Here is a 57,424-nt window from a genome sequence, read left to right on the forward strand (position 1 = left end):
GCCTATCTGCTCGCCGCGCACCACATCACGCTGCTCCTCTGGCTGGCCACCGCCCTGCTCATCGCGATGCTGGTGATGATCCGCAATGCGTACGGCGCACTCACCGTAATCCTCACGGGTGCCGCCTTCCTGCTCATCTCCTGGCTGACAGAACCCGGCGTACAGTCCGTCTTCGCCTATCTCGCCGTCTGGTTCCTGCTGCTCGGTGGCGTACGGCCGGCCTTCGAGCTCCAGTCCAAGCGCCGCCACGGCGGGGCCCCGGACTCGGACGCCGACCAACTCTCCCGGCTGACCCATGTGCCGGCCGCGATGTGGCTGTTCCTCTTCCACGCGGTGTCGATCTGTGCGCTGATCGGCGGCGGCCGCTGGCTGCTGGGCCTCTGACCGTCGGCCAAGCCCCCGGAGAGCCCTCTATCACCCCTTGATTACGCCCCGATTTCGGAGCATTTGATCAAGATCCGGCTCTCCGCCGAGCCACTAAAGTGATGGCCATGACCGAAAGCTCCGTGCACCCTGCCCTCTGGCCCGCCCCCTACGCGACCGGGGCCGTCGAAGCGACGGTCACCGTGCCCGGATCGAAATCGGTCACCAACCGGGCCATGGTGCTTGCCGCGCTCGCCGCCGAACCCGGCTGGCTGCGCCGCCCGCTCCGCTCCCGTGACAGCTTCCTGATGGCCGAGGCACTGCGCGCTCTCGGCGTCGGCATCGAGGAGGGCGTGGGCCCCGACGGCGGGGGTGAGACCTGGCGCGTCATCCCGTCCGGCCTGCACGGCCCTGCCACGGTCGACGTCGGCAACGCCGGTACGGTGATGCGCTTCCTGCCTCCCGTCGCCGCGCTTGCCGACGGCCCGGTCCGCTTCGACGGCGACCCCCGTTCCTACGAGCGCCCGCTCGGCGGCGTGATCGACGCGCTGCGCGTTCTCGGCGCCCGTATCGACGACGACGGCCGGGGCGCGCTCCCCATGACCGTGTACGGCGGCGGCGCGCTGGACGGCGGCCCGGTGGAGATCGACGCCTCCTCGTCCTCCCAGTTCGTCTCCTCGCTACTGCTCTCCGCCCCGCGCTTCAACCAGGGCGTGGAGGTACGGCACATCGGCGGCAAGCTCCCTTCCATGCCGCACATCCGGATGACCGTCGACATGCTCCGCGCCGTCGGCGCCCAGGTCGACGAGCCGGAGACCGGCGGCGAGCCCAATGTCTGGCGGGTCTCCCCGTCCGCCCTGCTCGGCCGCGATCTCACTGTCGAGCCCGACCTCTCCAACGCCCAGCCGTTCCTGGCGGCCGCGCTGGTCACCGGCGGCCGGGTCACCATCCCCGACTGGCCCGAGCGCACCACCCAGCCAGGTGACGCGCTGCGCGAGATCTTCACCGAGATGGGCGGCTCCTGCGAGCTGACCGACGGCGGTCTGGTCTTCACCGGCAGCGGCCGTATCCACGGCATCGACGTCGACCTCGGTGAGGTCGGTGAGCTGACCCCGGGCATCGCGGCGGTCGCGGCGCTCGCCGACTCCCCCTCCACGCTGCGCGGCGTCGCCCATCTGCGCCTCCATGAGACGGACCGCCTCGCGGCCCTCACCAAGGAGATCAACGAACTCGGCGGCGACGTCACCGAGACCGAGGACGGCCTCCACATCCGCCCGCGCCCGCTGCACGGCGGCGTCTTCCATACGTACGAGGACCACCGGATGGCCACGGCAGGCGCGATCATCGGCCTCGCGGTCGACGGCGTAGAGATCGAGAACGTCGCGACAACCGCGAAGACACTCCCCGACTTCCCGCAGATGTGGGCCGGAATGCTCGGGGCCTGAGGACATGCGCCGCTACGGCAAGAACCCCGACGAGGACGACATCCGTGTCCGCCCCAACCGCAAGGGCAACCGCCCGCGGACCAATATCCGCCCCAAGCACGAGGACGCCATCGAGGGCATGGTCCTCACCGTGGACCGGGGCCGGCTCACCTGCCTCGTCGACGACCGGGTCGTCATGGCGATGAAGGCCCGCGAACTGGGCCGCAAGGCCGCGGTGGTCGGCGACCGGGTCGGCATCGTCGGCGATCTCTCCGGCGAGAAGGACACCCTCGCGCGCATCGTGCGTATCGAGCCGCGCAAGTCGGTGCTGCGGCGCACGGCGGACGACGACGATCCGTTCGAGCGCGTGGTCGTCGCCAACGCCGACCAGCTGGCGATCGTGACGGCGCTGGCCGACCCCGAGCCGCGCCCCCGGCTGATCGACCGCTGCCTCGTCGCCGCGTACGACGGCGGGCTGACCCCGCTGCTCGTACTGACCAAGTCGGATCTGGCCTCGCCGGACGAGCTGCTGGAGATGTACGGAGCGCTCGGCGTTCCCCATGTGGTCACCACCCGCGACGAGTTCGTGGACGGCGTCGCAGCCGAGCGGGTCCATGAGCACCTCAAAGGCCGGACCACCGCCTTCGTCGGCCACTCCGGCGTCGGCAAGACGACCCTGGTCAACGCCCTCGTTCCGAAGGAACGCCGGCGGAGCACCGGCCTTGTCAACGCGGTCACCGGACGCGGCCGGCACACCACCACCTCCGCGCTCGCCCTCCCGCTCGCGGACGCGGAGGGCGGCTGGGTGATCGACACCCCGGGCGTGCGCTCCTTCGGTCTGCACCATGTCGATCCGTCCCGGGTGATCCTCGCCTTCCCCGATCTCATACCGGGTACGGAGGGCTGTCCGCGCGCCTGCAGTCATGACGAGCCGGAGTGCGCCCTGGACGAGTGGGTGGCCGAGGGGCACGCCGATCCGGCGCGGCTCTACTCGCTGCGGCGGCTGCTCGCCACGCGGGAACGACGCGAAGGCGACTGACGCGCGCACGTTTGCGAGCAGTCGATGCCGGTAAGTGCATAATCGCACCGAGTGCGACTGAGCAGTCACCGACCGACGCGGGAGGCACAGCCATGGCGTGGCTGCTGGTGGTGGTCGCCGGATTCCTGGAAACGGGCTTCGCGGTCTGCCTCAAGCTCTCGCACGGTTTCACCAGGCTCTGGCCGACCGTCGCCTTCGCCAGTTTCGCGCTCGGCAGCTTCGGCCTGCTGACGCTCGCCCTGAAGAAGCTTGATGTGGGTCCCGCATATGCGGTGTGGACGGGCATCGGCGCGGCAGGCACCGCGATCTACGGAATGGTCTTCCTCGACGATGTGGTCTCCACCCTCAAGATCATCTCCATCACGCTGGTGATCATCGGCGTCATCGGCCTGCAGCTCTCGGGCTCGGCCCGTTGACGGCCCCGCCGACGGCCGTACGCACCAGCAGACCGACCCCCTCACCGACCGGCGCGATCACATACGAGAGCGCGAGCCGCACCGTCAGCTCGCAGCGGTGCGCCAGATAGGCCGACTCCTCCCTCGTACGGCTGTCCTGCATGCCCCGGCCCAGTGCGGCGAGCGAGCGGTCCCGTACCGACGCGACCAGCTCGGCCGGGGCCGGCAGCCCCGCGTCCGCACGCCGCTGGGCCGGCACTCCGGACATCGCGGCGTCGCGTCGGGCGGGCTTCGGCACCGGCAGCCGTTCGCCCCAGCAGCCGGTGAGCAGGGCCCTCAGCAGCGGCCTCGCCCGGGCCTCGCCGACGGTCCACTCGGCGACCGCCACCAGCCGGTCCGCGGCCCCGGTCCACTCGGCCAGCATCCGTTCCACTCCATGGAGGTACTGGTCGGCCTCGCGCCGCACCAGTGCGCGGGCGAGGCCGTCCTTGCTGCCGAACTCGTTGTAGAGGGTCTGCCGCGAGACCCCGGCGGCGGATGCGACGTCCACCATCCGTACCGCTGCCCAGGGCAGGTCTGCGAGCGCCGCGAGAGCGGCGTTCAGTAGGGACTCTCGCGCTGTAGGCATCGTCGCCTCCCAGGCCAAGCGGCACTGGGCTCAGGGTTGACGTGCGGCCCCCCACTGTCAATAGCCCTGGCAGACAGGGACCCGGGAGGGGCCTGGGAAGCCCCGATAGAGTGACGACCATGCCCGACTACCACGATGATCTGCGTCTCGCCCATGTCCTCGCGGACGCCGCCGACGCCGCCACCATGGACCGGTTCAAAGCCATGGACCTCAAGGTGGAGACCAAGCCGGACATGACGCCGGTGAGCGAGGCCGACAAGACGGCGGAGGAGCTGATCCGCGGACAGCTCCAGCGGGCACGGCCGCGTGACGCGATCCTCGGCGAGGAGTACGGCATCGAGGGCACGGGCCCGCGCCGCTGGGTCATCGACCCGATCGACGGCACCAAGAACTACGTACGCGGCGTGCCGGTCTGGGCAACGCTGATCTCACTGATGGTGCAGGGCGAGGGCGGCTACCAGCCCGTCGTGGGCGTGGTGTCGGCCCCGGCGCTGGGCCGCCGCTGGTGGGCCGCTCAGGACCGCGGCGCCTACACCGGGCGCAGCCTGACCTCCGCGAGCCGGCTGCAGGTCTCCAAGGTCGGCCGGATCGCGGACGCCTCGTTCGCGTTCTCCTCGATTACCGGCTGGGAGGAGCAGGGACGGCTCGACGGGTTCATGGATCTGACCCGGGCCTGCTGGCGCACCCGTGGTTACGGCGACTTCTGGCCGTACATGATGGTCGCCGAGGGTTCGGTGGACATCTGCGCCGAGCCGGAGCTCTCACTGTGGGACATGGCGGCGACGGCGATCGTCGTGCAGGAGGCGGGCGGATCCTTCACCGGCCTCGACGGGCGCCCGGGCCCGCACAGCGGCAACGCAGCCGCGTCCAACGGTCTGCTCCACGAGGAACTGCTGGGCTATCTCAACCAGCGGTACTGACGGGTACATACACCTTTTCCATGAGCTTCCGCGCGCCGCCCAGGCTGCGGTGCGCGCCCCCTTGCTGCCGCCCCGCAGGGCTGCGACTCTAGGAGTCCCCCCACTTGTGAACTTGTGAATCGGTTCCCGAACAACCGATCCACCAAGGAGGTGGCTCCATCCATGCTCGTCCGTGACGCCATGAGCACGGTGGTCCTCACCATCGGACCCGCACACACACTCCGCCAGGCGGCCGGCCTGATGGCCACGCGCCGTATCGGCGCCGCCGTAGTCCTCGACACCGATGCCGGCGGCCTCGGCATTCTGACCGAGCGCGACATTCTGAACTCGGTGGGCGCGGGGCAGGACCCCGATCTGGAGACCGCCGGTACCCACACCACCACCGACGTCGTCTTCGCCGCGCCGTCCTGGACCCTGGAGGAGGCCGCTGAGGCCATGACGCACGGCGGCTTCCGGCATCTGATCGTGCTCGACAAGGACGGGCCCGTAGGCATCGTCTCGGTACGCGACATCATCCGCTGCTGGGCCCCGGTCAGGCGGCACCCGGCGATCCTGACGGGTTAGGCACACGACGGATCAGGGCATCCGAGAGGGCCGGACCCCCTGGACAGGGATCCGGCCCTCTGTACTACGACAAGCGTCCGTCAGCCGCGAAGGGCCTGGACCGCGGCCTCGAGCCGCTTGCCGAAGTCACCGTCCGCGTGACGGAAGTTGTTGACCGCGCGCTCGGCGATGTCGTCGCGCGACACCTTCGAGATGAACCCTGCGAGGTTCTCGATCAGACGGCCCTTCTCGTCCTCGGACATCAGCCGGTAGAGGTTGCCCGCCTGCACGAAGTCGCTGTCCTCGGCGTGGCTGGGGGCCTCGTGAGTGCCGGTGCCACCGGCGACGGCGGTCGACTGCCACAGCGGCTTGTCCGTCTGGAAGGGGCCGCCGAAGCTGTTCGGCTCGTAGTTCTTGGCGCCCTTGTGACGGCCGTCGTACAGGAAGCCGTCACGGCTGTTGGTGCGCGCCTCGGTGGCGTGCGGGCGGTTCACCGGCAGATGGTCGGCGTTGATGCCGACGCGGTAGCGGTGGGCGTCGCCGTACGCGAAGAGACGGCCCTGGAGCATCTTGTCCGGGGACGAACCGATGCCCGGCACGAAGTGCGCGGGGCTGAAGATCGACTGCTCGACCTCGGCGAAGATGTTCTCCGGGTTGCGGTTGAGCTCCAGCTTGCCGATCTCGATCGGCGGGTAGTCCTCGTGCGGCCAGACCTTGGTCAGGTCGAACGGGTTGAAGCGGTAGTTCGCCGCCTCGGCCGCCGGCATGATCTGCACCTGCACGGTCCAGGACGGGAAGTCGCCGCGCTCGATGGACTCACGCAGGTCGCGCTGGTGGGAGTCCGGGTCCACACCGGAGAGGCGGTTGGCCTCGTCCGTGGTGAGGTTCTTGATGCCCTGGTCGGTCTTGAAGTGGTACTTGACCCAGAAGACCTCGCCGGCCTCGTTGTTCCACTGGTACGTGTGCGAGCCGTAGCCGTTCATGTGACGCAGCGTCGCCGGGATACCGCGGTCACCGAAGAGCCAGGTCACCTGGTGCGTCGACTCCGGGCTGAGGCCCCAGAAGTCCCACACGTTGTCGGCTTCCTGCGAGCCGGTGTACGGGTCGCGCTTCTGGGTGTGGATGAAGTCCGGGAACTTGATGGCGTCCTTGATGAAGAACACCGGGGTGTTGTTGCCGACGAGGTCGTAGTTGCCCTCTTCGGTGTAGAACTTCAGCGCGAAACCGCGGGGGTCACGCACCGCGTCCGCCGAGCCGAGGTTGCCCGCGACCGTGGAGAAGCGCAGGAACGTCTCGGTCTGCTTGCCGACCTCGGAGAGGAACTTCGCGCGCGTCCACTGCGAGACGTCCCGGGTCAGTGTGAAGGTGCCGTACGCACCGGCGCCGCGTGCGTGCACGATGCGCTCCGGGATGCGCTCACGGTTGAAGTGCGCGAGCTTCTCGAGCAGCACCTGGTCCTGAACCAGAACCGGTCCGCCGACGCCCGCGGTCTCGCTGTTCTGATTGTCGGCGACCGGTGCGCCGGCCTCCGTGGTGAGCGGTCCCTGCGTCACGTGCGCCTCCTGCGTCATGCCTGACAGTCCTGTCCTTGGCGTATGCCGGTCCCGATCCTACAATGGACTTTGTCTAAGTCAAGGAAACATCCAAACTCACACCTGTTCGGAACCTGGTTCCCTTCACTGTTAGGCTTGTCCTTATGAGTGACCTGTTGGAACGACTTCGCGGACGCGGCTGGCGCATGACGGCACAGCGGCGCGTCGTGGCAGAGGTCCTCGACGGCGACCACGTCCACCTGACGGCCGACGAGGTGCACGCGCGTGCCGTGACGAGGCTGCCCGAGATCTCCCGGGCGACCGTCTACAACACGCTGGGTGAGCTGGTGAGCCTCGGCGAAGTCATCGAGGTGTCGACCGACCGCCGCGCCAAGCGGTACGACCCGAACGCGCACCGGCCGCACCAGCACCTGGTCTGCGCCCAGTGCGGCGCGATCCGCGACGTACACCCCGTGGGCAACCCGCTGGCCGACCTCCCGGACGCGGAGCGCTTCGGCTTCACTGTCTCGGGCGTCGAGGTGACGTACCGGGGCACGTGCCCGAACTGCGCGGCCGCCTGACACGCATACCTTCACGAAGGGCCCGGCACCCGAGAGGTGCCGGGCCCTTCGTCGTGGTCCGCGGGCAATCGTTCCGCCGCCGTGGAGAAGGGCCTTCACCGTCTGGCCCGCTCTGACCGGCCTGGCCCGCCTGACCGGCATGCGGCTACGACAAAGGCCCGGATCCTGATGGATCCGGGCCTTTGTCTGTCAGTAGCGGGGACAGGATTTGAACCTGCGACCTCTGGGTTATGAGCCCAGCGAGCTACCGAGCTGCTCCACCCCGCGTCGGTGAACACAACATTACGTCACCCCGCCGACCAGCGCAAATCGATAGTCGTCAGTACGCCATGAGCCCGCAGCGCTACGCCGTGAGCTCCTGGTGCAGCGCCTCGCGCAGCCGCGCGGCCCTCTCCGCCACCTCGGCGGGACCCAGCTCGACGGCCCGTGCGCACCACCGCTGGCCCTCGGTCAGCTCACCCCTGCGGGCGGCGAGCAGCGCCAGGCGCAGCGCGGCCCTGCCGTGCCCCGCACGGGCCGCGCGGCACCACCACAGGGCCGCCTCGCGCTCATTGCCCTCACGGGCGAGAAGCAGCCCGAGGTTGAAGGCACCGTTACGGCTGCCTGCCTCCGCCGCCTCCCGGTACCAGCGGGCGGCGTCCACCATGTCGCCCCGGGCGGCGGCCAGCATGCCGACCCGCACCTGGGCACGGCGGTGCCCCTGCTCGGCGGCCCGCTCGTACCACTCCTCGCACTCGCTCTTCTCCGCCGTCGCCTCGCCGAGCGCGGGCGGCCCGGGCGGCGGCTGGCGGGAATCGAGCACGGTGGCGAGACGGAAGGCTGCCTCGGCGCTGCCGCCGCCCGCCGCGCAGCGCAGATGGCGCTCGGCGGCCTGCTCGTCACCATCCCTGAGCAGCGCGATGCCTACCTGCAGCGCGGCCTCGGTGTGACCGGCTGCGGCTGCCCTTTCGTACCAGATCAGAGCCGTACGGTCGTCGTCACGGCCGGCGTAGAGGATGCCCAGATTGAACGCCGCGTCGACGCTGCCGGCCTCGGCGGCCTTGGAGAACCAGGGCTCGGCACCGGTCGCGTCGCCGGCCTGCAGAAGCAGTACGGCGAGCGCGTTGGCGGCCTCACGGTGCCCTGCGTAGGCGGCACGGCGGTACCACTGCTCGGCCTGCGGCGTACGGTCCTGGGCGGCGCAGAGCAGCCCGAGGTTGTACGCACCGTTGACGTCACCCGCGTCCATGGCGGCGCGGTACCAGCGCTCGGCGGTCTGCTGCTCCCCACGGGCGGCGTGCAGCGCACCGAGGGCGTTGGCGGCGTTGCCGTCACCGTCCTGCGCGGCACGCAGCCACCAGACGGCGGCGCTCTCCTCGTCGCCCGCGTCCCGGAGCAGGAACCCGAGCGCGCAGGCGGCGCGGGCCTCTCCGTCCTTGGCGGACGTGAGGTACCAGCGACCGGCCTCCTTGAACTCGCCACGCTTCTCGAGGATCGCGCCGAGGTGCAGCGCGGCCCGCCGGTGCCCGCGAGCGGCGGCCTGCCGGTACCACTGCACGGCCTCGTCGAGCAGGGACAGCTCGACGTCATCGCCGCCGCCCGCAGCCAGGCCGTCGTCCTTCACGTCGTCTGGCCCGACGGCGCCGACCTCCCCCGTACGCCCTGCACGACCCGCGCCCGCGCCCGCGCCGACAGGCTTCACGACGCCCTGATCGACCGAGCCGATCCCTCCCGCACGCCCCGCACGCCCCATCCGCAGGCCCACGTCCCCGCCCTCGCGAGCCTCCTCCGCCGCCAGCCGCTCCAGCACGCGGGCCAGCCGGTACGCCGCCTCGCGGTGCCCCTGCTCGGCCGCCGCGCGCAGCCAGTGCTCGGCGCCCGCGTCGCTGCGGTGCTCCAGAAGATCGGCAAGGGCGTACGCGCCCAGCGCGTGGCCCTGTTCGGCGGACTGGCGCAGCCAGTACTCCGCGGCGGGCTCGTCGCCGCGCTCACGGAAGTGACGCCCCAGCGCGTGCGCCGCCGCCGCGGAACCTGCGACGGCCGCGATACGCCACCACCCGGCCGCCTCGTCGGCGTACCCACGCTGGTGGAGGAGGACACCGAGATTGTTGGCGGCGGCGCGGTCGCCGTCGGCGGTCGCGCCACGCAGGTAGGGCTCGGCGCCGTCGAGGTCGCCGCGGCGCAGCAGCAGCGCGCCGAGCACGCTCATCGACGCGGTGTCGCCGCCGTCGGCGGCACGCCGGTGGCGCGCCTCGCTTCCCGCGGTCTCCACGGAAACGGAGTCGACGCCTTCGCCGCCACCGGCAGTGTCAACGTTGTCAACAGCGTCACCCGCGCCGATCGCGTCCGCCACGTCTCCGGCATGCCGCTGCACAAACCGCCCTGTCTTCAACAGAGTTGCCCTGTCCCCCATAAATTCCATCGTCGCACCACCCGCAACCCGCGTACACCTGGTATACCGCAGCCAGTGAGGTCACTTCAGCGTTTTGTCGACATGCCCACAGATGGACAAGTCAAACACGCTCAGGCCCAACTCGCCCCGCGCGGCACACACTTCTCACCGGCAGCACATACGCACGAACAGGGCCCGAATCCTCAAAGGATTCGGGCCCTGTTCTTCTTCAGTAGCGGGGACAGGATTTGAACCTGCGACCTCTGGGTTATGAGCCCAGCGAGCTACCGAGCTGCTCCACCCCGCGTCGTTGTGTTGCAACCGTACCACGACGCGGGATGGCCCCTGCTCAGCCGCCCTTGGGGGTGGTCGCCGGACTGGGCTTGCTCTGAGCCGCCGCGGCTCGCTCCAGCGCGTCCTGCAGGGCAGCCTGTGCCTTGCCGTACGCCTCCCAGTCCGTCGGCTTCTTGTCGAGTGCCGCCTGGGCATCGTCGTACGCCTTCTGGGCGTCCGCGATGGCGGCCTTCAGCCCGGCGTCACCGGTCGCCGGGGGCGGCTTGGTGGTGTCGCCCGGTGGCGGTGTCGTCGTCGGTGGCTCGGCGACGTTCTGCTCGAAGACCGCGTTGAGCGCCTCCGTGAGGCTGTCCTTGAAGACCGGTTTGCCTCCGCCGTAGGCGACGGCGACCTTCTTCAGCAGCGGATAGTTCGCGCTGCCGCCTCGTGCGTACACCGGCTCGATATAGAGGAAGCCGCCGTCCAGCGGCACCGTCAGCAGATTGCCGTACTCGATGTCGGAGTCGGTGCCCCTGAGGTCCCTGACGAAGGTCGCGACCTCCGGCACACCGTTGAGCTCACTCTGCACCTGTTGTGGACCCTGCACCGTCTCGGTGACTCTCAACAGCCGTATCGTGCCGTACCTGTCGCTGTTGGCATCGGCGTCGACCGCCATGAACGCACCCAGGTTGGGGCGTCCGGCCGGCGTGAACGTCGTCGTCAGAGAGAACTTCTGCGCCTTGTCCCCGGGCATCTTGAGGCTCAGGTAGTACGGCGGAACGGCGCTGGTGTCCTTGTTCGTCGGGTCGTCCGGCACCTGCCAGGCGTCACTGCCGCTGTAGAACTGCTCGGGCTCGGTGACGTGGTACCGGGTGAGCAGCTCGCGCTGCACCTTGAACATGTCCTGCGGGTACCGCAGATGGGCCTTGAGGTCGGGCGAGATCTTGTCCTTCGCCTTCACCGTGCCGGGGAACGCCTTCATCCAGGTCTTCAGCACCGGGTCCTTGGTGTCCCACTGGTACAGGTTGACCGTGCCGTCGTACGCGTCGACGGTGGCCTTCACCGAGTTGCGGATGTAGTTGACCTGGTTCTGCTGCGCGACGACCGCACGCTGATTGGTGGTCAGCGAGTCGGCGGTGGTGTCCCCCAGCGTCGTACGGGAGGCGTAGGGATAGCCGTTGGTCGTGGTGTACGCGTCGACGATCCACTGGATGCGGTGGTCGACGACCGCAGGGTAGGCGTCGCCGTCAATGGTCAGCCAGGGCGCGACCGCCTCGACGCGCTCCTTGGGCGTGCGGTTGTAGAGAATCCGCGAGCCCTCGCCGACTGCTCCCGAGTAGAGGATCTGCGGCTCGCTGAAGGCGACGGCGTACGCGGCGCGGTTCAGCGGGCTGGAGAGGTCGACCCCGCCCTTGCCCTTGTAACTGGTGGTCTCCTCGCCGTTCTTCTCGTAGTCGAGCTCCTTCTGCGGACCACCGACGATGGAGTACTGCTCGGTCTTCTCGCCGTAGTAGATCCGCTGCTCGTACTTGCCGAGCTGGCCGCTGGTCGGCAGCCCGGACTCGGTGAAGTCGGGCGAGCCGACGGTGCCCTTGTCCGGGTCCGTGATGGTGTTCGTGCCCTTGGCCGCGATCGCGCCGTAGCCGTGGGTGTACGTGAAGTGGTCGTTGATCCAGTTGCGCTTCTGGATGCCCTTGATGTTGAGCTCACGCAGACCGATGACCGTGTCCTGCGGCTTGCCGTCGGTTCCGGGGTAGCGGTCGACGTCCAGAGTCGCGGGGAACTGGTAGTACTTGCGCTCCTGCTGGAGCTGCTGGAAGGCGGGCGAGACGACGTTCGAGTCGACCAGGCGGTAGCTGGCCGCCGTGGGGGCATCGGCGCGCTGCTGGGCCTTCCGCTTGGGGTCGCCCTTGCCGGAGTAGTCCTCCGGGTTGGCGTTGTCGATTCCGTACGCGTGCCGCGTGGCCTCGATGTTCTTCTTGATGTACGGGCTTTCCTTGGCCTGCTCGTTCGGCTGGACCTGGAACTTCTGCACGATCGCCGGGTAGAGGCCGCCGATGAGGATCGCCGACAGGACCATCAGCCCGAAGCCGATCACCGGCAGCTGCCAGGTCCGGCGCCAGAGCGTCGCGAAGAAGAGCAGGGCGCAGATGACCGCGATGCAGAAGAGGATCGTCTTCGCCGGGAGGTAGGCGTTGGCGTCGACGTAGCGCAGGCCCGTCCAGTTGCCGGTGGCCTTGAAGTCGCTGGACTTCACCGCAAGGCCGTACCGGTCGAGCCAGTACGCGACGGCCTTGAGCGAGACGAAGACACCGAGCAGCACCGAGAGATGACCGGTGGCCGCGCCCGTCGCCCGCGCGCCTGGGCTGGTGATGCGCAGTCCGCCGTACAAATAGTGGGTCAGCGCGGCGGCGATCAGCGAGAGCACGGCGGCCGCGAAGCCGAAGCCGAGCATGAACCGGTACCAGGGCAGATCGAACGCGTAGAACGACACGTCCATCTGGAACTGCGGGTCCTTCTGGCCGAAGGAGACGCCATTGACCCACATCAGCCAGGTGCGCCACTGACCGGTGGCGGAAGCTCCGGCAATCAGCCCGACGAGAGCGGTGATCGCGAGGAGCACCCACTTCTTGTACGGGGCGATGCCCATCCGGTAGCGGTCAAGACTCTGCTGCTCCAGCGACATGGCGCTCAGCGGCGGCCGCAGCCGGTGCGCGAGCCAGATGTTCACGCCGACGGCTGTGGCCATCAACAGCCCGAAGACCGCGAACAGCCCGATCTTGGTCCACAGGGTGGTGGTGAAGACGGAGGAGTAGTTGACCGAGCGGTACCAGAGCCAGTCGGTCCAGAACCCGGCGAACATGACGAAAGCCATGGCCAGCACGGCCAGCACGCCCAGTGTCATGAGCAGGGTGCGGACACGCCGGGACGGCCGGCCCACTCTGATCCGTGGCCCGGTCGGGCCTCCGCCGCGGTCCGGCATCTGGAAAGCCAACGTGCGCACCTCGAAGTTCGCGGTCGTGTGAAATCGGGCCCCGCGATCGTAGAGCCCATTGATGCAACTTACTAAGGCTTTACCTAGTTCCCGTCTCGGGCCCGGAAGGAGGCAGGATATTGGCCATGTCCAACGTTTCCCCTTCAGGCCCCCCGATGGCCGCGAGCCCGCTCACCCGCGCCGTGCTCGAAATCGACGAGTACGCATCAAGGCTCGGCTGGGACCAGCCGGCCAGGCTCTTCGCACTCGTCGACACCGCCCACCTGCGCTCCCAGGAGCCGGGCCTCGCGGCCCAGCTCGGCCTCGACAGCGACGAGGCGGCTGCGCCGCTCACCCCGATCGAGCAGGACGAAATCCCCGCCGGGAAGGCGCTGGACGAGTTCCTCGCCACGATCGCCTGGCCGGAGGCCGTGGCCGGCTGCGCGCTGACGGTGGAGCGCCTGATGCTCCCACCGTCCGCGGAGTCCTCGGTCCCGGACGGCCTCGACGAAGCGGCCCTCACCAAGTGGGTCGCCGCCCACCCGAACCGACAGGAGGTCCGCATGACAGTGGCGGTCCTGCGCGACGGCGCCCGCGAGTCGGCGGTACGCCTGCGCGAAAAGGACTCCCCGACGGAGGTCCTGACTGGCTCGGACCTGGTGCCGGGCCTGACGGAGGCGCTTGCGGCGACGTTCGAGGCGTAACGACGACTGTTGATGGCACCGCCGTACCGGATCGTGAGGGATCGGGTACGGCGGTCTGCTGTAGGGGCGGGGCGGCCGCGGGTCAGGGCCGGGAGCAGCACGCGCGCTCAGGGGCTCTGGGGGGGGCTTCCCCCCACCTTCGGGAAGGGGCCGGGCAGGTTCGGGAAGGGGCGTCCAGACGAAGCGCCCCCGGCCTCAGTTCGCCGCGCAGCCCGGCAGCCCCGCCGTGTCCCCCGACTTGATCTTCTGCAGCGACGTCGTCGCATCGGCGATCGTGTTCACCTTCACCAGCGTCAGTCCGTCCGGGATGTCCGACGCCGCCGCCGCGCAGTTGTCACCGGGCGTCAAGAAGTACTCCGCCCCGGCGTTCCGCGCGCCGACCAGTTTCATCTCGATGCCGCCGATCGGCCCGACCTTGCCCTTGTCGTCGATCGTCCCCGTGCCCGCGACGAACTTCCCGCCCGTCAGATCCTGCGGCGTGAGCTTGTCGACGATGCCGAGGGCGAACATCAGGCCCGCACTCGGGCCGCCCACATCCGCCAGGTTGATGTTGACGGTGAACGGGAACGTGTGGTCGGTCCCGGCCTGGATGCCGACGATCGCCCGATCGCCCTTGGCCGACTTCACCGTGGTGATCGTGACCTTCTCGGTGGTCCGGGGCTCCTTCCCGGCCTTCTCCGCCGCCGCCGCATCCTTCGCCGGCACGATCGTGAAGACGACGTCCTCGCCGGGCTTGTGCTTCACGACCAGCTTGGCGACGTCGGCCGGCTCCTTCACCGGCGTGCCGTCCACGGCCCGGATGACGTCACCCGCGTGCAGCCGGTTCTCCGAAGGCGTGTTCTTGAGCACCGTGGAGACCACGACCCGCGACTTCACCGGGATCTTCAGCTGCTCCAGCGCGGCAACCTTCGCGCTCTCCTGCGACTGGGTGAATTCCTCGGCGTTCTCCTGCGTGGACTGCTCTTCCGTCTTCCCGTCCGGGTAGAGCGTGTCGTGCGGCACCATCACGTTGTCGTGGGCCAGCCAGCCGTAGACCGCCTCGACGATGTTCATCTTGTAGTCCGCACCGGTGACCCTGACCGTGGTCATGTTGAGGTGACCGGTGGTCGGGTATGTCTTGCGGCCGGAGATCTGCAGCACCGGCTCTCCACCGGCCGCGCCCAGGGTGTTCACCGTCGGCCCGGGCGACATCTCCGAGTACGGCACTGGGATGAACACCCCTGCGCAGAGCAGCGCAATGAAAATGAGGGTGGAGGCGAGCATCGTCGCGGTGCGGCGTGGCATGGAACGACAGTACGGGACGGGTCTGTCAGACCACCGTCGGGGCCGGTCCGTACGTGGCGACTTGGCAACTGCGTACGGTCGGCGGCCGGGTCATACCCGGGTCATGCGGCATCAGAACCGGAGTCCGTTTTCTCCATCGCGTCGCGAAACCGCGCATATCCGGCAAGCTCGGCCACATCCCCGGTCGTCCGGTTCCGTGAAGCCCAGCTTCCCCATATCGCAGCACCGACGGCAGCGAAAAGCGGAATCAGCAACCAAGCGAGTGCTGCCATCACGACCTCCCTACCCCATGAGCAAACCCAACTGAGTGATCAGCAGATTAGCCATCTGCCAGTCCAACGCTCGTGGCAGGGGGGCGGTTACGCAAATCGGGGTGCTTGAGCTCCGTCAGGGTTTCAGCAGGCCCCGACCCACTCCTCCGTACCGTCGGAGAACTTCTGGTGCTTCCAGATCGGCACCTCGTGCTTGAGGTCGTCGATCAGCTTCCTGCAGGCCTCGAAGGCCTCCCCGCGATGAGGGCATGACACGGCGACCACGACCGCCAGATCTCCGACCTCCAAGTCACCCACACGGTGGACGGCGGCGAGCGCCCGAACGGGGAATTCCACCGCGACCTTCTCCGCGATCCGGCGCATCTCGGCCTCGGCCGTGGGATGGCAGGAGTACCCAAGGGTGTCGACATCGGCGCCACTGTCGTGGTTGCGCACGGTGCCGACGAACAGCGCGGTGCCGCCCGTCGCGTCGTCGCCGACGGCCGCGAAGACCTCGTCGACGGAGAGCGGGGTGTCGCGGATCGCCAGCAGCCGGATGGGGTCTTCCGCCGCTTGCTCGCCGGGGTGGTCGTACGTGCTTGCCATGCCTTCCATCGTGCCGCACCACACTGACAACGCGGAATAGCTCTTTCGACCGGTTGGGGGCGCGCCGCCTTGGAGCCTCCTACAGACGGCCCGCGGGCGGTTCGCAGGTGGTTAGATACGGCGCCGCGCCTTACGGGCACGCCGCACCAGGGCCGCCGTACCGAGCAGCGCGACCGTCGCACCCGCCGCACCCGCCGCCGTGGCGTCCTTGCGGCCCAGGCGGCGGCCCGCGACGGTGTGGCGGCCCTCCACCTCCTCCAGCAGCGCGGCCAGGACCTCCTCGTTGGTCCACTCAGGTCGCCAGCCCGCGTCGTGGAGCCGACTCACACTGACCACCCAGGGGTGCATGGTGTACGCCAGGTCCCCCGCCGGGGACGGGGTCAGGCCGATCCGGTGGAGCCGGGCCGCGGCACCCAGGGCAACCGCCGAGGGCAGCTCCATCCGTCGGATGCCGCTGAGCTCCTCGACCTCTTCCTGCTCCAGCCAGCCGTCGCAGCCGACCGCGAGCTCCCCGTCGACCTTCTCCAGTGCCGCGTACTCGAGCGCACTCACCAGGTCCTCGACATGGCAGAACTGCCAGGTGGGACGCGATCCGGCGACCACGAGCAGGCGCGGCGACTCGAAGTAGCGGGTGAGCGCGGTGTCAGTACCGCCCACCAGGACGGCGGGTCTTACCACCGTGACGTTGAGCCCGGGGTGGGCGCGGGGTGCCCGGCGGCCCAGGCGCTCGATCTCCAGCAGGTCGCCGACGCCCGTGGCCTCGGCGGTGGCGCGCAACTCCGCGTCCTCGGAGAGCGGGATGTCGTTGTCGGGCAGCGCCCCGTAGACCATCGCCGAGGTGCACAGGACGACCCGGTGGACGCCGGCCGCCGCGGCGGCGGTCAGGACGGTCTGTGTACCGCGCACGTTGTACGCCGTACGGGCGGCCGAGTCGGTCTCCAGGTCGAGATCGAGGGCCAGGTGCACCACCACGTCGGCGCCGCGCAGCTTCTCCGCGATGGCCGGGTCACGTACGTCGAGGATGTGCCACTGCGCGTCGGAGACCTCGCCCCGGCGCTCGTCGATGGCAACGACCTGCTTGATCTCCTCGGACGCGGCCAGTCGCCGGACAAGCAGATCACCGACGCCCGAGGCGGCGCCGGTGACCGCGACGACGGGGCCACGGCCGTTGGACCCGCGGCCCGAGGCCGGGGTTGATTGGTTTCGCGCTGCGCGAACCTGCGGATCTGGGGAACTCACCAGGCGTCTCCAGCGGTTGTTTTCAGTACGTACGCGAATGACACGTCCGTACCAGGTGGCGTCCATCCTGCCGCAGGCCAAGAGTCGGCGGAGCACCGAGCCCATATGCGGCCCGGATGTCTACGCTGGGTGGTGTTGTCGGGCAGTCGCCGTCGGCAGGATGCCGGCGGCCCTACGAGCCGAGGAAACCCGTGAGTGACACCCCATTCGGATTCGGCCTTCCGCCGGAGGAGCCGGAGAACGGCGACGAGGGCAAGGAGAAGGATCCCGCCGGAGGTGGCCAGGACTCCGGCGGTCAGTTCCCGCCCAATCCTTTCGGGTTCGGTACCGGTGAGGGCGGCGGTGACAATCCGTTCGCCGCGATGTTCGGTTCGCTGAACCCGAACGACCTGGGCGCGGCCTTCCAGCAGCTCGGCCAGATGCTGAGCTACGAGGGCGGTCCCGTGAACTGGGACATGGCCAAGCAGATCGCGCGTCAGACGGTCTCGCAGGGCACACCGGACGGCACCAAGGACGAGAGCGTGGGCCCGGCCGAGCGCACCGCGGTCGAGGAGGCCGTGCGGCTCGCCGACCTGTGGCTGGACGGAGCGACCTCGCTGCCCTCCGGTGCGAACACCGCCGTGGCGTGGAGCCGTGCCGAGTGGGTCGAGGCGACGCTCCCGGCGTGGCAGCAGCTCGTCGACCCGGTCGCCGAGCGTGTCGGCCTGGCCATGGGTGATGTGCTGCCCGAGGAGATGCAGGCCATGGCGGGCCCGCTGATCGGAATGATGCGCTCCATGGGCGGCGCGATGTTCGGCCAGCAGATCGGGCAGGCCGTCGGTGTGCTCGCGGGCGAGGTGGTCGGCTCGACCGACATCGGCCTGCCGCTCGGTCCGGCCGGCAAGGCCGCGCTGCTGCCGTTGAACATCGAGGTGTTCGGCAAGGACCTCGGCGTGCCGAAGGAAGAGGTGCGGCTGTATCTGGCCCTGCGTGAGGCCGCCCACCAGCGGCTCTTCGCCCATGTGCCGTGGCTGCGCTCGCATCTTTTCGGCGCGGTGGAGGGGTACGCCCGCGGGATCAAGGTCGACACGAGCAAGCTGGAGGACGTGGTCGGCCAGTTCGACCCGACGCATCCCGAGCAGTTGCAGGACGCTCTCCAGCAGGGCATGTTCCAGCCGGAGGACACCGCGGAGCAGAAGGCGGCGCTGGCCCGTCTGGAGACCGCGCTCGCGCTGGTCGAGGGCTGGGTCGACGCGGTGGTGCACGAGGCGGCCTCGACCCGTCTGACGTCGGCGGACGCCCTGCGCGAGACGCTGCGCAGGCGCCGGGCCTCCGGCGGTCCCGCCGAGCAGACATTCGCGACGCTGATCGGTCTTCAGCTGCGTCCGCGCCGACTCCGGGACGCCTCGCGGCTGTGGGCCTCGCTCACCGACGCACGGGGCGTGGACGGGCGCGACGGACTGTGGGAGCACCCTGACATGCTGCCGACGGCCACTGACCTGGACGATCCGGACGGCTTCGTCCACCGTGAGCAGCTCGACTTCTCGGAGCTGGACAAGATGCTCGGTGAGGCCGCGGGCGGCGGCAGCAAGCCGAATCTCGACAAGGACGACGTCGAGAAGAGCACCAAGGACGACGAGGGCGACAAGGACCAGTGAGCCTGCACGACGACGCCGTACTCGTACTGAAGAGCTACGAGGACCAGGAGGAGCTGCGGCAGGTCTATCTGGACCATCTGGCGGCGCACCCGGACGGAATATGGAAGGCCTGCGAGGCCGGGCATGTCACGGCGAGCGCGCTGGTGATCGACGCGGAGCGCGGCCGGGTGCTGCTGACGCTGCACAAGAAGCTCGGCATGTGGCTGCAGATGGGCGGCCACTGCGAACCGGATGACGCGACACTGGCTCTGGCCGCGCTGCGCGAAGCCACGGAGGAGTCCGGGATCCAGGGGCTGACCCTGCTGCCCGGTGGTCCTGTGCGGCTGGACCGGCATGCGATTCCGGCGCCCTGCCACTGGCATCTCGATGTGCAGTACGCGGCGCTGGCTCCGGCCGGGGCGGTCGAGGAGATCAGCGAGGAGTCGCTGGATCTGCGCTGGTTCACGTACGACGAGGTGGCGGGTGTGGCCGACGAGTCGGTCATACGGCTGCTTGAGCGTACCCGCGCGGCCCTGTCGCAAGCAGTTCACGAGTACGAGGCATGAGTACGAGGCTTGAGTAAGGGGGCATGAGTAAGGGGCGGCCTCTTTTGAGGCTGCCCCTTACCTGTGTGCCTGGTGGCGTGTCAGTTCCAGGCGTTGTTCTGATTCTGAGCGTGGGCCCCGTGCTGGCCCATGCCGTACTGGGCGCGCAGGCCCTGTCCGATCTCCGCACTCTGCGGCGGCATGACCTCACTGGGCTGCACCAGCGCGAAGCCCTGGCCGAGGAAGCTGAGCTCCCAGCCCTCGCCGGTGTTGCCGCGCCTCCGCCGTACGCCGGAGGAGTGTGTCTGCGCCTGCATCTGCACCCGCAGCGCGGACGACCAGGCGACGATCGCGTCGGCGTCCACATTGACGTACTTGTCCGGCGTGACCTGCATCATCAGCGGCTGGCCCGAGGTCATCAGCGCGACCTTGCCCCGGCCGGAGATATTGAGCTGGTACTTCCCGGAGCCGGAGATGCCGTACTGACTGTCCACCGCGATGACCTCGGTGTGCAGCGTGGAGTCGAGCGCCAGGACATAGGCGCTGTCGACCGTCATGCCGTCCTGGTCGACGTCCACGACATGGATGTACTGTGCGAGGTTGGCAAGGTAGACCGTGCCCTGCCCGGAGCAGCGCATCAGGTCCAGACCCTCACCGGTGTTGGCACGGGCTCGCCGCTGGTTGTTCGACTGGTACTCGCCGTCGAAGTCCATCAGCCCCTGGTACGCGACCATGGCGCCCTTGCGGGCGAGGACGTCGTCATGGCCGGTGAGCGAGACCCGCAGCAACTGCGGGTTCTGCACGATGTACCGATCCTGGGACTGCTGTTCGGTGTAGCTGAAGAGCGGACTCTGCATGATGTGTACTCCTCCCCCTCAGTGCTGGATCCGCAGGCGGTCGGTACTGTCCTCACTCGGCTGTACGACGACGATGCCCTGGCCCGAGAAGCCCATCTGGTAGGCCTCTCCGCTGCCCCGCCCGATCAGCGAGGAGGCCTTGAAGCTGCGCTTGCCCTTCACCTTGAGGTTCGGGGACCAGGCGACGAGGGCGTCCGGGTCGACATATGTCTCGTCCTCGCCACGGCCGCAGTCGACGACGATCGGCGTACCGCGCGAGGTGAGGGCCACCCAACCGGTGCCCGCGACCTCGACGTTCCACAGGCCCTGGCCGGCGAACTTGGCCAGGCCCTTGACCCGCTGGACGCCCCACTGCAGGTGCGCGTCGAAGGCCAGCAGATTGGTGCCGTTGACCGAGAGTGAGTCGTTGTTGAGGTTGATGACGACGACGTCCGCGCCGTAGTCGGCGAGGTAGAGCAGTCCGTCTCCGGAGCACTTCATGATGGGCGCACCCTCGCCGGTCACCCACTGGGAGGCGATCTGGCGGACGGCGGGCGGGTTCGGCTCGTACTGGACGAAGCCTTCGTAGGCGACCATCGAGCCGGTGCGTGCGTACAGGTCCTGGCCGGTGGCCATGGCGACCTTGAGCATGGAGCGGCCGTGGTTCTCCATCCGGGCCGCGATCGGGGTCGGGGCGAAGCCCGCGAGTTGCTGGTTCATTCTTCGGGCTCCCTCAGACCTCGTACGGCTGGACGACGATGAAGTTGCCGGGGGCGCCCCGGAACTGGAGGTTGATGGTCTCTCCGCTGTGTCCCGGGTACGCGTTGCGGCGCAGCCTGACCTGGCTGGAGAGGATCACCTGGGACGCGGCCGACCAAGCGACGACCGCATTGCAGTCGGCGAACGTCGTCGGCGTGACCGGCAGGACCACGGGGATGCCGTGGGTCTTCACGATGACCGTGCCGGTGCCCTGGAACATCATGGTGAACAGGGCGCCTCCGGGGATGCCGTGGCCCTCGATCCTGCGGACCTCGTGCTGCAGCGACTCGTCGAAGGCGAGGACGTTCTCCGCGGAGACGCAGATGCCGTCGCCCTGCAGCTCGATGGAGTGCAGATGAGAACCGTTCTCGGCGAGGAAGATCTGGCCGCGGCCGCTGCAGCGCATCAGCTGCATCTCCTGGCCGGTCGCATTGCCGACGATCCGGCCGGCGAAACCAGCACCCTTGTAGCTGAAATCGACCTTGCCCTGGTACATCACCATGCTGCCCTGGCGGGCGAGGACGGGCGTGCCGCCCATGGTCAGATCGACCCGCATGAGCTGCTGGTTCTGCGGGGTCCAGCGCTGGCCGGTGGGGGTCTCGCGGTAGGGCTGGAGCGCGGCCTGCAGGCCGGCGCCGGCTTGCGGGACTCCCTGGGGAACGCCCTGCGGGACGCCCTGGGGGGGCATGCCGGGAGGCTGCTGTCCGTACGGGGACGGGGCCTGCTGTCCGTACGGCGACGGCGCGCCCGGCTGCGGGGCCTGCCCCGGGATCTGTCCGGGCATCTGCCCCGGGATCTGGCCGTACTGCGGCTGCTGAGGCGTCTGTCCGTACGGGGACGGGGCAGCCGGCGGCGGGGGTACGGTGCCGCCGTGCGGGGTCAGCGGAGCCGCGATGGTCGGCGCCGCATGCATCTGCGGGTTCTGCTGAGGGGCGGGCGCCTGGACTGCGGGAGCACCGAAGGAGGGGGCTGGCTGCGGTCCTTGAGGGGCCTGCGGTATCTGAGGCGCCTGCGGTGCGCCGAACGCCGGGGCGGGCGCTGTGGCCTGCGCGGGCGGCGCGAACGAGGGCGCGGCACCCTGCGGTGGCTGCGCGGCCGGTGGCTCCTCGGCGACCTCGCCGCCGAAGTTCTTCAGCAGCGCGTCGAGACCACCGTCAAAGCCCTGGCCGACGGCGGCGAAGCGCCACACGTCCTTCAGGTAGAAGTCACCCAGCATCACGGCGCGCTCGGTGGAGAACTCCGAACCGTTGAAGGCGTACCGGACGACCTCCTCGCCGCCCGCGACGATACGGATGTACCCGGGGCCGACCTGAGACATCTGCCCGGCACCGTCGATGGTCGCGGTGAAGGAGAGTCGGTGGATGTTCGCCGGGATACGGTCCAGAGTGACGCGAAATGACTCGGTGTCACCGGACTGCGCGCCGAGCAGTTGGATGGACTCCTCGGGAGACTTCGGCTGGTTGAAGAAAATGAAGTACCGGTCGTCCGAGAGCTGCTCGTTGGCGTCGAGTCCGAAGCAGCTGATGTCGAAGGTCAGCCCAGGAGCGGCGATCTGCACACCTACGTACAGATCCGTTCCCGGCGTGAGATCACTGATCTTGGCCTTGTGGCCGCGTTGGAATTCCCTGGCCATGCGTAACGACCGTCCCCCATCCCGAAATGTGACTGCGTCGCGCCAGGCTAACTGCTGGGACCGACATTGAGCCAAGCCGGTACACATTCGGTACAGGACCGTCGGCGGTCGCTCCCGCCGGTCACTCTCCGCGTGCGACGGGCAGGTGCGGCAGCCGGTCGGCTGCGACGACGCCTTCGAGATAACCCTTGGCCCGCTCGGTGCGGGGGTACGCCTCCAGCAGCCGCCAGAACCGCGGGCCGTGGCCGGGCACGAGCAGATGGGCCAGCTCATGGACTAGCACGTAGTCGACGACATACTCCGGCATCCCCTGCAGGCGGTGTGACAGGCGGATACTGCCCTCCGCCGGAGTGCAGGAGCCCCAGCGGGTGTTCTGATTCGTCACCCATCGCACGGATGTCGGTCTTGCGCGTCCGTCGAAGTACTGGGCGGACAATCGCTCGGCACGCTCGGCCAGTTCGGCGTCGCCGAGGATCCGCTTGCTCTCCTGCGCTGCGAGCTTGTCGAGCATCACGCTGACCCAGCGCTGCTCCTCCGCCTCCGACATCCTGGCGGGGATGAGGACGATGGTCCGGTCACCCTCCCGGTAGGCCGAGACCGTTCTGCTGCGCCGGGCGCTCCTGCGGACCTCGACCGCACTCGTCCCCGATCCGCGGGGCGGCGGGTGGCTTGTCGCGCTGCGCTGTTGGCTTCCGGCGCTGTGCGGTGGGGTCTCCCCAGCGAGGCGAGGGGAAGGGTCGACGGACACGCCCCGACGTTACCCGCTGCCAGAGGAGGAAGTCCCGCCTCCGGGACGGTTCGAGCTTGATCCACTCCATGGCGTGCACCATTTGAACGACTAATGCCCGCACCTGTGGATAACTTTTCACACTCGTCGACACCGCCGGGCATTCTGACAGCAGTTCAGAGGAGAGGCCGGACGACGGATCAACGGGGGAAGCGCAATGCATCCGACGGTGAAGCCTGCCTTGCGGCGGGCATGGCGAGAGCGACAGACCGTGCAATTCGGGGCGACACCCGCGCATGCGGTGATGGTCGGTCCGGTGGACACCGCGACAGGTGCCCTGATCGAGCTGCTCGACGGGACGCGGGGGTTGCCGTGGCTGCGCCAGGAGGCGCGGTCGATAGGTCTGCCGGAAGGACAATTGGACGCTCTGGTGAACCGGTTGACGGCGGCGGGGCTGCTCGACGATCCGACGGCAGGCGGCCCGGCGGCCGATGCGCTACGGAAACGGGTCGGCGCCCTTGACCGGCTGCGCCCCGACCTGGCGTCGCTCTCCGTGGTCCATCCGGAACCGGGCGGCGGGATACGGCGCCTGGCAGCCCGGCGGGCCATACGTGTCCAGGTCCGGGGCGCGGGACGGGTCGGTGCGACGGTCGCCGCGGTGCTCTCGGCGGCCGCTGTGGGCCGGGTGGAGGTGCTGGACGGCGGATGTACTGAGCCGTGGGACGTGACGCCCGGCGGGCTGCCGACGAAAGCGGTCGGTGAGCGGCGGGACGCGGCGGCCCGGCAGCTGGTGCGGCGGTCCGCGCCCGACCGTCCGCCGCGCGCGGCGGAGTCGGCAGGGACGGCAGAGTGCGCTGAGCCCGGTCTCTCCCTGGTCATCGTCGCGCCACGGGACGGCCTGGCCGCCTATGCCCCCGATCCGGCCGCCGCCGAGGACTGGATCGCCACCGGGACACCCCATCTGTATGCGGGAGTTGTCGAGGGGACCGGTGTGGTGGGTCCGCTGGTGCTGCCCGGCGGTACGGCCTGTGCCGGGTGTCTGGAGTTGGGCAGGGCGGAGCGCGACCCGGCGCGGCCCAGGCTGCTGGCACAGTGGCGCTCGGGCCGCCGAAGAGCTGTGCCGGCCTGCGATGTCGCTCTGGCCACGGCTGTGGCAGGGATGACGGCGGCACACGCGCTGTCGTTTCTCGACGGGGAGCTGCCCGCGAGTACCGGGGCGCGCTGGGAGACTTCACTGCCTCTGCTTGACTGGCGATCGGAGACGGTCACCCCGCACCTCGACTGTGTCTGCAGTGCGGACGGGAAGAGTGAGAGGGAGCACACCTCGGGGATCGGGCCGCCGCACGAGACAATGGCCGGGTAACCGCCGTCAACGAAGCAATGCTGTAAGGCACACGCGGCACGGCAGTCTGGGATTTGGAGGGGCGCATGTCTGATCTTCCCCGGAAGGCGGTCACCCGGACCGCCAAGTTGGCCGCGCTGCCACTGGGCATCGCGGGCCGTGCCACTTGGGGGCTGGGTAAGCGGATCGGCGGCAAGTCCGCGGAGATCGTGGCCCGGGAGCTGCAACAGCGCACAGCGGAGCAGCTGTTCAAGGTGCTCGGCGAGCTCAAGGGCGGCGCGATGAAGTTCGGGCAGGCCATGTCCGTCTTCGAGTCGGCTCTCCCCGAGGAGATCGCGGGCCCCTATCGCGCGGCCCTGACCAAGCTTCAGGACGCGGCGCCCCCGATGCCGACGCGTACGGTCCACTCGGTCCTGGACCAGCGGCTGGGCGAGGAGTGGCGGGAGCTGTTCCTGAAGTTCGAGGACAAGCCGTCGGCCGCCGCGTCCATCGGCCAGGTACACCGGGCAGTGTGGCACGACGGGCGCGAGGTCGCGGTGAAGGTGCAGTATCCGGGGGCGGGGGATGCGCTGCTCTCCGACCTGACGCAGCTCAGCCGGTTCGCCCGGCTGCTGGGGCCGCTGATTCCGGGGATGGACATCAAGCCGCTGATCGCCGAGCTCCGCGACCGGGTGTCGGAGGAGCTGGACTACGAGCTGGAGGCGCAGGCGCAGCGGGAGCATGCGGCGGAGTTCGCGAACGATCCCGATGTGCTGGTGCCCGATGTGGTCCACCAGTGCGACCAGGTGCTGGTGACCGAGTGGATCGACGGGATACCGCTGGCCCAGGTGATCACCGACGGCACGACCGAGCAGCGGAACCGCGCGGGGCAGTTGCTGGCCCGCTTCCTCTTCTCGGGCCCGGCCCGTACGGGACTGCTGCACGCGGATCCGCACCCGGGGAACTTCCGGCTGCTCCCGGAGGAGGAGGGCGAGGGCTGGCGGCTCGGCGTGCTGGACTTCGGCACCGTGGACCGGCTGCCCGGCGGGTTGCCGCAGACCATCGGCGACTGTCTGCGGATGACACTCGAGAGCGAAGCCGAGGCGGTCTACGAGCTGCTGTGCGAGGCGGGCTTCGTCAAGGAGTCCATAGAGCTCGACCCGGACGCGGTGCTGGAGTACCTGCTGCCGATCATCGAGCCGGCGGAGGCCGAGGAGTTCACCTTCACCAGGAGCTGGATGCGCAACCAGGCAGCCCGGATCGCCGACATCCGCTCCCCCGCGCATCAGCTGGGCAAGCAACTCAATCTGCCGCCGTCGTATCTGCTGATACACCGGGTGACGCTTAGCACGATCGGGGTGCTGTGCCAGCTGAACGCGACCGTGCGGCTGCGGGACGAACTCGAATCGTGGCTGCCCGGGTTCCTGCCGGAGGACGAGGAGGACAGCACGGCGGTCGGGGCTCAGGCCTGAGCGACCGCCGCCGCGCCACACTGCAGCACCCGGTAGTCACCACCAGGCTGAGTCGAGCCTGCCCTCGATCGCCCTGATGTTGGCGCGTGCGCAATCGTCGCAAAAGTAGTGACGGCTGCCGTTCTCCACAGAACAGGTCGAGGTGGGCGGTGGTCCCTCGGCGATCGCGCCGCAGTGGGAACACACGAAGCTCTCGGAATCCGGCTGTGCAGGGTGAGAAGTCTGCTGCTGGTCCACCTCGTGACGATAACCCCATAAGGGACCGGCCGCCGGGACAACGCACCGCGGGGGCCGGTCCGTTCGGACCGGCCCCCGCGGGTCAGTGTCTGTCGTGCAGTGCTCTTGTGCGGTCAGTGCATGACGGCCATGGCCAGTGCGCGGCGGGCGCGCATCGACACACGCTCGGCGCGGCGCTGCATCCGCCGCGCGGCGACCAGGCGAACGGCCAGGCGTTCCGCGTCGGCTTCCCGAAGGCGCTCGTGCATATGCGCACGCGCCATGGCTTCTGGGATGAGTTGCATCTCACGGGTCCTGTTCTGACGCGAGGCGTTCGCGCCGATGGTGGTGACGGCTGGGGTGGCGGAGCCTGACGGCTCGCTCGTGGAAGAGGTCATTGGGGCCAGCTTCTGGGGATCGTGCGTGACGGGGCGGTCGATGGTTCCGATGGCGTTCATGCCGCAACCGGGTTCTTGCGCGGGCGACCACGCGGCCGCTTGCGGGCGACGACCACGCCCTGGACGAAGAGCTCGCCGCCCCAGACGCCCCACGGCTCACGCCGCTCCTTGGCACCCGCGAGGCAGGCCTCCATCAGCGGGCAGGTACGGCAGAGGGACTTGGCGTACTCGACATCAGCCGGCGACTCGGCGAAGAAGACCTCCGGGTCGTAGGAACGGCAGGGGACGGGTACGCCGAGGGCCTCGATGGCGTCATCGAGCGCGGAGAGCGCAGTGAGCGGAGTCAAGGTGGAGTCCTCCGTGAGGGCGGGCGGGGGGATCGTCTCGGAAGGCGGTACGGACGGGGCGTGCGCTTCGAGTTGCACGGTGGTGTCGTTCCTCGTCTGGTCGTTCCGGCCTGTTGGCCGGGTGGCGGCTGGTACCGGGTGTTGCGTGTCCCGAGGCCCCTTCGCCCTGTCGTCCCGCTTTAGGGAAAACAGAAGGGCCGCGGATCCCGGGTGGGGTTCCGCGGCCCTGAAGGCGCCGGCCTGATTCTGGATCAGGCTGGATCACTCCAGGGTTCGAGCCCACGGAAGGCCCACATCGTGTGGTGCTGCGTCGTGCGGTGCTGCTTCGCCTGCTTCTGGGTTTCGGCACTGGCCGCCGCAGAGGCATAGGCCCGAGCCTTTGCCGCTGCTACTCCTGCTTCCAGTGCCTTGGTCGGTCGCTCATTGCGCTCCAGGACGGGGAGACCGCCCAGGCCGGCCACAGGAAGCGCGGCAGAAATGCCGGACACACCGGTGCCGTTGAACGCCGCGGAGAAGCCGAGCGAGCAGGCGGAGGCGACCGAGCGATCGGTCATTTTGGCGGTGCTGACGAAGCTGGTCTTGATGCTGATCACTGGAATCGCCTCCTCTCGGCGTCTAGAGGACCGGCCGGGGCCGATCGCGCGTATTCGGATAAGTACAGCACGAGGACAGGGCTTCAGAGAAGCTCGCTGTTCCCGTGGTTAAGAACCTATGGGGATTGCTGGGGCGGGCGCAAACTATTTTTTCGACGAGTTTGTATCAGTCCTCCTCGTCGTCTCCTCCAACCTCCTGACCTGCGCAGATGGTCAGCACATCGGCTCCGAAGCGCTCGAGCTTGCGACCGCCGACCCCGGAGATCCCGGCCAGCTCGCCCTCACTGTCCGGCACGGCCTCGGCGATCGCCATCAGCGTCTTGTCGGTGAACACGCAGTACGCGGGCTGGCCCAGCTCCTTCGCCTGCTCCGAGCGCCACTCGCGCAAGCGCTCGTACAGCGCCTCGTCCATGTCGGAGGGGCAGTCCTCACAACGCATCAGTTTCATCTCGCCCGCGTCGGTGAGCGTCTTGCCGCAGACGCGACACAGGACGGGCCCGCGCCGCTTGCGCCGACTGCCGCTGCCGCGCTCGATGCCACCGGCCCCGCCCGCGCCGCGGGCGCCGGGGGCCGCCGAGCCGGGACGCATCCCGTTCAGGAACCGGGTGGGGCGGCGGGAGGCGCGGCCCCCGGGCGAGCGGGACAGCGCCCAGGACAGGGAGAGATGGAGACGGGCGCGGGTGACGCCGACGTAGAGCAGCCGGCGCTCCTCCTCGACCTGCTCGTCCGTCTTGGCGTAGGTGATGGGCATCATGCCCTCGGTGAGACCGACCAGGAACACGGCGTCCCACTCCAGGCCCTTCGCCGAGTGGAGCGAGGCAAGAGTGACGCCCTGGACGGTGGGGGCGTGCTGGGCAGCGGCGCGCTCGTCCAGCTCGGCCACCAGATCGGCGAGGGTCGCCTCGGGCTTGACCCGTACATAGTCCTCGGCGAGGCGGACCAGCGCGGCCAGGGACTCCCAGCGGTCGCGCACCGCTCCCGATCCGGCAGGTGGCTCGGTGGTCCAGCCCTTGGTGGAGAGCACTGCCCGGACCTGAGCGGGCAGGCCCTCGGCGTCGTCGAGCAGCGAGTCGTTGCCACCGGCGCGGGCGGCACCGCGCAGGGCCACTCCCGCTTCCCGTACCTCGGGCCGGTCGAAAAAGCGCTCGGCGCCGCGCAGCTGGTAGGGCACTCCGGCGTCGGCCAACGCCTGCTCGTAGACCTCCGACTGGGCGTTGATCCGGTAGAGCACGGCGATCTCGCCGGCCGGGACGCCCGAGGCGATGAGATCGCGGATACGGCGGGCGGTGCCCTCGGCCTCGGCCGGCTCGTCCGCGTACTCCGTGTAGGCGGGCTCGGGGCCGGCCTCGCGCTGCGAGATCAGTTCGAGGCGGTGCTCGGCGGCCCGGCCGCGCGCCTGGCTGAGCAGACCGTTGGCCAGATGGACGACCTGGGGCGTGGAGCGGTAGTCGCGGACCAGCTTGACCATGGTCGCGCCGGGGTGGCGGGTGCGGAAGTTCAGCAGATGGTCGGGGGTGGCGCCGGTGAAGGAGTAGATCGTCTGGCTGGCGTCGCCGACGACGCAGAGGCTGTCGCGGTCGCCGAGCCACAGGTCGAGGAGCCGCTGCTGGAGCGGGCTGACGTCCTGGTACTCGTCCACCACGAAGTGGTGGTACTGGCGGCGGATCTGGTCGGCGATGTCATGCCGGTCCTGGAGGATGCCGACCGTGAGCAGCAGCACATCCTCGAAGTCGATCACCGAGCGGTCGCGCTTGAGCTGCTCGTACATCCCGTAGACCTGGCTGATCTCGGCCGGATCGCGCGGGGCGTCGCGGTGCGACTTGGCGACCGCGGCCGGGTAGTCGGCGGGCACGGTCTGGGTGACCTTGGCCCACTCGATCTCGCTCGTGACGTCGCGCAGCTCATTGCGGTCGAGCCGGATACGGCAACGGGCGGCGGCCTCGGCGACCAGCTGGATCTTGCGCTCGAGGAGGCGGGGCAGCTCGCCACCGACGACTTTCGGCCAGAAGTACTGGAGCTGGCGCAGCGCGGCGGAGTGGAACGTACGCGCCTGGACGCCGCCCGCGCCGAGCTGCCGCAGCCGCCCACGCATCTCGCCCGCGGCGCGGTTGGTGAAGGTGACGGCCAGCACACTGGCGGGCTGGAGTATCCCCGCGCGGACGCCATACGCGATGCGGTGGGTGATCGCTCGCGTCTTGCCCGTGCCGGCTCCTGCCAGCACGCACACCGGACCGTGCAGGGCGGTCGCGACCTCGCGCTGCTCGGGGTCGAGCCCGTCGAGCACCGCGTCCGCCGACTCGGGGACCTGTGGGAAAAGAGAGGAGTGCGTTGCTGCTGTCACACCGCCATGCTGCCAGGTCGGCGGAGATGGGTGCGGCCGTTGTCCACAGGGGGGCAAGAGCAGTCGTACTAATGCGGGAATGGTGGCCAGGTCACGTACGTTCACTTATGCGGTGCGAACACGCATCGAGCGAGATCCGGCGAGATCTGGCGGGACGAACAGAGGAGCGCAGGGACGATGCAGGGGACTGTGACGATGTACAGCACGACGTGGTGCGGCTACTGCCGTCGGCTGAAGAGCCAGATGGACCGCGAGGGCATTGCGTACACCGAGATCAACATCGAGCAGGACCCGCACTCCGCGACCTTCGTCGAGAAGGCCAACGGGGGTAACCAGACCGTTCCGACCGTGCTCTTCGCGGACGGTTCGACCCTGACCAACCCCTCGCTGGCCCAGGTCAAGCAGAAGATCAGCGTCTGAGCAGACAGACGTCCGAGCAGGTGGAGAGAGAGCCCGGCCGGTCGGCTAGGCGACATCTCCGGGCTTCGGCAGCGGCTTGCCGTACCAGAGCTCGATGAGACGGGCCGCAATCGAGATCCCGTAGGGAGGCAGCACCTCCCCGGACTCGAATGCGGCCCGCAGGTCTTCCCGGGAGAACCAGCGCGCCTCGTGGATCTCTTCGCCGTCCACATTGATCTCGGAGGACGTCGCCCGCGCCATGAAGCCCAGCATCAGGCTGGACGGGAACGGCCAGGGCTGGCTGGCGATGTACTCGACGTCGCCGACCGTGACTCCCGCCTCCTCCCAGACCTCGCGGCGCACGGACTGCTCGATCGACTCGCCGGGCTCCACAAAGCCGGCGAGCGTCGAGAAGCGACCCTCCGGCCAGTGCACCTGCCGGCCCAGCAGCGCGCGGTCCTCCTCGTCGGTGACGAGCATGATCACAGCAGGGTCGGTACGGGGGTAGTGCTCCGCTCCGCAAGCCTGGCAGCGCCGGATGTGGCCCGCGGCCGCGATGACCGTGCGCTCGCCGCAGCGTGAACAGAAACGGTGCAGCCGCTGCCAGTTCTCCAGCGCGACCGCATGCACCAGCAGGCCCGCGTCGCGCTGTGAGAGCAGCAGTCCGGCTTCGCGCAGTCCGGCCGCGCGGGCCGACTGGTCCATACGTCCCGGCAGGGCGTCCTTCTGGAGCGCGAAGTAGCGCACTCCCTCCTCGTCCGTCCCCAGGAAGTAGCGGTGGGTCTCGGTCACAGGAGCCTCGAAAGCGGGCGTCATGACGAGTTCGGTGCGGCCGTCGGGGGTGTCGTCGATCAGCGCCTGACCGCCGGAGACCACGAAGACCCGGGTCGACGGGTGGCTCCACGCCGCCGCCAGCCAGGCCTCGTCGAGGCGGTGGTGCGCCTCGCGGTCGATACCGCTCGGCGCGGTGAGACCGATCGAGCGGTGTGTGGTGCCGTTACTGATGGTGCTCACAGTTATTTCCAACTCCCCCGGGTGGATTGGGTTCAGGTCAGCGGAGTGCGGCGGCGAGGTCGCCCCACAGGTGGGCGGTCGTCTCCACGCCCTTGAGGAGCAGGTCCAGTTCGACCTTTTCGTTGGGCGCGTGCCAGCCGTCGGACGGTACGGAGATGCCCAGGAAGAGGACGGGAGCGTCCAGCACGTCCTGGAGGTCGGCTGCGGGGCCGGAGCCGCCCTCGCGGGTGAAGCGGATCTTCTGTCCGCCGAAGGCGCGGCCCATGGCTCGTACGACCGACTGCAGCGCGGGGTGGTCCAGCGGGGTCAGACAGGGGCGGGTCGACGCCGCGAAGGTGACCTCATGGCGGATGCCCGCCGGGACGCGGGCCGCGACCCAGTCGCCGATGGCCTGCTCCACCTTCTCCGGTTCCTGGCCCGCGACAAGGCGGAACGTGAGCTTCAGCTGGGCGGAGGACGGAATGATCGTCTTGCCGCCGGGGCCTTGGTAACCGCCGCCGATGCCGTTGAGCTCGGCGGTCGGGCGGGCCCAGATGCGCTCCAGGGTGGAGTAGCCGGCCTCGCCGAGGGTGCCGTGCGACTTGGCGGTGTTCAGCCATGACGCCTCGTCGAAGGGGAGCTCGGCGAAGAGTTCGCGCTCCGCGTCGGTGAGCGGCGCGATGCCGTCGTAGAAGCCGGGGATCGTGACGTGTTCGTCATCGTCGTGCAGCGCGGCGACGAGGCGGGCGGCGACGGTGGCCGGATTGGGCACGGCGCCGCCGAACGAACCGGAGTGGATGTCCTGGTCGGGACCGTACAGCGCGATCTCGCAGTCCGCGAGGCCACGCATGCCGGTGCAGACGGTGGGGGTCGTCTCGGACCACATACCGGTGTCGGACACGATCACTGCGTCGGCGGCGAGGCGGCCGGCGGCGGTCTCGACGAGAGCGCGGAAGTTCGGGGAGCCGGACTCCTCCTCGCCCTCGATCAGCAGCTTGAGATTGACCGCGGGGGCGGTGCGGCCGGTGGCGGCGAGATGGGCCCGTACGCCCAGGGTGTGGAAGAAGACCTGGCCCTTGTCGTCCGCCGCGCCGCGGCCGTACATCCGGCCGTCGACGATCTGCGGCTCGAACGGGTCGGTGTGCCAGCCGTCCTCGCGAGCGGCGGGCTGAACGTCGTGGTGGCCGTAGACCAGGACGGTTGGCGCGTCCGGTTCGCCGGACGGCCACTCGGCGAAGACCGCGGGGGCGCCGGGCGTGGGCCAGACCTCGACGACCGGGAAGCCGGTCTCGTTGAGTTTGGCCGCGAGCCACTCGGCGCTGCGCCGTACGTCCGCGTCGTGGTCGGGCTGGGCCGATACGGACGGGATGCGCAGCCAGTCGGCGAGGTCGTCGAGGAAGGCGGCGCTGTGCTGATTGATGTACGTACGGACGGCGCTGTCCGGGGTGTCGCTCATGCACTTGAGCCTAACGGGCTCCGGTGGCTGTCCCACCGGCCGTCTCGCCCAGCAGGATGCGCTCCAGCTCGGCTCGGCCGGGGAGGGCGCCGGGGCGGACGATCTCTCCGCTGCGAACGTAGACGAACGCGGCGCTGACGGCTTCGAGGGGGAGGCCGTGCTGCTCGGCCCAGGCGAGGCGGTAGACGGCGAGTTGGAGAGGGTCGGCGGTGCGGGTGCGGCTGGTTTTCCAGTCGACGATTTCGTATGTGTGCGGCACGCCGTCCGTGTGCGCCTTGCCGTATATGTGCGGCTCGCCGTTGCCGTTGCCGCTTCCCTTGCCGTCGCCGTCGCCCGGGTCGGTTCGGTAGACGGCGTCGATACGGCCCCGGATGACACGGCCGGCGAGGGTGAGCTGGAACGGAGCCTCGACGCGGTACGGGGTGCGGTGGGCGTACGGGGTGCGCTCGAAGGCCTCCTTGAGCGCGGCGAGATCGTGCTCGTCCGCGATCTCGGGGTCGTCCGCGTCGCCGCCGGGAAGCTCGTCGGGGCCGAGCATCGGCAGCGGGAGCTCCTCGAACCGCGACTCCACCCAGGCGTGGAACCTTGTGCCGCGGCGGGCGGCGGGCTGCGGGGGGCGCGGCATGGGGCGGGCCAGCTCCTGGGCGAAGCCGTCGGGGTCGGCGGCGATGCGCAGCAGCTGCGAGGCGGAGAGAGAGGGCGGTACGAGGACATCACGGACGGTGGCGCGGGTGCGGCGGAGCTCGCCGGCGAGGGCGTCGAGGTCCCGGTCCCAGGAGGCGATGGTGCGGGCGTCTTCGGGGTGCGGGGGGATGCCCCCCACCCCGCCCCTTCTCGAAATCGGGGGCAGGGCCCCAGACCCCCCAGGGGTGGTGGTGGACATGGGAGCTGACGCCCCCACACCCCCGGCGCCGGCTTCGCGGCGGCCCCTCTGAGCCGGGACAACCGGGTCGTGCCACGGGTCCGGCTCATGACCCTGGTCGTCGTCGCCCTCCCTGAACGGCTCGGGCTCCCAGTCGTCCCAGTCCGGCAGATCCACAGGGTCGGGGTCGGGGTCCAGGGGCCCGTCCAGGGGCCCGTCCAGGGGCCCGTCCAGGGGCCCGTCCAGGGGCCCGTCCAGGGGCCCGTCCAGGGGCCCGTCCAGGGGCCCGTCCAGGGGCGGGGGTTCCTCAAAGGCATCCGCCGACGCATTGGCCAGATAGGAGAGCACCGTGTCCGCCGCGGCGCGGCGGCGGGTCAGGGATGCGGCGTCCAGAGGGAGCGGCCAGGCCTGCGACGCCGTCGTCGTGTGCAGCGCCGGGTTCTCCGCGTCTTCCTCAGGCTCGTCCGCCCAGACCTCGATCTCGCCGAAGCCCTCCGCGCAGTGGTCGTACAGCGCCTGGAGGAACGCCGAAGGGCCGCGTCGGCGCTTCTGGGTCGGGCCCCACCAGTGGGCCGAGCCGAGGAGCAGCGAGCGGGGGCGGGTGAACGTGACGTAGCCGAGGCGCAGTTCCTCGGTGTGCTGGTGGTCCTTCATCGACTCCTTGAAGGACCTGAGCCCCTTCGCATCCCAGGACGGGACGTCCGGGAGGGTCGTCGCGTCGCCCCGCAGCGCATGCGGGAGGACCTTGGACTGGGAGGTCCAGGCCTCGCGCGCCTGGTCGCTCGGAAAGTGTTTGGCGACCAGGCCCGGGACCGCCACGACATCCCACTCCAGGCCCTTGGACTTGTGGGCCGTCAGGACCTTGACCGTGTTCTCGCCTCCCGGCAGGGCGTTGTCCAGGCCCTTCTCGTACTGCGCGGCGGTACGCAGGAAGGCGAGGAAGGCGAGCAGCGTCGCCTCCCCGTCCAGCGCCGCGAATCCGGCCGCCGTGTCCAGGAAGTTGGCCAGAGTCTCGCGGCGGCGGGCGGCCAGGGCGTGCGGTGAGGCGGAGAGTTCGACCTCGAGGCCGGTGGTGGTCAGGACCCGGTGAAGTACGTCCATCAAGGGGTCGGCGAGCGAACGGCGCAGGTCGCGCAGTTCGGCGGCGAGGCGGGCGAAGCGGACCCGGGCCTCCGTGGAGAAGGGCAGGCCGTCGTCCTCCCCGCCGGCCGACTCCAGGAATGTGTCGAGCGCGTCGGCGAGCGAAATGACCTCGGCCGGGTCGGTGCCCTCGACGGCGGCGGCCAGTCGCTCGTCCGGGTCCTTCTCGTCGGACGAGGTGCGGTGGACCAGCAGCCGGGCCCGGCGGCCCAGCAGCGCCAGGTCGCGCGGGCCGATCCGCCAGCGCGGTCCGGTGAGCAGACGTACCAGAGAGGCGTTGGCGCCCGGATCCTGCAGGACCTCGCACATCGCGACCAGGTCGGCGACCTCGGGGAGGTGCAGCAGCCCGGACAGGCCGACGACCTCGACCGGGACGTCCCTGGCAACCAGCGCGCCCTGGATCTCGGCGAAGTCGCCCGCCGTACGGCACAGGACGGCGATCTCGCCGGGCTCCTTTCCCGTACGCACGAGGTGGGCGATGGAGTCGGCGAGCCACTCGATCTCCTCCGCGTGCGTGGGCAGCAGGGCGCAGCGGACGATGCCGTCGCGCTCGGCGCCGGGGGCGGGCCGCAGCGCCTCGACGCCCTCGTGCATGGCGCGCAGAGGCTCGGCGAGGCCGTTGGCGAGGTCGAGGAGGCGGCCGCCGCTGCGGCGGTTCTCGCTGAGCGAGAAGCGGGTGGCGGGGCGGCCGTCGGCGTACGCGAAGTGCGCAGGGAAGTCGTCCAGGTTGGCCACGGAGGCGCCGCGCCAGCCGTAGATCGCCTGGCAGGGGTCGCCGACCGCGGTCACGGCATGGCCGGTGCCCTGCCCGAACAGGCCGGACAGCAGCAGCCGTTGAGCCACGGACGTGTCCTGGTACTCATCGAGGAGGACGACCCGGAATTCGTCCCGCAGGATGGCGCCGACCTCGGGCCTGGTGAGCGCGAGCTCGGCCGAGAGGGCGATCTGGTCGCCGAAGTCGAGGAGGTCGCGGGCTCGTTTGGCCTCGCGGTAGCGGACGGTCAGTTCGAGCAGCTCACGGCGTGCGGCGGCCGCCTCGGGGACCTTGCGCAGTTCGGCGTTGCTGAGCCGGGCGCTCTCCAGCGCGCTCAGCAGCTCGGAGTCGTACGCGCCGAGCTGCTCGGGCCGTACGAGATGCTCCGCGAGCTCCGCGTCGAGTGCCAGCAGGTCGCTGACCAGGGACGGGAAGGACTTCGTCAGCGAGGGGTACGGCCCCGGCGCCTCGCGCAGCACACGCGCGGCGAGCTGGTAGCGGGTGGCGTCGGCGAGCAGACGCGCGGTCGGCTCCAGGCCTATGCGCAGTCCGTGGTCGGTGAGGAGCTGTCCGGCGAAGGCGTGGTACGTGGAGATACGGGGCTCGCCCGGCGGGTTGTCGGGGTCGATGGCGTCGGGGTCCGTCACCCCGGCCCGTACGAGAGCTTTGCGGACGCGCTCGGCGAGCTCGCCCGCAGCCTTGTTGGTGAAGGTGAGGCCGAGGACCTGCTCCGGCGCGACCTGGCCGGTCCCGACGAGCCACACCACCCGCGCCGCCATCACCGTTGTCTTCCCCGAACCGGCTCCGGCCACGATGACCTGCGGGGCGGGCGGCGCGGTGATGCAGGCCGTCTGCTCCGGGGTGAAGGGGATACCGAGCAGCTCTTTGAGCTGCTCGGGGTCGGTGATGCGTGCGGTCACCTCAGAGAGGCTAATGGGGACCACTGACAGCGGTGGTCCCCCTCGGCCTCAACCGCGTCAGGCTCCGGTGCCGGAGCCCGCGCCCAGCTTCTCCAGGTCGACGACCTGGTCGGCCGGTGGAGCCACGGCATTCACCGGCTTGTTGTAGTCGCTGAAGACCATCGTGCCGGGCTCGTCGCCGCCGACCTTGACGACCTTGAGCAGGTAGGGCTCGCCCTCCTTGGCCACGTACATGGTCGTCGTCTCGCCGTTGGCCGCCTTCTTCACCACGGTCGCCGTGGCCTGACCGTCGACCTCGGCGTCGGGGCCCTTGGTCATGCCCTTGCGCTCCGACTTGTCCTTGTCCATGTCGGCGATCATGGCCTTGAGGTCGCAGACACCGTCCATGTCGCCGGAGCTCCCCGCCGGCATCTTCATCCAGCGGCCCTTCATCAGCTCGACGACGCTGTCGGTCTCCTTGCCGGACGAGCCGTCCTCGCTCATCGAGGCGCGCCAGAACTTCTCGTCACCCTTCATGTACATGACCTTGTTGGCCTGGAGGAGCTCGGCCTTGCCGGCCTCCACGCTCATCTTGCCCGTACAGGCGCCCTTGGTGTCGACCGCGAAGTCGACGGTCAGCTGCTCGCCGTCGCTCTTGATCTGGCCCGCCATCCGGATGGACCGGGCGGCCTTCGTGGCCGTGAGGGCCTTGTCGCCGATCTGGTCGGCGGTGAGGCCGGCGAACGGGTCCGCCGGAGCCTTAGAGGTCGTGGCGGCCGCCGGCTCCTTCGCCTTCTCCTCGGAGTTGCCCTTGGCCTTGGTGTCCTTGGAGCAGCCCGCCAGTCCGGCGATCGCAGTCGCACAGACCATCGCCGAAACCAGGAACTTCCGATTGGCTGCCATGTGTCTCTCCCTGTAGATCCCGCTTATCGCACGTTTATGCGACTGTCGCGGACCTCATTTGGATGCAGGGAGCCGACGTGACATGGACCACATGGACCACAACACCGAACGTCGGCGGCGGTCACTCGACGATTTGGCGTCCCTCCGGCTGTGCGCTGCACGAGGCGCGGAAGGTGCAGTGGGTGCAGTGCTGCCCGGTGGACGGGGTGAAGCGCTCGTCGAGTACGCGTCCGGCGGCGGTGGCGAGCAGATCACCGACCCATGCGCCGCTCAGGGGTTCCTGCGCCTGGATCTTGGGGAGGCCGTCGCCGCCGTCCTTCTTGGCGGCGGGCTGGCGCAGCTGTACGAGTTCGGCGCCGCCGGGTTCCGGGCGACGGCCGTCGAAGGCCTCGTCGAGCGCCCCTTCGCGCACCGCGAGCTGGTAGACGGCGAGTTGGGGGTGGGCAGCGACCTCGTCCCTGGTGGGTGTCTGCTTGCCGGTCTTGAAGTCGACGACGTACGCGCGCCCTTCGGCGTCCTCCTCGACGCGGTCCATGGAGCCCCGGATCCGTACCTCGTACTCCCCTGCCTCGAGCGTCACGTCGAAGTCGTGCTCGGTGGCGGCGGGGGTGCGGCCGCCGCGACCGCCGCGGTCCATGACGTGCCAGCGCAGGAAGCGTTCGAGCGCCACGCGCGCGTGCTCCTTCTCCTGCTGCGACTTCCAGGGAGCGTCGAAGACGAGCGCGTTCCAGACCGAGTCGAGGCGCTCCATGAGAACGGCGAGGTCGGCGGGGGTCTGTCCGGAGGCGACCTCGTCCGCGAGTACGTGGACGACGTTGCCGAAGCCCTGGGCGGCGGTGGCGGGTGCTTCCGCCTTCACCTCTCGCCCGAGGAACCACTGGAGCGCGCAGGTGTTGGCGAGCTGGTCCAGTGCGCTGCCGGAGAGGGTGACGGGCTGGTTCCGGTCCCGGAGCGGGATCTGGCTCTGCGTCGGCTCGTACAGGCCCCACCAGCGGTAGGGGTGCGCGGCCGGTACGAGCGGCTGGCCCTCGTCGTCGGTGAGCGCGGCGAGGCGGGCGAGGCGGCGGGCGGCGGCGTCCCGCAGCGCGTCCGTCGCCTGCGGGTCGACGGTGGTGGCGCGCAGCTCGGCGACGAGCGCGGCGACGGCGAGGGGGCGGCGCGGGCGGCCGGTGATGTCCTTGGGCTCCACGCCGAGTTCGGTGAGGAAGCGGGAGGGCTGGTCGCCGTCGTCGGCGGGGGCCTTCACGGCAGTGACGACGAGGCGGTCGCGGGCGCGGGTGGCGGCGACGTAGAAGAGCCGGCGCTCCTCGGCGAGGAGGGCGCCGGGGGTGAGCGGCTCGGCGAGGCCGTCGTGACCGATGCGGTCGGCCTCGAGGAGCGAGCCGCGGCGGCGGAGGTCCGGCCACAGGCCCTCCTGCACACCGGCGACGACGACCAGGCTCCACTCGAGGCCCTTGGAACGGTGGGCGGTCATCAGGCGTACGGCATCGGGGCGCACGCTTCTCTTGGCGAGGGTGTCGGCGGCGACGTCCTGGGCCTCGACCTCTTCGAGGAAGTTGAGGGCGCCGCGGCCGCCGGTGCGCTCTTCGGCGCGGGCCGCGGTGTCGAAGAGGGCGCAGACGGCGTCGAGGTCGCGGTCGGCGTTACGGCCGGCCGCGCCGCCGCGGAGAGCTGCGCGCTCGAGTCGCTGCGGCCAGGGGGTGCCGTCCCAGAGCTCCCAGAGGGCCTCTTCGGCGGTGCCGCCGCCTTCGAGAAGCTCGCGCGCCTTGCGCAGGAGGCCGCCGATCCGCTGGGCGCCGCGGGCGTACGCGGGGTCGTGCGCGACGAGGCGCTCGGGCTCGGCAAGTGCGCGGGCGAGGAGCTGGTCGGAGGGCGGTGGTACGCGGTTGCCACCGGCGCGCTCCTCGTCCCGGAGGGCGCGGCCGAGCCGCCGGAGGTCGGCGGCGTCCATCCCGCCGAGGGGCGAGGTGAGCAGAGTGAGAGCGGTCTCGGTGGTGAGCCAGGGGGTGGGGGTCTCGGTTTCGGACGCCTCGGCACCCGGCGCCGCATCCGCACCCGGCGCCGCATCCGGTGTCGAATCCGCATCCGCCGGCGGTGCCCCGGCGGAACCGGAGGCCTCCGCAGTCCCCTCCCGCGGTCCCGCCGGGCCCCGCAGCGCGGCCGTTGCCGCCGTGCGCAGGGCCGTCAGTAGCGGCGATACGGCCGGTTCGTGGCGCAGTGGGACGTCGTCGCCGTCGATCTCCAGCGGGACGCCCGCCGACGTCAGCGCGCGGCGGACCGAGGGGATGGTGCGGCCACCCGCGCGGACCAGGACCGCCATGTCGTTCCACGGGACGCCCTCCTCCAGATGGGCGCGGCGCAGGATGTCGGCGATGTTGTCGAGTTCCGTGGACGCCGTCGGGAAGGTGTACGTCTCCACCCGCCCGCCCCCGCGGACCGGCGCCGGCTCCCGGTGGGCGCGAGCCTTCTCCGACGGGAGGCGGGGCAGCGGCATCCGCCGGGTCAGCAGCCGGGTCGCCGCCAGCAGACCCGACCCGCTGCGACGCGACGTGGTCAGGACCGACACCTGAGAGGGTCTGCCGTCCGCGTGCCGGAAGGCGTCCGGGAAGTCGAGGATGCCGTTCACGTCCGCGCCGCGGAAGGCGTAGATCGACTGGTCCGGGTCGCCGAAGGCGACCAGCGTCCGGCCCTGGCCGGCCAGCGCCTGGAGGAGCCGCACCTGGGCCGGGTCCGTGTCCTGGTACTCGTCCACGAACACCGCGTCGTACGGGAAGAGGAACGAGGGGTGCGGCACGTCGTACGGGGACGCGGTCCGTTCGGCCAGCAGGACCGCGCGGTGCACCAGTTCCGCGTAGTCGAGGACGCCTTGCATGTCCAGGACGTCCAGATACTCGGCGAGGAATGACGCGGCCGCCCCCCAGTCGGGACGGCCGGTGCGGGCCGCGAAGCGCGCCAGGGAGTCAGGGCCGAGGCCCAGTTCCCGGCTCCGGGCCAGCACCGCCCGTACCTCGTCCGCGAAACCGCGCGTCGTGAGGCACGCCCGCAGCTCGTCCGGCCAGTGATTGCGCACCAGCCCCTCGGCCTCCAGGCCGAGCTGGCCCGCCAGCAGTTCGCGTACGGCGACGTCCTGCTCGGGGCCCGACAGCAGCCGCAGCGGCTCGGAGAACAGATCCGCGTCCTGGTGGGCGCGGACCAGTGCGTAGCAGAAGGAGTGGAAGGTCGTCGCCTGCGGCCCCCGCGCACCACCCAGCCGCAGCGCCATCCGGTCCCGCAGCTCCACCGCCGCCTTGCGGCTGAACGTGAGGACCAGGATCCGCTCCGGATCCACCCCCTTCGCGACCCGCGCAACCACCGCCTCCACCAGCGTCGTCGTCTTGCCGGTGCCCGGACCTGCCAGAACGAGCAACGGACCGTGACCGTGGTCAACCACCGCGCGCTGAGTTGCGTCCAGGAGAGGGGGATGCACCGGGCCCGGCGGGGTACGCACCAGTCGGTACGCGCCCGAGGTCCGCCGCCGTACCTGTTGCTGGTACGTCGTACGCCCGGTGGTGGAGGAGGAGCTCACGTGGATCGCCGGTCCTGGTGGGTGTGCTGGTGGTAATGGAGCGGTTCGTGCCGCGGGTGGAACGGTTCGTGCCGCGGGTGGAACGGTTCGTGCCGCGCGCCGACGACGCTACGCCAGCGCGGGGCGGGGACGTAGTGAGTCAGCCGCGCACCGGGGCTCCGTACGGTCTTCGTACGCCGTACAGTCCCCGGCGCGCCCCTGGTGCCACCGATCGGCCGAAGCTGTCATATGTGAGCGCTGCCGCCCGCACCACCTTCGCCGTCCCATCGCGCGCGTTTCATGTCGAGCCGTGGCACATGGCCTTCGGCACTTCGCGAGGCCTCGCGCAGCGGCGTGCCCTCCGTGCGGTACCGCGCCAGGGCACGCAGCTCGTGCCCGGGCAGCAGCGTGCCGTCCGAGCGCACCACACGCCACCAGGGCACGGCGCCGCCATACAGCGCCATCACCCGGCCCACCTGGCGCGGCCCGCCCTGCCCGAGCCACTCCGCGACATCTCCGTACGTCATCACCCGGCCGGGCGGGATCAGCTCGGCGACCTCAAGCACCCGCTCCGCGTACTCCGGCAGCTCGTCCATCCGGCCCATCCTGCCGCACGCCACCGACAACGCCTCCGACAGCAGGCACAGTGGAGGGAGTGGGACCGGAGAGGCAGAGGGGCGTATCTCACGTGCCTCAAGTCCCCGCGATGCACCCTGATGCCCCCCTCTGCCGTCCGGTCGTGCCACCATCATGCGGGCGGTGACTGGTGATACGAGATCAAGAAGAGACCGAGACGGCGAAGGAGCAGGGCGTGCAGCCTCCGAAGGCGGCAAGCACCCCTGAGTCCGAGTCGTACCCGGAAGCGCCCGCTCCGCAGGCCGACGCGAGCGATGCGACCGGGGCGAAAGGATCCGCCGATTCGACCAGGGAGAAAGGGGCGACCGGTTCGACCAGGGCGACCGACGTCACGGACGTGACCAGCGTCGACCGGGTTTCCGGGGACGAACCACTGCTCGCCGCCCGCGTCCACCGCCCCTCCGATCTGCTGCGGCTGCTCATCGGCATCCTGGCGATCGCCGTGGTGCTCGCCGTCGCCGCCTTCGCCCACGGCACCACCTCCGGTCTCGAGCAGGACATCAACAAGGGCACCGGGCAGGCCCCTGACCTGCTGGTCAAGATCGCCGGGCTGGCGTCCAGCATCGCCGTACTGCTCGTCCCCGTCGCCTTCGCGATCGAGCGGCTGGTCAAACGGGACGGGCTGCGGATCGCGGACGGCGTCCTCGCCGCCGTCCTCGCGCACGGCGTCACCCTGGCCACCGATCTCTGGGTCGCCAAGGCCGCGCCCGGCACGCTCCAGGACGCGCTGACCCAGACGCAGAGCGGCGGCGGGCTGACCGATCCGGTGCATGGCTATCTCGCGCCCGTGATCGCCTATATGACGGCCGTGGGGATGGCCCGGCGGCCGCGCTGGCGTGTGGTGCTGTGGGTGGTGCTGCTGCTCGACGCCTTCGCGATGCTGGTCGCCGGTTACACCACCCCGTTCTCGATCATCCTCACCGTGCTGCTCGGCTGGACCGTCGCGTACGGCACGCTGTACACCGTCGGCTCGCCGAACGTACGGCCCACCGGCCAGACCCTGCTGGCCGGTCTGCGCCATGTCGGTTTCCGACCGGTCACCGCGATGCGCTCCGAGGACGTTCCCGACTCCGCCGAGCAGGGCGACCGCGGCCGCCGCTATCTGGTCACGCTGGAGGAGGGCGCGCCGCTCGATGTCACCGTCGTCGACCGCGAGCAGCAGGCGCAGGGCTTCTTCTACCGGGTGTGGCGCCGACTGACGCTGCGCTCCATCACCACCCGCCGCTCCATCCAGTCGCTGCGTCAGGCGCTGGAGCAGGAGGCGCTGCTGGCGTACGCGGCGATCGCCGCCGGAGCAAACGCCCCCAAGCTGATCGCCACCTCGGAACTCGGTCCGGACGCCGTGATGCTGGTGTACGAGCACCTGGGCGGCCGTTCCCTGGACTCCCTGACGGACGACGAGATCACCGACGATGTGGTGCGCGGGGCCTGGCGGCAGGTGAAGGCGCTCCAGTCGCGGCGTATCGCGCACCGCAGGCTGACCGGCGACGCGATTCTGGTGGATCGTTCCGGCAAGGTGATCCTGACGGATCTGCGCGGCGGCGAGATCGCGGCGGGCGATGTGGTGCTGCGCATGGACATCGCGCAGCTGCTCACCACGATCGGGCTGCGGGTGGGTGCCGCGCGTGCGGTGGCCACCGCGGTCGAGGTGCTCGGCCCGGACGCGGTCGCCGACTGTCTGCCGCTGCTCCAGCCGATCGCGCTGAGCCGCTCCACCCGGGCGACACTGCGCAAGCTGGCCCGCGAGCGGTCGCAGCGTGAGCGGGATGCGGTGCTCGAGGCGTCCGCCGCCACCAAGCAGGCTCGTACGGAAGGGGCGGCGGAGGAAGCGTCGGCCGACGACCGCAAGGCCGCACGCAAGTCGGAACGGGCGGAGAAGCAGGCCGACAAGAAGGCCATGGACGACGCCATGGACGAGGCGCGCGAGGAGGATCTGCTCTCCCAGATCCGTCGGCAGGTGCTGCTGATCAGACCGCAGGCACCGGTCGAGCCGGTCCGTCTCGAGCGGATCAGGCCGCGTACGCTCATCAGCTTCATCGCCGGCGCGGTCGCCGCGTACTTCCTGCTCTCGCAGCTCGCCGGCATCGACTTCGGCACGGTCTTCCGGCAGGCCGACTGGCGCTGGGTGGTGGTGGCCGTCGCCTTCTCCGCGATCAGCTATTTCGCGGCGGCGATGAGCCTGCTGGGCTTCGTGCCGGAGCGGGTCGGCTTCCTGCGGACCGTGGTCGCGCAGGTCGCCGGGTCCTTCGTCAAGATCGTCGCCCCGGCGGCGGTCGGCGGCGTCGCGCTGAACACCCGCTTCCTCCAGCGCTCGGGCGTACGGCCCGGTCTCGCCGTGGCCAGTGTCGGCGCCTCACAGCTCTTCGGCCTCGGCGCACACATCCTGCTGCTGCTCTCCTTCGGCTATCTGACCGGTACCGAGCGAACGGCGTCGTTCACGCCGTCGAGGACGGTGATCGCGGGTCTGCTGACGGTCGCCGTGCTGGTGCTGGTGGTGACCGCGATCCCGTTCCTGCGGAAGTTCGTCTCGACGCGGCTGCGCTCACTGTTCGCCGGTGTGGTGCCGCGCATGCTCGACGTACTGCAGCGGCCGGGGAAGCTGCTCACCGGCATCGGCGGGATGCTGCTGCTGACCGGCGTGTTCGTGATGTGTCTGGACGCGTCGATCCGGGCCTTCGACAACGGCCACCAGCCGCTGAGCTACGCCAGCATCGCCGTGGTGTTCCTGGCGGGCAACGCACTGGGCTCGGCGGCACCGACGCCGGGCGGTGTGGGCGCGGTCGAGGGCGCGCTGACCTTCGGTCTGGTCCTGGCCGGAGTGCCGAAGGAGGTGGCGGCGCCGGCGGTCCTGCTGTACCGGATGATGACGCTCTGGCTGCCCGTGCTGCCGGGGTGGTTCGCCTTCAACCACCTCACCCGCAAGGGCGCGCTCTAGCCGGGCCGGGCGGTCCCCGCACGGCCGCCCCGCCGCCGCTACGCTCCGTCGCCACCCGCATGGACCGCCGTCCCGCGCGGCCGGGTCGCTCGCGGCGGACGATGACGGCATGCCGACCACTTCCGCCGCCTTGCGCGCTGTCGCACTCGCCGCCTCCGCCACCGTGCTGCTGGCCGCCGGCTGCTCCGACAGCAGCGACAAGAAGACGGAGCAGGACCGGACGGAGGATCTCGCCTCCCAGACGCTGGACTGGCAGAAGTGCCCGGCCCCCTCGGAGGCCGAGGGCGGCGGGACCCAGCCCTCGCCACTGCCCGGCGGCACCACCTGGGAGTGCTCCTTCATGGACGTCCCGCTCGACTACGCCGAGCCGGACGGCAAGACCATCGAGCTGGCCCTGATCCGCGCCAAGGCGCTCGACAAAAGCAAGCGGATCGGCTCCCTCATCTTCAACTTCGGTGGTCCCGGCGGCTCCGGGGTCAGCACGCTGCCCTCCGTCGCCGCGGACTTCGAGACCCTGCGCACCCGCTACGACCTGGTGAGCTTCGACCCGCGCGGGGTCGGTCGCAGCGTTGGCGTGGAGTGCGAGGACGACCGTCAGCTCGACGCGTACTTCGCTCAGGACTGGACCCCCGACGACGCTGCCGAGGAGAAGTCCCTCGTCGAGAGTCTGAAGTCCTTCGCGGACGCCTGCAAGGAGAACTCCGGCAACGAGCTCCCGTATGTGGGCACCACCAATGCCGCCCGCGACATGGACCTGATGCGCCAGGTCCTCGGTGACAAGAAGCTCTCCTACTTCGGGATCTCGTACGGCACCGAACTCGGTGGCGTCTACGCACACTTGTATCCGAAGAACGTGGGCCGAGCCGTTTTCGACGCCGTCGTCGACCCGACCGCGACCTCGGAGCAGAGCGCGCTGGGCCAGGCCAAGGGCTTCCAACTGGCCCTCACCGACTGGGCCAAGGACTGCGTGGCCCGCGGCGACAAGTGCCCCATCCCCGGCTCGACACCGCAGGAGATCCAGGACTGGATCATCGCCCTCCTCAAGAAGCTCGACAAGCAGCCGATCACCGGCAGCGGCGACCGGAAGCTGACCCAGACCGAAGCCACCAACGGCATCGCGCAGACCCTCTACTCCACGGAGTACTGGCCGTTGCTGGAGCAGGGTCTCGACGAGGCCGACGGAGGCAACGGCGCGCTGCTGCTCGCACTGTCCGACGCCTTGAACGGACGCAGCGAGAACGGCGACTACAGCAATATCCAGGCGGCCAACTCGGCCATCAACTGTGTCGACTACAAGGACCGCTTCACCCTGGAGGCGGCCAGAGCGAAACTGCCTCAATTCCGCCAGGTGTCGCCGGTCTTCGGCGACACCATGGGCTGGGGCCTGCTGGGCTGCAGTGAGTGGCCGGTGCCCGGCATGTGGCTCACGCCGGATGTCTCCGCCCCGGGCTCTGCCCCCATCGTCCTCGTCGGCAACACCGGTGACCCTGCCACGCCGTACCAGGGCACGAAGGCGATGGCCGACGCGCTCGGCAAGGGTGTCGGCATCGAGCTCACGTACAAGGGTGAGGGCCACGGCGCGTACAACAGCGGCAACAAGTGTGTGCAGAAGGCAGTGAACACCTACCTCCTGGACGGCAAGGCTCCCGCCGCCGGAACGGTGTGTCAGTAGGCCCGCATAGGATGTCGAAACTATCTTCGAAGCCCGGGGGGGCATCCATGACGACGCGGGTACGGGCGGGGGCGCTGGCCGCTGCGGCGGTGCTGGCGGCCGGCGCCATCACCGGCTGTGACAGCGGTTCGGACGCGGCAGGGGGCGACGGCAAGAACACCGCCAAGCCCTCGGCCTCCCGGACCGCCCCGGGCAAGGCCGCCCCGAGCAGGCCGAGCGAGCCGGTCCTGCCCGCCACCCTCACCGGCCAGAAGCTCGACTGGCAGCGTTGCGCGGCGCCCGTGAAGGCGGAGGGCAGCTACGCGAAGGCGCCGGGCGATGAGTGGCAGTGCTCCCGGCTCAAGGCCCCGCTCGACTACAAGAAGCCGACGGGCGAGACGATCGGGATCGCGCTGATCCGCTCGAAGACCGAGGACCGGTCCCAGCGGATCGGTTCACTCCTCTTCAACTTCGGCGGTCCCGGCGGCTCGGGTGTCGCCGGACTGCCGGGCTCGGCCGATCAGTTCAAGAAGCTGCACAGCCGTTACGACCTGGTCAGCTTCGACCCGCGCGGCGTGGCGGAGAGCTCCGAGGTGACCTGCCGGGGCGACCAGGAGATCGAGGCCGGGCACAGACTGGACTTCACCCCCGACACACCCGCGGAGGAAAAGGCGTACCTCGATGACGCCAAGGCCTTCGGCGCGGGCTGCGCCAAGAAGTCCGGGCGGGTGCTGCCGCATGTCGGCACGGTCAACGCCGCCCGCGACATGGACCTGATGCGCCAGGTCCTCGGCGACGACAAGCTCAACTACCTCGGCTTCTCCTACGGCACCGAACTGGGCGGCATCTACGCCCACTTGTTCCCGAAGGACGTCGGACGACTCGTCCTGGACGCGGTGGTCGATCCCACCGCTGACTACGCCGCGCATTCGCGAGGCCAGGCGCTGGGCTTCCAGCGCGCCCTGGAGAACTACTTCAAGAGCCGCGGCATCAGCGCGAAGGACGGCACCGCGCGTGTGGTCGAGCTGCTCGGCAAGCTGGACCGCAAGCCGCTGCCCACCGTCGAGGGGCGCACGCTCACCCAGAGCCTGGCGCTCACCGGGATCGTCTTCCCGCTGTACTCCGAGAACAGATGGGAATACCTCACCAAGGCGCTGAACGAGGCGGAGAACGGTGACGGCACCCGCCTCCTGCAGATGGCGGAGGCCTACAACAGCCGGGACGAGAAAGGCCACTACAGCACCCAGGACCACTCGCAGCGCGCTATATCCTGCGCGGACACCAAAGGCCGGGTGACGGCCGCCCAGGTCACATCGCGCCATCTGGCCGAGTTCACCAAGGTGTCGCCGGTCTTCGGCCCTTATCTGGCCTGGGACCTGGCGGGGTGGTGCGCGGACTGGCCGGTGCCGGGCGAGTCGGACACTCCCGAGGTAGCCGCCGAGGGCGCGGCTCCGATCCTGGTCATCGGCACCACGGGCGACCCCGCGACGCCTTACGAGGGCGCGAAGCGGATGGCGGACGAGCTGGGCGCGGGCGTCGGGGTGCTGCTCACCAACAAGGGCGAGGGGCACGGCGCGTACGGCAATGGCACCTGCGTGACCGGCACGGTGGACGCGTACCTCCTGGACGGCAAGGTCCCGGCGAACGGCAAGACCTGCTCGTAGCAGCCGGCAGCGCGAAGGGCCCCGGACCGGCACTCCGGTCCAGGGCCCTCCCGCACAGCTACGAGCCTCAGTAGATCGGCTTGTCCGGCTATGTACCGCCTGACCTGCGCGTTTCCGGCATCCTCACTCTCCCTGGGCCGTCGTGGGGCCGTCATCGGTGTCAGCTCCGCCCCATGCTCGCCATCCGTCCGAGTGACCCTTAGAAGGCTGCAAAGACACCAGGGCACCAGAGCACCGGAGAGCAGGCGGAAGCTCGGGAGAACACCACAGTTGACGCTTGAGGCGTCTGCTTTCCCGGCCTCCTGAACTGCGGTAGCAGTCTGATCAGAGATCAGAGGTTGCCGCGCACAGCGCGGCGGCGCCGGCGGGGGGTGGGGACGGTCGACTCCACGGCTTTACCCACACTCCCCGATTCGGGTCCCGCGTCGAGCAAGACCAGGGGGCCACTCGGACACATTGCGGGCAGGGGTGAAGCCTGCCCGAGTAGCCGGCAAGCGTACGGCCCCCTGATCATGTACGACCCCAAACCGGGCAGGACACCGGCCAAAGCCGTTCCGTCGACCTCACGTGCTCAGCCTGCGGTACGGCGGCGGGCTATATGCGCTTCGATCAGCCGAACGGCCATCTCATGCCGGGACTGGAACGCGAGACGGTATGGGGTGAGTCCTTCCCTTGAGGGCTGCTGCGGGTCCGCCCCGTATGCAAGCAGGACAGCAGTACCCGCAGCTTCCAACGGTTGACCGGTCTGGACACAACCATCCGCCTCACCGTCGATGGCCCTGAGCAGGGGAGTCCAGCCGCTGTGGCTGTCGAACTCATTCGGATCGTCGCCGGCGTCCAGGAGGCGAGTCAGCTCCGCGAGATCGTCAGTCTCCACAGCGAGATGGACGGGTGACATTTCGTATCGGTCCACGAGTTCGGTCATGCTGTCGATCCAAGCAGGATGCACGAGCGTGGGCGCCATCACTTTTTAGCCCGTGCCCTCCACGTACCCGCTACGTCGGGGAACAACGGTCGTGCGAAGGGCACTGTGACGGCGCCCCGACCGCTCGGCTGGACGAAGACCGCAGACGAGATCCTCGATGAAGTCGCCGCATGCTGCCGAAGAATCTCGGCCCAGGACACTAACGCCTCACGGCGAGTGCCACGCCCAACATCTTGGCGAAGACCTCGACCATCGTGACGTCGTCCTGGTGAAGGTCACCCGGCCTGAGGCAATCGACCGTCAGGAGCCCGAATCCCCTGTCACCTGCCGTGACCGGGCAGGTGATGTATGTCTTGTATGTGTCGCTGTCGGGCTTCCGGACCGCAGGCAGCTGATCAACATCGGGGACAAACTGGCTTGTTCCCTCATCGAGGGACTTCAGCAGCTCTCTGCCCCGAAGATCGGACTCCCTGAAGGTGGTTACTGGCGCGACATTTCGGCCAGACCATAAGTTATTTTGACACTTGATCTCACGCGCCCCCGGCGGCATGTTGGGGGTTTCTTCCAAGAAGCACGATCGCGCATCTGACGGACCGATCAAGTTGGCGGTGAGGGCGACGATGGCCAACTTGGTCTGCTGTTTGAGTCCGCGCCTTTCGATACTGTCGGAGCTGGAGACGATTTGGTCCAGGTTGAGCGCCAGCGGAACCAGGACGTCTTCGAACGCCCTACGTTGATTCTTAGTCGCGGCCTCGGCGGCCTGATGGGCCGTGACTACGCGCCGGTTAGCCAGCCAAACAGTTGTCAGCGTAGCTATCGCCCCGACGCTAGTGATCGTCCAGAACAACCAGCTGGCCATGCCTAGACCGATGACCATCTGAGCGACATACGCCAAGGCCGCCAACACGCCAGCAGCTATCAGGCCCTTACCCACTTGCAACCCCCCTCCCCCGGCGAAACGCCGGGCCACCAGAGTCACGAACGATACACGGAGAGTAGCCCAAGTGGGCGAAATCTGTTTCACCGCCGGGCTCTTCGGGTATTTCTCGGCTAGTGTGTCGAGCTGGCACACGTTGGCGCAGCCAGTCTCGACGTGCGTGATCGTCGCTTCATCCGTTTGCGGCTGCAAGGCTGCCCGGAGGCTGCGGCATCGATCACGCAGTGACAGGTTTCGTTGACCGATGATGACGAGCGCTCACCTCGGGGTCAAGGACGGAGCCCTATGGCCAGTCACGGTGACGAGGGAGCGCGCGACGCTGAGTCCTGGGGGGATTCGACTATGGCCACACCTGCAGGCGTTTGGAGCGGCATCGCTTTAGAAGCTGACCCTCGAATGAGGGAGTTTCGAGCTGACCCTGCTGCATATATGGAACAGCGCGCCCACACACTGCGGTCCGGTGATTTGGATGAGGAGGAGGCACGCCTCCTCAAGCAGAAGAATCAACGGCTCCGCGCGGCATTGTCCAATCTGTTGCATATTTTCCGCAACAAGTGACGTATGCGCCCGCGTTTGCCCGAGATCGTGTGCGGAGGTCACACTCGCCATCCTCCTTACTGCGTTGGTGGTGTAGGTCGCCCACTGGGAGCGGAACCTCATCGCAGCGTTGGAGCTGGGGACGTCGGCACTGCTGATGCGGATGCTGCTGTACAGCAGCGAAGTACAGCAACCACCGCGACCGGCTAAGCAACAGGCCAGAGGGCCCTTACCGAGTCGGTGAGGGCCCCTCTGACGTTGCTGCGAGTCGCCCTGTGCCACCGGCTGAGCCGCGCTTGAGCGAGGCCGTCACCGGAGTGCGTAGACCAGCGCGGGCATACGGACAGCTGCGGGCGTCAGCCGCTGCTCCCCGAGGGCAACACGCCACAGATCAGGGCACCACTCGCCCCGCCTCGCTCCTAAGGCGATGGGCAGATCGCCTGCTGTGCAGTCGAGTACGACAGGCACGCCCCAACTGACCGCCGGCAGCGGCAGGGCACCTTGACCAGTCGAGGAGGCCCAGGTAACCGCCCAGCCGGGTTGCTGACTTGAGTCATTGGACTCCTCCGCCGGCATCTGCACGGAAGCGCACTCACACGTCCTGGTCAGTTCGGCATCATGCCCTGAGGGCCCCATGGGCCTCATATACACCAAACTCCATCAACTTCAAGAACTGTCCAGAGGCGCGAGGATATGGTTTCTGTATGGAGACTTCAGCGATCACAACCAGTGTGGTCCTGCTGATAATTGGTGCCGCGGTGGGTCTCATTCCGACATACTTGATCGAACGAAAGAGGGAACGCCACGCCCTTGAAGTGCGATGGGATCTGCCACTCTATGGTTTATGTAATCAATGCGCGTCGGCAGCACGTCAGTTGGTGCACCTGGTACGCCGATACAACCGGACTCAAGATAGGGAGGAACACCAAAAGAAGGTCGATGAACAACACGCAAGGCTTCGATCCGTAGTACAGCAGATACGCATACTTGGTAGCCGGGAACAGCAAGCGGCTAGGGAAGTAGAACACCACGCCTGGTGGGTTAGAAACGTCCACGAAGGCGGAGAGGACGAATTGGCTGCATACTACGCGAACGCCACCCCCGAGGAGCGACTTCGCGAAGCAATGCGCAGACTCTTCGTTGCAGGCCGACGGCAGCTCGGTGTCAAGAAACCAGATGATGTCGCCAGCGATGATCCGATTGACCCTCGGCTCGGCGAGTAGCCCTCCAAAGCTGCTGCCGTCTCAGTTGTCCTCTGGAGAGTCCCAGAGCGCATCACCGACTTGCCGTAAAGACGGTCCGTGGACTATCCGTGGACGAGTGATCGCTAACCGGTCGACCACGAGTCCGTGACCTCTGCAGACGTCTAGGACCGAAGGAGCCTCCGAAGACCTGCATCCTCCCTGCCCCCCTCCATGTCAGCGAAGTCCGCGGGTCTTGAAGCGGCGCCCGCTGCGGCGTACCCACTTGGCCCGCCAAGCGGCAAAGGAATCCGTCCACTCGTCATCGGCACGCACGGGAGGGCCTTTTTGCTGGTCAGGGGCACCCTAGCGGGGCGGGCGCAGCGGACGCGTAAGCGCCGGACCGCCCCCGCGCCGGTCGGGGGATTGGTCCGGCGCTGTCCGGCTGTCACCGTGTTTCTGCGGGTGGCTGCGGGTGGCTGCGGGTGGCTGCGGGTGGCTGCGGGTGGCTGCGGGTGGCTGCGGGTGGCTGCGGAGAATACGCGGTGACGTTTCCGGTCCGGGTCAGCCTGTCAGCCCTCCCCTGCCTGTGCGGTGAGCCTGTCCGGCACCGTGTCGCGACGCATCCGGCCGGTCGGGTTCCGAGACGCTGAAGGTAAAGACCATCCCCGCTTCATGGCGCGTGCCGAACGCGTCACCTTCGTTTTCCGTATGACGAGGGACCAAGAGCACACCCGAACCCGCCCACCTCGCCGTCGCAAAGGATGCGGCGTTCCCGATCACTCACAAATCCGCTCACCCCCCACTCGAGGTCGTGCTCAGAGACAGCGTGACGTCGATGTACCAACTGGGAGCAACGAACATGGACAAGTCAGAAGTGCTGACCGACCTGGACGTCGCCAGCGCCGACAAATACGTCATGAAGAAGCTGCCAGAGGTAACCCTGGCCTTCTGGATCATGAAGATCGCCGCGACGACCCTCGGCGAGACAGCCGGCGACCTCTTCGCCCAGACCCTCAAGCTGGGCTACTTCTTGACCACGATCGCACTGTTCCTGATCTTCGTGGTCACCCTGGTCGTCCAGCTCAACTCCAAGCGGTACAACCCCTTCTTCTACTGGACCGTCATCCTGGCCACCAGCATGGCCGGCACCACGATGTCCGACTTCATGAACCGTGACGCCAGTGCCAAATTCCTCTCCAACGGGGCCACCTCGCTGGGCTGGGGCCCGCAGGGCCTGGGACTGGGTTACCCGGTGGGCGCCGCGATCCTGATCTCGATCCTGATCTCGATCTTCGCCGTATGGAAGTTCACCGGGATGACGTTCGTCATCCGGGACATCACAACGTTTCGCGGCGAGGCCCTGTTCTGGGCGGCGATTCTCGTGTCGAACACGCTCGGCACGTCCATGGGTGACTTCCTGTCCGACAGTTCCGGGCTCGGCTACCTGGGGGGCGCTCTCCTCGTCTCGGGACTGCTCGTGGTACTCCTCGCCCTCATGCGCGTACCGGTCGTACCGAACGTCCTGCTGTTCTGGGTCGCTTTCGTGCTCACCCGCCCGCTCGGGGCTACCGCGGGCGACTTCCTCACCAAGCCCATCGCCAAGGGCGGTCTCGACCTCGGCACGATGGGCTCATCTGCCGTGCTCCTCGCGGTCCTCATCGGCCTCATGGGCTACGCCCACATGCAGGAGCGCAAGACCGCCGACCCGGGCGGCAAGGTCGTGGCCCGCAATTCCTGAAACTCGGTCGGGAAGCGGCACGACTGCTGCTGGTTCACCCGACCTGCGCGCGTCGCGGGCAGGGCGGCAGCACACGCCGTTCTCAGGCGGGGCGACATCGAGTCCCGTGAAACCGATGACGGCCCTGCGCGAAGTCCGGGCCGTCTCTGGGCCGTGCGAGGGCGCCCGACGCCGACCAACAACGACAGAAGCCCACGGCACCTGACCTGGTCAGAGCCGTGGGCTTCTTCCGCCTTGCTGGTCAGCCGGAGGGCTGATTAATAGATCGGCTTGTCCGGCTCGATCTGGTTGACCCAGCCGATGACGCCGCCGCCGACGTGCACCGCGTCCGCGAAGCCCGCGGACTTGAGCACCGCGAGGACCTCCGCACTGCGGACACCCGTCTTGCAGTGCAGGACGATGCGCTTGTCCTGCGGAAGGTCCTGGAGGGCGGTGCCCATCAGGAACTCGTTCTTCGGGATCAGCCTGGCGCCGGGGATCGAGACGATCTCGTACTCGTTGACCTCACGGACATCGATGATGTCGATGTTCTCGCCGTCGTCGATCCACTCCTTGAGCTGCTTGGGAGTGATCGTCGAACCGAGCGCCGCCTCCTGGGCCTCCTCGGACACGACGCCGCAGAAGGCCTCGTAGTCGATGAGCTCGGTGACGGTGGCGTTCTCGCCGCAGACCGCGCAGTCCGGGTCCTTGCGGACCTTGACCTGGCGGTACTGCATCTCCAGGGCGTCGTAGATCATCAGCCGGCCGACCAGCGGGTCGCCGACCCCGGTCAGGACCTTGATCGCCTCGGTGACCTGGATGGAGCCGATGGACGCGCAGAGCACACCGAGCACACCGCCCTCGGCGCAGCTCGGGACCATGCCCGGCGGCGGGGGCTCCGGGTAGAGGCAGCGGTAGCAGGGCCCGTGCTCGGACCAGAAGACGGAGGCCTGGCCGTCGAAGCGGTAGATCGAGCCCCAGACGTACGGCTTGTTCAGCAGCACGCACGCGTCATTGACCAGATAGCGGGTCGCGAAGTTGTCCGTGCCGTCGACGATCAGGTCGTACTGGCTGAAGATCTCCATCACGTTCTCGGCCTCGAGCCGCTCTTCGTGGAGGATCACATTCACGTACGGGTTGATGCCGAGCACCGAGTCCCTGGCGGACTCGGCCTTGGAGCGGCCGATGTCGGCCTGGCTGTGGATGATCTGGCGCTGCAGGTTCGACTCGTCGACCTCGTCGAACTCCACGATGCCGAGCGTGCCGACGCCGGCGGCGGCCAGGTACATGAGGGCAGGCGAGCCCAGACCGCCCGCGCCGACGGCGAGCACCTTGGCGTTCTTCAGCCGCTTCTGCCCGTCCATCCCGACATCGGGGATGATCAGGTGGCGGGAGTACCTGCGGACCTCGTCGACGGTGAGCTCAGCAGCTGGCTCGACCAGGGGTGGCAGCGACACGGAGACTCCGTTGGTCGGTAAGTCAGTACGGTGGTTCTCTCCGTAACACTGCCACGCCCCCTCTCATTCCGAGACACCCGGTCCGATCCGCGAGACGATTTCGTCCCAGTAGCCGGGCAGCGCCTCGAATGCTCCCTTATGTTCGCTTCGGCCCTTGCCGCCGGAACGGTCGGTGAAGAAGATCGTTCCGGCGCCCTGCCAGCGGGCGATACGCGTGGCCTCCTCCAGGTGGGTCCGTGGCACACCGTGGACGAAGTGCACAAAGCGCTCGGGCGGGTGGTCCGCCGTCCACTCCGCCACCTGCGACCAGCGGTAGTCGGTCCATGGCCCGGAGAAGGTGACCAGCTGGTCGGCGACCTCCGCGTAGCCGGGATACGGGTGCGAGCCGTGCCCGAGCACCAGATGCCCGCCGTCGAGGACCGCCTCCAGCGTCGCCGTCGTACGCCGCACCTCGTGCAGGTCTGCACGGTCCGTCGGGCAGCGGTCCAGCAGGAAGCCGTCGACCTGGTACCACTCGAGAAAGCGGTGCGCGTCGGAGACGAGATCGCCGAATGATCGCGAGCCGTGTGCCAGGTCGAGATGGCCGAGGACGCGTACGCCCGCGTTGCGCAGCCTGCCCGCGGCCTCCAGACAGTGCGGGTCGGGACGGTCGCCGGGGCCGTCGTCGACATTGAGGACCACCCAGTGCAACGGCGTTCCCGGCCGGGTCAGTCCGGCCCATTCGACGGGGGCGAGCAGCGGGTGGGCGTAGCCGGGGATGCCGAAGCCGAGCCTCCCCCAGACTTCGTCCGGGGGGACCTCCCTCGCTGCGGTCGTCGAGGGCTGGGCGCCCGTGCTGGTCAGATGCGGCATGCCGCCTCCATCCAGATGTCGGCGAGGGACTCTTCCAGGTTGATACGGGGGCGCCAGCCGAGCCGGTCGCGGGCGGTGCGCACATCCGCCTGCTGCCAGCTGCCACAGCCGTCGGGGTACGGCGCCGGGGGCACGGACAGGTGGTCCAGTACGGATTCGGTACGCGGGGCGCCGATGGAAGGCCGGCCCGACGGCGCGTCCAGCTCGTGCAGTCCACCGGCGTAGCCGGCGACCCGGGCGAGGACGGCGGCCGCGTCCCTCAGCCGTACGGCGCGTCCCGTACCGATGTTGACCACGCCCTGCGCGGCGGAGAGCGAGGCGGCGTGCACGGCGCGCGCCACGTCCCGTACGTCGACGAAGTCGCGCTGCACGCCGAGGCCGCTGAGCTTCAGCTCGCCGTCGCCGGACTGCATGGCGCGGCGCATCGCCTCGGCGAGGCGGCCGAGCGGGGATCCTGCCGGGGTACCGGGGCCGATGGGCGAGAAGACGCGGAGTACGACGGCGTCCAGGCCGGCCCCGAGCACCAGCTCGGTGGCGGCGAGCTTGCTCACTCCGTACGGGCCGCCGGGACGCGGGATCGCGTCCTCCGCCGTCGACGATCCCTGCTGGGACGGCCCGTACTCGGAGGCGCAGCCGAGCTGAACGAGCCGGGCGCCGCAGCCACTGCGGCGCAGGGCCTCGCAGACGGTGGCGACGGCAACGGTGTTGTGGCGGGTCAGTTCGCGGGCGCCGCCGCGGGTGGCGCCGGCGCAGTTGACGACGACCCCGGGGTGGACGGCGCCGAGGAAGCGGGTGAGCGCGCCCGGGCTCCCGCCGGCGAGGTCGAAGCGTACGTCGGCGTCGTCGCCGCGCCCGAGGGCCGTGAGGTGCACGGCCGGGTCGGCGAGCAGCCGGTCGGCGACGAAGCGGCCGAGGAATCCATTGGCACCGAGCAGTAGCACCCTCATCGCGCGGCCGCCCCTCGGTGCCGACGGGCCGGGGCTGGGGGTAGGGGGGTCATGTCGCTTTCTCCTTAGGGATGTTGCTGTCGATGCAGTACTGGGCGCAGGAATCGGGTACGCACGCGGTGTCGGGTACGCACGCGGTGTCGGCCCCGCAGCAGGTTCAGACGCTGTGCGCCGAGGCCCTGGACAGCGCCGCGGTGGCGTGGGCCAGCAGGCCGAGGGCGGCGGCGCCGCAGGCGAGAGCGGGTACGGCTCCGCTGCCCCAGGCTCCGACTGCCGCCTCGACCGGGCTCGCCAGGAAGCCGCAGCCAGGGAGGCGTCCGGCCAGCAGGAGGGCGGGGGCGGCGACTTCGACGGCGCAGGCGGCGGCGAGTCCGGCGGCGGCGGAATCGGGGAAGCCGTGGACGATGAGCAGTCGCGCGAGGAAGAGCAGGGTGCCGAGGGCGACGGCGGGGACGAGGGCCTTGTGAGGGAGGACGAGGCCGGTGAGCACGAGGAGCGTGGTGAGGGCGCAGACGTACAGCGCGACGACGCCGAGGAGCAGCGGACGCGCGCCGGAGGCGAACTCCTCGAGTCCGCGGCTGCCGTCGAGCCTGCGCCGCGCCTGTACGGAGAAGAGGCGCGCGCACCAGGCCGCGGGGGCGACGGCGAGTGCGAGTCCGACGAGCGGGGCCGGCGCCATGGGCCAGGAAGCGTCGGGACCGCCGCCGATGAGCTGGGCCTGCACCCCTTCGCCGTACACCGCGTACACGAGCAGCCAGAGTGTCCACAGGCGTACGGCGGGGACGGTGCGTCCCTGGACGCGCAGCGGTCCGCGGCGCAGGCAGAGCGCGAGGGCGACGGCGACTCCGGACACGCCCACTGCCCCTGCCGCGAGCCGGACCGTGCCTTCCGCAACCTCTATGGGCTCCATGGACTGCATGGCGACGGCGAGGGCGCAGACGGCACCCGGCAGCAGCGTGAGGAGTGCGTGTCCGGCGCGGCCGGGCCCTCGTCCGGCGCTCGGACCGGCGGCGCGCGCCGGTCGTTCGGCGGCCTGTGTCGATTCCCCTCCGCGCGGTACGCGCGCGTACAGCTCCTCGGCGAGCGAGAAGACGTCCCGGT

At 69.4% G+C, this 57,424-nt stretch carries 47 protein-coding genes and 2 tRNA genes (2 of these 49 only partly in view); 18 read left to right on the forward strand and 31 right to left on the reverse strand.

Annotation, left to right across the window (positions count from 1 at the left end):
- The 4 genes from AB0D12_RS24185 to AB0D12_RS24200 all read left to right on the forward strand — a co-directional run.
- On the forward strand, nt 1–384 hold the 3' portion of the coding sequence (locus AB0D12_RS24185; protein WP_362686484.1) for a M50 family metallopeptidase. It extends 357 nt beyond the left edge of the window; the window shows 384 of its 741 coding nt (coding positions 358–741); the start codon falls outside the window, past its left edge; its stop codon occupies nt 382–384.
- Nucleotides 385–491: 107 nt separating this feature from the next.
- Entirely contained in the window at nt 492–1,808 is a 1,317-nt protein-coding gene (aroA, locus tag AB0D12_RS24190; protein WP_362686487.1) for a 3-phosphoshikimate 1-carboxyvinyltransferase, read from the forward strand.
- A 4-nt stretch (nt 1,809–1,812) separates the two neighbouring features.
- Complete coding sequence (gene rsgA / locus AB0D12_RS24195) at nt 1,813–2,826, forward strand: ribosome small subunit-dependent GTPase A (RefSeq protein ID WP_362686490.1); 1,014 nt, start codon at nt 1,813–1,815, stop codon at nt 2,824–2,826.
- A 92-nt stretch (nt 2,827–2,918) separates the two neighbouring features.
- On the forward strand, nt 2,919–3,242 hold the full coding sequence (locus AB0D12_RS24200) for a multidrug efflux SMR transporter (protein ID WP_362686493.1): 324 nt from the start codon (nt 2,919–2,921) through the stop codon (nt 3,240–3,242).
- Here AB0D12_RS24200 and AB0D12_RS24205 read toward each other — a convergent pair.
- Nucleotides 3,208–3,849: a TetR/AcrR family transcriptional regulator gene (locus AB0D12_RS24205; protein ID WP_362686496.1), complete on the reverse strand. Its 642-nt coding sequence runs from the start codon at nt 3,847–3,849 to the stop codon at nt 3,208–3,210. The two genes, AB0D12_RS24200 and AB0D12_RS24205, sit on opposite strands and share 35 nt — an antisense overlap.
- Before the next feature lie 119 nt (nt 3,850–3,968).
- Between AB0D12_RS24205 and hisN the strand changes: the two genes are divergently transcribed.
- Both hisN and AB0D12_RS24215 read left to right on the forward strand, forming a co-directional pair.
- Complete coding sequence (gene hisN / locus AB0D12_RS24210; protein WP_362686499.1) at nt 3,969–4,769, forward strand: histidinol-phosphatase; 801 nt, start codon at nt 3,969–3,971, stop codon at nt 4,767–4,769.
- Between the two features lie 162 nt (nt 4,770–4,931).
- A complete protein-coding gene (locus AB0D12_RS24215; protein WP_362686502.1) occupies nt 4,932–5,333 on the forward strand; it encodes a CBS domain-containing protein in 402 nt (133 codons plus the stop codon).
- An 80-nt stretch (nt 5,334–5,413) separates the two neighbouring features.
- Here AB0D12_RS24215 and AB0D12_RS24220 read toward each other — a convergent pair whose 3' ends face one another.
- Nucleotides 5,414–6,883, reverse strand: coding sequence for a catalase (locus tag AB0D12_RS24220; protein WP_362686505.1), 1,470 nt, complete (start codon nt 6,881–6,883; stop codon nt 5,414–5,416).
- A 125-nt stretch (nt 6,884–7,008) separates the two neighbouring features.
- Here AB0D12_RS24220 and AB0D12_RS24225 point away from each other — a divergent pair, with 125 nt between their 5' ends.
- A complete protein-coding gene (locus tag AB0D12_RS24225; protein ID WP_362686508.1) occupies nt 7,009–7,425 on the forward strand; it encodes a Fur family transcriptional regulator in 417 nt (138 codons plus the stop codon).
- Nucleotides 7,426–7,618: 193 nt separating this feature from the next.
- On the opposite strand, the gene AB0D12_RS24230 is transcribed toward AB0D12_RS24225, so the two are convergent.
- The 4 genes from AB0D12_RS24230 to AB0D12_RS24245 all read right to left on the reverse strand — a co-directional run bounded on the left by AB0D12_RS24230 (nt 7,619) and on the right by AB0D12_RS24245 (nt 13,052).
- A tRNA-Met gene (locus AB0D12_RS24230) sits at nt 7,619–7,692 on the reverse strand.
- Nucleotides 7,693–7,768: 76 nt separating this feature from the next.
- Nucleotides 7,769–9,826, reverse strand: coding sequence for a sel1 repeat family protein (locus AB0D12_RS24235; protein ID WP_362686511.1), 2,058 nt, complete (start codon nt 9,824–9,826; stop codon nt 7,769–7,771).
- A 203-nt stretch (nt 9,827–10,029) separates the two neighbouring features.
- Nucleotides 10,030–10,103 (reverse strand) — tRNA-Met (locus tag AB0D12_RS24240).
- Between the two features lie 42 nt (nt 10,104–10,145).
- Nucleotides 10,146–13,052: a UPF0182 family protein gene (locus tag AB0D12_RS24245; RefSeq protein WP_362686847.1), complete on the reverse strand. Its 2,907-nt coding sequence runs from the start codon at nt 13,050–13,052 to the stop codon at nt 10,146–10,148.
- Nucleotides 13,053–13,189: 137 nt separating this feature from the next.
- Between AB0D12_RS24245 and AB0D12_RS24250 the strand changes: the two genes are divergently transcribed.
- Nucleotides 13,190–13,747 carry a PPA1309 family protein gene (locus tag AB0D12_RS24250; protein WP_362686514.1) on the forward strand — a complete coding sequence of 186 codons (558 nt, stop codon included), beginning with the start codon at nt 13,190–13,192 and terminating at the stop codon, nt 13,745–13,747.
- A 195-nt stretch (nt 13,748–13,942) separates the two neighbouring features.
- Here AB0D12_RS24250 and AB0D12_RS24255 read toward each other — a convergent pair whose 3' ends face one another.
- From AB0D12_RS24255 to AB0D12_RS24270, 4 genes are all read right to left on the reverse strand, one after another.
- Entirely contained in the window at nt 13,943–15,031 is a 1,089-nt protein-coding gene (locus AB0D12_RS24255) for a PDZ domain-containing protein (protein WP_362686517.1), read from the reverse strand.
- A gap of 101 nt (nt 15,032–15,132) precedes the next feature.
- Nucleotides 15,133–15,303 (reverse strand): hypothetical protein, encoded by a 171-nt coding sequence (locus AB0D12_RS24260; protein ID WP_327325954.1) that lies wholly within the window; start codon nt 15,301–15,303, stop codon nt 15,133–15,135.
- A gap of 123 nt (nt 15,304–15,426) precedes the next feature.
- Nucleotides 15,427–15,888 (reverse strand): molybdenum cofactor biosynthesis protein MoaE, encoded by a 462-nt coding sequence (locus tag AB0D12_RS24265; protein ID WP_362686521.1) that lies wholly within the window; start codon nt 15,886–15,888, stop codon nt 15,427–15,429.
- Nucleotides 15,889–15,999: 111 nt separating this feature from the next.
- Nucleotides 16,000–17,127 (reverse strand): SDR family oxidoreductase, encoded by a 1,128-nt coding sequence (locus AB0D12_RS24270; RefSeq protein ID WP_362686524.1) that lies wholly within the window; start codon nt 17,125–17,127, stop codon nt 16,000–16,002.
- A gap of 191 nt (nt 17,128–17,318) precedes the next feature.
- Between AB0D12_RS24270 and AB0D12_RS24275 the strand changes: the two genes are divergently transcribed.
- Both AB0D12_RS24275 and AB0D12_RS24280 read left to right on the forward strand, forming a co-directional pair.
- Nucleotides 17,319–18,764, forward strand: a complete 1,446-nt coding sequence (locus AB0D12_RS24275) for a zinc-dependent metalloprotease (RefSeq protein ID WP_362686527.1) — start codon at nt 17,319–17,321, stop codon at nt 18,762–18,764.
- Complete coding sequence (locus AB0D12_RS24280) at nt 18,761–19,309, forward strand: NUDIX hydrolase (protein ID WP_362686530.1); 549 nt, start codon at nt 18,761–18,763, stop codon at nt 19,307–19,309. Before AB0D12_RS24275 ends, AB0D12_RS24280 begins: the two co-directional genes overlap by 4 nt.
- Before the next feature lie 80 nt (nt 19,310–19,389).
- Here AB0D12_RS24280 and AB0D12_RS24285 read toward each other — a convergent pair whose 3' ends face one another.
- From AB0D12_RS24285 to AB0D12_RS24300, 4 genes are all read right to left on the reverse strand, one after another.
- Complete coding sequence (locus AB0D12_RS24285; protein WP_362686533.1) at nt 19,390–20,145, reverse strand: AIM24 family protein; 756 nt, start codon at nt 20,143–20,145, stop codon at nt 19,390–19,392.
- Between the two features lie 18 nt (nt 20,146–20,163).
- On the reverse strand, nt 20,164–20,844 hold the full coding sequence (locus tag AB0D12_RS24290) for an AIM24 family protein (RefSeq protein ID WP_362686536.1): 681 nt from the start codon (nt 20,842–20,844) through the stop codon (nt 20,164–20,166).
- Nucleotides 20,845–20,857: 13 nt separating this feature from the next.
- Complete coding sequence (locus tag AB0D12_RS24295) at nt 20,858–22,516, reverse strand: TerD family protein (protein WP_362686539.1); 1,659 nt, start codon at nt 22,514–22,516, stop codon at nt 20,858–20,860.
- 121 nt (nt 22,517–22,637) lie between these two features.
- Entirely contained in the window at nt 22,638–23,264 is a 627-nt protein-coding gene (locus AB0D12_RS24300; protein ID WP_362686542.1) for a M48 family metallopeptidase, read from the reverse strand.
- A gap of 196 nt (nt 23,265–23,460) precedes the next feature.
- Between AB0D12_RS24300 and AB0D12_RS24305 the strand changes: the two genes are divergently transcribed.
- Nucleotides 23,461–24,606 carry a ThiF family adenylyltransferase gene (locus AB0D12_RS24305; RefSeq protein ID WP_362686545.1) on the forward strand — a complete coding sequence of 382 codons (1,146 nt, stop codon included), beginning with the start codon at nt 23,461–23,463 and terminating at the stop codon, nt 24,604–24,606.
- A 65-nt stretch (nt 24,607–24,671) separates the two neighbouring features.
- A complete protein-coding gene (locus tag AB0D12_RS24310; RefSeq protein WP_362686548.1) occupies nt 24,672–26,036 on the forward strand; it encodes an AarF/ABC1/UbiB kinase family protein in 1,365 nt (454 codons plus the stop codon).
- Nucleotides 26,037–26,072: 36 nt separating this feature from the next.
- On the opposite strand, the gene AB0D12_RS24315 is transcribed toward AB0D12_RS24310, so the two are convergent.
- The 5 genes from AB0D12_RS24315 to AB0D12_RS24335 all read right to left on the reverse strand — a co-directional run bounded on the left by AB0D12_RS24315 (nt 26,073) and on the right by AB0D12_RS24335 (nt 29,988).
- Nucleotides 26,073–26,273 (reverse strand): hypothetical protein, encoded by a 201-nt coding sequence (locus tag AB0D12_RS24315; protein WP_362686551.1) that lies wholly within the window; start codon nt 26,271–26,273, stop codon nt 26,073–26,075.
- A 113-nt stretch (nt 26,274–26,386) separates the two neighbouring features.
- A complete protein-coding gene (locus AB0D12_RS24320) occupies nt 26,387–26,710 on the reverse strand; it encodes a hypothetical protein (protein ID WP_362686554.1) in 324 nt (107 codons plus the stop codon).
- A complete protein-coding gene (locus AB0D12_RS24325; protein ID WP_327325941.1) occupies nt 26,707–27,075 on the reverse strand; it encodes a WhiB family transcriptional regulator in 369 nt (122 codons plus the stop codon). Before AB0D12_RS24325 ends, AB0D12_RS24320 begins: the two co-directional genes overlap by 4 nt.
- A gap of 173 nt (nt 27,076–27,248) precedes the next feature.
- Nucleotides 27,249–27,590 carry a hypothetical protein gene (locus tag AB0D12_RS24330; protein ID WP_362686559.1) on the reverse strand — a complete coding sequence of 114 codons (342 nt, stop codon included), beginning with the start codon at nt 27,588–27,590 and terminating at the stop codon, nt 27,249–27,251.
- Between the two features lie 166 nt (nt 27,591–27,756).
- On the reverse strand, nt 27,757–29,988 hold the full coding sequence (locus AB0D12_RS24335; protein WP_362686562.1) for an ATP-dependent DNA helicase UvrD2: 2,232 nt from the start codon (nt 29,986–29,988) through the stop codon (nt 27,757–27,759).
- A gap of 120 nt (nt 29,989–30,108) precedes the next feature.
- Here AB0D12_RS24335 and AB0D12_RS24340 point away from each other — a divergent pair, with 120 nt between their 5' ends.
- Entirely contained in the window at nt 30,109–30,351 is a 243-nt protein-coding gene (locus tag AB0D12_RS24340) for a mycoredoxin (protein WP_362686565.1), read from the forward strand.
- A 45-nt stretch (nt 30,352–30,396) separates the two neighbouring features.
- Here AB0D12_RS24340 and nudC read toward each other — a convergent pair whose 3' ends face one another.
- The 6 genes from nudC to AB0D12_RS24370 all read right to left on the reverse strand — a co-directional run bounded on the left by nudC (nt 30,397) and on the right by AB0D12_RS24370 (nt 41,477).
- The gene (nudC, locus tag AB0D12_RS24345) at nt 30,397–31,344 is read right to left on the reverse strand and encodes an NAD(+) diphosphatase (protein WP_362686568.1); all 948 of its coding nucleotides are present in this window, start codon (nt 31,342–31,344) and stop codon (nt 30,397–30,399) included.
- 37 nt (nt 31,345–31,381) lie between these two features.
- Nucleotides 31,382–32,779: a dipeptidase gene (locus AB0D12_RS24350; protein ID WP_362686571.1), complete on the reverse strand. Its 1,398-nt coding sequence runs from the start codon at nt 32,777–32,779 to the stop codon at nt 31,382–31,384.
- Between the two features lie 10 nt (nt 32,780–32,789).
- Nucleotides 32,790–36,455 carry an ATP-dependent DNA helicase gene (locus AB0D12_RS24355; RefSeq protein WP_362686574.1) on the reverse strand — a complete coding sequence of 1,222 codons (3,666 nt, stop codon included), beginning with the start codon at nt 36,453–36,455 and terminating at the stop codon, nt 32,790–32,792.
- Nucleotides 36,456–36,512: 57 nt separating this feature from the next.
- A complete protein-coding gene (locus tag AB0D12_RS24360) occupies nt 36,513–37,337 on the reverse strand; it encodes a hypothetical protein (RefSeq protein WP_362686577.1) in 825 nt (274 codons plus the stop codon).
- 121 nt (nt 37,338–37,458) lie between these two features.
- Nucleotides 37,459–40,902: an ATP-dependent DNA helicase gene (locus tag AB0D12_RS24365; protein WP_362686580.1), complete on the reverse strand. Its 3,444-nt coding sequence runs from the start codon at nt 40,900–40,902 to the stop codon at nt 37,459–37,461.
- Nucleotides 40,903–41,126: 224 nt separating this feature from the next.
- Nucleotides 41,127–41,477, reverse strand: coding sequence for an MGMT family protein (locus AB0D12_RS24370; RefSeq protein WP_362686583.1), 351 nt, complete (start codon nt 41,475–41,477; stop codon nt 41,127–41,129).
- A 215-nt stretch (nt 41,478–41,692) separates the two neighbouring features.
- On the opposite strand from AB0D12_RS24370, the gene AB0D12_RS24375 reads away from it, so the two are divergent.
- The 3 genes from AB0D12_RS24375 to AB0D12_RS24385 all read left to right on the forward strand — a co-directional run bounded on the left by AB0D12_RS24375 (nt 41,693) and on the right by AB0D12_RS24385 (nt 47,767).
- Nucleotides 41,693–44,452, forward strand: coding sequence for a lysylphosphatidylglycerol synthase domain-containing protein (locus tag AB0D12_RS24375; protein WP_362686586.1), 2,760 nt, complete (start codon nt 41,693–41,695; stop codon nt 44,450–44,452).
- A gap of 109 nt (nt 44,453–44,561) precedes the next feature.
- On the forward strand, nt 44,562–46,124 hold the full coding sequence (locus AB0D12_RS24380; RefSeq protein WP_362686589.1) for an alpha/beta hydrolase: 1,563 nt from the start codon (nt 44,562–44,564) through the stop codon (nt 46,122–46,124).
- A gap of 47 nt (nt 46,125–46,171) precedes the next feature.
- On the forward strand, nt 46,172–47,767 hold the full coding sequence (locus AB0D12_RS24385) for an alpha/beta hydrolase (RefSeq protein ID WP_362686592.1): 1,596 nt from the start codon (nt 46,172–46,174) through the stop codon (nt 47,765–47,767).
- Nucleotides 47,768–48,338: 571 nt separating this feature from the next.
- On the opposite strand, the gene AB0D12_RS24390 is transcribed toward AB0D12_RS24385, so the two are convergent.
- Nucleotides 48,339–48,692 (reverse strand): ankyrin repeat domain-containing protein, encoded by a 354-nt coding sequence (locus AB0D12_RS24390; RefSeq protein WP_362686595.1) that lies wholly within the window; start codon nt 48,690–48,692, stop codon nt 48,339–48,341.
- A gap of 199 nt (nt 48,693–48,891) precedes the next feature.
- On the reverse strand, nt 48,892–49,821 hold the full coding sequence (locus tag AB0D12_RS24395) for a GAF domain-containing protein (RefSeq protein ID WP_362686598.1): 930 nt from the start codon (nt 49,819–49,821) through the stop codon (nt 48,892–48,894).
- A gap of 1,049 nt (nt 49,822–50,870) precedes the next feature.
- Here AB0D12_RS24395 and AB0D12_RS24400 point away from each other — a divergent pair.
- Both AB0D12_RS24400 and AB0D12_RS24405 read left to right on the forward strand, forming a co-directional pair.
- The gene (locus AB0D12_RS24400) at nt 50,871–51,389 is read left to right on the forward strand and encodes a hypothetical protein (RefSeq protein WP_362686601.1); all 519 of its coding nucleotides are present in this window, start codon (nt 50,871–50,873) and stop codon (nt 51,387–51,389) included.
- 820 nt (nt 51,390–52,209) lie between these two features.
- A complete protein-coding gene (locus AB0D12_RS24405) occupies nt 52,210–53,088 on the forward strand; it encodes a hypothetical protein (protein WP_362686604.1) in 879 nt (292 codons plus the stop codon).
- Nucleotides 53,089–53,345: 257 nt separating this feature from the next.
- Here the strand turns inward: AB0D12_RS24405 and moeZ are convergent, their stop codons facing one another.
- The 4 genes from moeZ to AB0D12_RS24425 form a co-directional block, all read right to left on the reverse strand.
- Complete coding sequence (moeZ, locus tag AB0D12_RS24410; protein WP_362686607.1) at nt 53,346–54,524, reverse strand: adenylyltransferase/sulfurtransferase MoeZ; 1,179 nt, start codon at nt 54,522–54,524, stop codon at nt 53,346–53,348.
- A 63-nt stretch (nt 54,525–54,587) separates the two neighbouring features.
- Entirely contained in the window at nt 54,588–55,376 is a 789-nt protein-coding gene (locus AB0D12_RS24415) for a spherulation-specific family 4 protein (RefSeq protein ID WP_362686610.1), read from the reverse strand.
- Entirely contained in the window at nt 55,364–56,323 is a 960-nt protein-coding gene (locus AB0D12_RS24420) for an NAD-dependent epimerase/dehydratase family protein (RefSeq protein WP_362686613.1), read from the reverse strand. Before AB0D12_RS24420 ends, AB0D12_RS24415 begins: the two co-directional genes overlap by 13 nt.
- Before the next feature lie 157 nt (nt 56,324–56,480).
- Nucleotides 56,481–57,424 carry the 3' portion of a hypothetical protein gene (locus AB0D12_RS24425; RefSeq protein ID WP_362686616.1) on the reverse strand. It continues 355 nt past the right edge of the window, so only the last 944 of its 1,299 coding nucleotides appear in the window; its start codon lies beyond the right edge, outside the window; it ends in the stop codon at nt 56,481–56,483.

The sequence above is a fragment of the Streptomyces sp. NPDC048479 genome, assembly GCF_040651435.1.
Taxonomy (GTDB): domain Bacteria; phylum Actinomycetota; class Actinomycetes; order Streptomycetales; family Streptomycetaceae; genus Streptomyces.

Bases quoted from the DNA above. Each gene is read 5' to 3' on its own strand.
- AB0D12_RS24370 (WP_362686583.1), bottom strand. From the start codon at position 41,477: ATGGACGAGCTGCCGGAGTACGCGGAGCGGGTGCTTGAGGTCGCCGAG.
- AB0D12_RS24215 (WP_362686502.1), top strand. From the start codon at position 4,932: ATGCTCGTCCGTGACGCCATGAGCACGGTGGTCCTCACCATCGGACCC.
- rsgA (WP_362686490.1), top strand. From the start codon at position 1,813: ATGCGCCGCTACGGCAAGAACCCCGACGAGGACGACATCCGTGTCCGC.
- AB0D12_RS24415 (WP_362686610.1), bottom strand. From the start codon at position 55,376: ATGCCGCATCTGACCAGCACGGGCGCCCAGCCCTCGACGACCGCAGCG.
- aroA (WP_362686487.1), top strand. From the start codon at position 492: ATGACCGAAAGCTCCGTGCACCCTGCCCTCTGGCCCGCCCCCTACGCG.
- AB0D12_RS24385 (WP_362686592.1), top strand. From the start codon at position 46,172: ATGACGACGCGGGTACGGGCGGGGGCGCTGGCCGCTGCGGCGGTGCTG.
- AB0D12_RS24265 (WP_362686521.1), bottom strand. From the start codon at position 15,888: ATGGCAAGCACGTACGACCACCCCGGCGAGCAAGCGGCGGAAGACCCC.
- AB0D12_RS24250 (WP_362686514.1), top strand. From the start codon at position 13,190: ATGTCCAACGTTTCCCCTTCAGGCCCCCCGATGGCCGCGAGCCCGCTC.
- AB0D12_RS24380 (WP_362686589.1), top strand. From the start codon at position 44,562: ATGCCGACCACTTCCGCCGCCTTGCGCGCTGTCGCACTCGCCGCCTCC.
- AB0D12_RS24400 (WP_362686601.1), top strand. From the start codon at position 50,871: ATGGAGACTTCAGCGATCACAACCAGTGTGGTCCTGCTGATAATTGGT.
- AB0D12_RS24390 (WP_362686595.1), bottom strand. From the start codon at position 48,692: ATGACCGAACTCGTGGACCGATACGAAATGTCACCCGTCCATCTCGCT.
- hisN (WP_362686499.1), top strand. From the start codon at position 3,969: ATGCCCGACTACCACGATGATCTGCGTCTCGCCCATGTCCTCGCGGAC.
- AB0D12_RS24260 (WP_327325954.1), bottom strand. From the start codon at position 15,303: ATGGCAGCACTCGCTTGGTTGCTGATTCCGCTTTTCGCTGCCGTCGGT.
- AB0D12_RS24305 (WP_362686545.1), top strand. From the start codon at position 23,461: ATGCATCCGACGGTGAAGCCTGCCTTGCGGCGGGCATGGCGAGAGCGA.
- AB0D12_RS24235 (WP_362686511.1), bottom strand. From the start codon at position 9,826: ATGGAATTTATGGGGGACAGGGCAACTCTGTTGAAGACAGGGCGGTTT.
- AB0D12_RS24295 (WP_362686539.1), bottom strand. From the start codon at position 22,516: ATGGCCAGGGAATTCCAACGCGGCCACAAGGCCAAGATCAGTGATCTC.
- AB0D12_RS24360 (WP_362686577.1), bottom strand. From the start codon at position 37,337: ATGGCAGCCAATCGGAAGTTCCTGGTTTCGGCGATGGTCTGTGCGACT.
- AB0D12_RS24285 (WP_362686533.1), bottom strand. From the start codon at position 20,145: ATGCAGAGTCCGCTCTTCAGCTACACCGAACAGCAGTCCCAGGATCGG.
- AB0D12_RS24225 (WP_362686508.1), top strand. From the start codon at position 7,009: ATGAGTGACCTGTTGGAACGACTTCGCGGACGCGGCTGGCGCATGACG.
- AB0D12_RS24350 (WP_362686571.1), bottom strand. From the start codon at position 32,779: ATGAGCGACACCCCGGACAGCGCCGTCCGTACGTACATCAATCAGCAC.
- AB0D12_RS24405 (WP_362686604.1), top strand. From the start codon at position 52,210: ATGGACAAGTCAGAAGTGCTGACCGACCTGGACGTCGCCAGCGCCGAC.
- AB0D12_RS24255 (WP_362686517.1), bottom strand. From the start codon at position 15,031: ATGCCACGCCGCACCGCGACGATGCTCGCCTCCACCCTCATTTTCATT.
- AB0D12_RS24290 (WP_362686536.1), bottom strand. From the start codon at position 20,844: ATGAACCAGCAACTCGCGGGCTTCGCCCCGACCCCGATCGCGGCCCGG.
- AB0D12_RS24320 (WP_362686554.1), bottom strand. From the start codon at position 26,710: ATGAACGCCATCGGAACCATCGACCGCCCCGTCACGCACGATCCCCAG.
- AB0D12_RS24340 (WP_362686565.1), top strand. From the start codon at position 30,109: ATGCAGGGGACTGTGACGATGTACAGCACGACGTGGTGCGGCTACTGC.
- AB0D12_RS24420 (WP_362686613.1), bottom strand. From the start codon at position 56,323: ATGAGGGTGCTACTGCTCGGTGCCAATGGATTCCTCGGCCGCTTCGTC.
- AB0D12_RS24310 (WP_362686548.1), top strand. From the start codon at position 24,672: ATGTCTGATCTTCCCCGGAAGGCGGTCACCCGGACCGCCAAGTTGGCC.
- AB0D12_RS24220 (WP_362686505.1), bottom strand. From the start codon at position 6,883: ATGACGCAGGAGGCGCACGTGACGCAGGGACCGCTCACCACGGAGGCC.
- AB0D12_RS24245 (WP_362686847.1), bottom strand. From the start codon at position 13,052: ATGCCGGACCGCGGCGGAGGCCCGACCGGGCCACGGATCAGAGTGGGC.
- AB0D12_RS24205 (WP_362686496.1), bottom strand. From the start codon at position 3,849: ATGCCTACAGCGCGAGAGTCCCTACTGAACGCCGCTCTCGCGGCGCTC.
- AB0D12_RS24200 (WP_362686493.1), top strand. From the start codon at position 2,919: ATGGCGTGGCTGCTGGTGGTGGTCGCCGGATTCCTGGAAACGGGCTTC.